The sequence below is a fragment of the Teichococcus aestuarii genome (assembly GCF_042651065.1).
Lineage (GTDB): Bacteria > Pseudomonadota > Alphaproteobacteria > Acetobacterales > Acetobacteraceae > Pseudoroseomonas > Pseudoroseomonas aestuarii.
Window position 1 is genome coordinate 1 of the sequence record NZ_JBHSCH010000042.1, and the last position, 41791, is coordinate 41791.

A 41791-nucleotide genomic window follows, 5' to 3' on the forward strand; every position below is an offset into this window, starting at 1 on the left:
TGCGGCGCGATGGCAGTGATTACGCCATGCACATGCGCGTGCAGGCGGGCGGCATCCACCGCCGGCGCGAGCGCCAGGCCGCGCCGCTGCAGGAAGCCCTGCGCGCCAGCGGCGTTGGCCAGCAGCGCCAGGCCGATCCACAGCGCCAGCGCCGCCGCCTTCAGCCGCACGATCTGGTCCACCACCGCATCCGGCGCCTCGGCGCCCATGCGGTCCAGCCCGATCTGCACGGCATTGCGCAGCGCGGCCTCCAGGCCACCCTCCGCGCCGGCCAGGAAGGCGGCCAGCACGGTCAGCAGCGCCGGCCACAGGCCGAGCAGCACCAGCGGCAGCGTCAGGTCGATGCGCGGCCCGGGCTGCAGGCCGCTGCCCAGCAGCAGCATCGCCGGCACGCCGTAGACGCCGAGCCAGAGCAGCACCGGCAGCAGGCCCGGCGTCACCAGCAGGAGGCTGAAGGCGCCGACCGCCACCGCGATGCCCATGGCGGCCCGGCCGAAGCCGAGGCCCGCCAGGAACAGCGGCAGCGGCGAGAGCCAGAACAGCCCCATGCCCACCGGCAGGCCGTGGAACGCCCACAGCGCCGCGAAGGCCGAGACGAGCCCGCCCGCCGCCCCCGCCAGCAGGCGGGGGTCGTTGGTCAGGCCGGTCCGGGAGGTGCCCCGAGGGTCGCTCATGGCCGCGGCGCCGATCCGTCGCTCAGTCCGTCATCCCGTCCGCTGCGCTCAGTCGTTGATGACGTAGGGCAGCAGGGCCAGGAAGCGGGCGCGCTTGATGGCGTTGGCCAGCTCGCGCTGCTTCTTCCCCGACACGGCGGTGATCCGGGAGGGGACGATCTTGCCGCGCTCGCTCAGGAAGCGGGAGAGCAGGCGCACGTCCTTGTAGTCGATCTTCGGCGCGTTGGGCCCCGAGAACGGGCAGGACTTGCGGCGACGGTAGAACGGCCGGCGCGCGCCCACGGCGGGGCGGCGGGCGGCGATGTTCACGTCGGTGTTGGTCTCGGACATGATCGATTACTCCTCGCCGCCAGCGTTGTCGGAATCGTCGCGCGAGCGGGCGCGATACTCCTCGCGGTCGTCGTTCCGCTCGCGGCGGCCCGACGAGAAGCGGCCGGCGGCCGGGCGGGGGCCGCGGAAGCCACGGTCGCGCTCACGATCGTCGCCACGCTTGGCCAGGATGGCGGACGGCGCCTCGGCGTCGATCGCCTCGACGCGGATCGTCATGTGGCGCAGCACGTCCTCGTTGAGGCCGAGCTGACGCGCCGCCTCCTGCTCGGCGGCCGCCGGGCAGTCCAGGCCGAGGAGCATGTAGTGCCCCTTGCGGTTCTTCTTGATGCGGTAGGCCAGGCCCCGAAGGCCCCAGTATTCCCGCTTCTTCACCTCGCCACCGGCTTCGGTGATGGTCGTGGCGACCTGGTCGGCGATGGCCTCGACCTGCGCCTGCGTCAGGTCGTTACGTGCGATGAGCACGGTCTCATACAGCGGCATGGGATCTCCCTGTGGCTGTCTCAGCCCGGGGCCGCACCGACCCATGCCGGAGGGCGCAAACGGGCATAGCCGGGCGCGATGCCTCGCGCGCCCGGCAGGGGAGGCGGCGTAGACCACATTCCGGCGCCCGAGTCCAGGGCCAAGCGCCCGCCGCGGCGTTGCGGCGTTGACAGCCCCGTGCCGCCCCGTTACCCCGCGCGGCTTCACGGACCATTCATGGACCGGGCCCTGGGGGCGTGGCGAGCCGGATGCCCGGCGCCTCGCCGCCCATGACGCCAAGAATGCATGAGGACGCCAGCACCGCCATGTCGATCGCCTTCGTCTTCCCCGGCCAGGGCAGCCAGGCCATCGGCATGGGCCGAGAGCTGGCCGAGGCCTTCCCCGCCGCCCGCGAGGTGTTCGAGGCGGTGGACGAGACGCTGAAGCAGAGCCTCAGCCGGCTGATGTTCGAGGGGCCGGCGGAGGAGCTGACGCTGACCGCCAACGCCCAGCCCGCGCTGATGGCCGTGAGCATGGCCGTGCTGCGGGTGCTGGAGCAGGAGGGCGGCTTCGTCCTCAAGGAGCGGGTGGCGCTGGTCGCCGGCCACTCGCTTGGCGAGTACAGCGCGCTGGCCGCCGCGCAGACCTTCGACGTGCCCACCGCCGCCCGCCTGCTGCGCCTGCGCGGCGAGGCGATGCAGAAGGCGGTGCCGGCCGGCATGGGCGCCATGGCCGCGCTGCTCGGCGCCGAGATGGCCCAGGCGCAGGAGATCTGCGCCCGCGCCGCCGAGACGCCGGAGGGCGCCACCGAGGTGGTCGAGGCCGCCAACGACAATGGCGGCGGCCAGGTGGTGATCTCCGGCCACCGCGGCGCGGTGGAGCGCGCGGTGGCGCTGGCCAAGGAGGCCGGCATCAAGCGCGCCATGCTGCTGCCCGTCTCCGCCCCCTTCCACTGCGCGCTGATGGCTCCCGCCGCCGACGCCATGGCCGAGGCCCTGGCGCTGGCCGAGCTGCGCCCGCCACTGGTGCCGGTGGTGGCCAACGTCACCGCCGCCAAGGCGACCGACCCGGTCGAGATCCGCGAGCTGCTGGTGCGGCAGGTGACCGGCACGGTGCGCTGGCGCGAATGCGTGGCCACCATGGCCGGCCTCGGCTGCGACCGCTTCGTCGAGATCGGTGCCGGCAAGGTGCTGACCGGGCTGATGAAGCGGCTGGCGCCCGAGGCGCAGGCGATGTCGGTGGGCGGGCCCGCCGAGATCGAAGCCTTCCTCAAGACCCTCTGACGGCCCGCGTCCCGGGAAGGAGCTGAGAGCGATGTTCGGCCTGCAAGGAAAAGTGGCGCTGGTGACCGGCGCCACCGGTGGAATCGGCGCCGAGATCGCCCGGGCGCTGCACCGCCAGGGGGCGAAGGTCGCCCTCTCCGGCACGCGCGAGGCGGTGCTGGCGGAGCTGGCGGCCGAACTGGGCGAGGGCGCGCTGGTGGCGCCCGCCGACCTCTCCGACCCCGCCGCGCCGCAGGCGCTGGTGGAGCGGGTGGAGTCGGAGCTCGGCCGGCTCGACATCCTGGTGAACAATGCCGGCTTCACCCGCGACGGGCTGGCCATGCGCATGTCCGACAAGGATTGGGCGGATGTGCTGGAGGTCGATCTCTCGGCCCCCTTCCGCCTGGCGCGGGCCGCCATGCGCGGCATGATGAAGCGCCGCGCGGGGCGCATCATCTCCATCGCCTCGATCGTCGGCACCACCGGCAACCCGGGGCAGGCGAATTATGCGGCGGCCAAGGCCGGACTCGTGGGCATGAGCAAGTCGCTCGCCCAGGAACTGGCCAGCCGCGGCATCACCGTGAACGTCGTGGCGCCCGGCTTCATCCGGACGCCGATGACGGACGCCCTGAACGAACAGCAGAAAACGCGCCTGATGGAGCGGATTCCGCTGGGCCGGATGGGCGAGGCCGCTGACATCGCCGCCGCCGTTGCCTATCTGGCATCGGACGAGGCGGGCTGGGTCACCGGCGCCACCCTGCATGTGAACGGCGGGATGGCGATGAGCTGAAACGGCGGGCCGGGAAATCTGTTCCCCGGCCTGCTTCCATGTTAATGCCGCGCGGGCCGAGGGCGGGGATTGTCCCCACCCGGAGCGCCGGCAGCGTCTGCAAGCAGGAGAGACTCGGGCGATGAGCGATACCGCCGAGAAGGTGAAGAAGATCGTTGTCGAGCACCTCGGCGTCGAAGAGGCCAAGGTTACCGCCGAGGCGTCGTTCATCGACGACCTGGGCGCTGACAGCCTCGACACGGTCGAGCTGGTGATGGCGTTCGAGGAGGCTTTCGGGGTCGAGATCCCGGACGACGCCGCCGAGAAGATCACGACCGTGAAGGACGCGATCGACTACATCGAGGCGCAGAAGGCCGCCTGAAGGCCTTCCATCCGCGCCACCCAGGGAACGCCCAAGGGGATGCCTCCGGGCATGCCCCGATGGACGCTGCCGTGGACGCCAGGGGGAGATAACGCGTGTTTGGTTCTCTGACGACGCCGCGTCGCGTCGTCGTCACCGGGATGGGCATTGCTTGCCCTCTCGGCGTCGGCGTCGCGAATGTGTGGCAGCGGATGCTGGCGGGCGAGAGCGGCATCGGCCCGATCCGCCTGTTCGACGCGAAAGACCTGCCGGCGCGGATCGCCGGCGAGGTGCCGACCGGCTCCAAGACCGAGGGGAAGCTCGACTTCAACGAGTGGATCCCGGTCAAGGACCAGAAGAAGATGGACCGCTTCATCCAGTTCGCCCTCGTGGCGGCGGTGGAGGCGGTGGAGGATTCCGGCTGGGTGCCGGAGTCGGAGGATGACCGGAACGCCACCGGCGTGATGATCGGCTCCGGCATCGGCGGCCTGCCGACGATCGCCGAGAACGCGCAGATGGTGGCGCAGGGCAAGTCGCGGCGGCTGTCGCCCTTCTTCATCCCCTCGGCGCTGATCAACCTGGCTTCCGGCCACGTCTCGATCCGCTACGGCTTCAAGGGCCCCAACCACGCGGTGGTCACCGCCTGCGCCACCGGCGTGCACGCGCTGGGCGACGCGGCGCGCCTCATCGCCCTCGGCGATGCCGACGTGATGGTGGCCGGCGGCACCGAGGCGGCGATCTGCGACATCGGCATGGCCGGCTTCTGCGCCGCCCGCGCCCTGTCCACCGGCTTCAACGACACCCCCACCGAAGCCTCCCGCCCCTGGGACGAGGGCCGCGACGGCTTCGTCATGGGCGAGGGCGCCGGCGTGGTGGTGCTCGAGGAATACGAGCACGCGAAGAAGCGTGGCGCCAAGATCTACGCCGAGGTCATCGGCTACGGCATGTCGGGCGACGCCTACCACATCACCGCTCCGGCGGAGGGCCATGACGGCGCCTACCGGGCGATGCGGGCGACGCTGAAGAACGCCGGCATCACCCCGGACCAGATCCAGTACGTCAACGCGCACGGCACCTCGACGCCGATGGGCGACGACCTGGAGCTGGAGGCGGTGGAGAAGCTGTTCGGCGAGGCCTGCAAGGGCCTGGCCATGTCGTCCACCAAGTCGGCCATCGGGCACCTGCTCGGCGCGGCCGGCGCGGTGGAGGGCATCTTCTCGATCCTCGCCATCCGCGACGGCGTGGCGCCGCCCACGCTGAACCTGCACAAGCCCTCGCGGGAGAGCGTGATCGACCGGGTGGCGCTGCAGCCGCAGCAGCGCAACATCGAGATCGCGCTGTCGAACAGCTTCGGCTTCGGCGGCACCAACGCCTCGATCCTGTTCCGCAAGGCGCCCTGACCCAGCGCCGCCGCGCCATCCCGGCGCGGCGGCGCGGCTTCTGGGGGAAGATCCGCTCCTCCCCCAGCCTTTGCCCCTTCGCCGGGCCTCCGCTCCGGCCAATCCGACAAAGGCTCCTCCTCCATGCGAATCTTCCTGGCTGTGCTGCTGGTGCTCCTGGCCCTGGCGGGCGGCGGCGCCTGGTGGGCGCGCGAGGCCTGGGTCTCGCCCGGGCCGCTGCCGGCGCCCACCGCCATCGTGGTGCCGCGCGGCGGCGGCACCGAGGCGATCGGCGCGCTGCTGGCCGAGCGGGGGGCCATAAGTGACCCCCGCCTGTTCGCCGCCGGCGTGTGGCTGACGCGCGACGAGGGACCGCTGCGGGCGGGGGAATACCTCTTCCCGGCGCAGGGCTCGCTGCGCGAGGTGGTCTCGGTGCTGCGCAACGCCCGCCCCGTGCAGCGCCGCCTGACCCTGCCGGAAGGGCTGACCGCCCGGCAGATGGCCACGCTGCTGGAGCAGGCCGAGGGGCTGACCGGGGAGATGCCGGTGATCGACGAGGGCGAGCTGCTGCCCGAGACCTATGCCTATAGCTGGGGCGACACGCGCGCCGCCGTGGCGCGCCGCGCCGGCGCCGCCATGCGCGAGGCGCTGGAGCGGCTGTGGAAGGACCGCGCCGAGGGGCTGCCGCTGGCCTCGCCGCGCGAGGCGCTGGTGCTGGCCTCCATCGTCGAGCGCGAGACGGGGATGCCGGAGGAGCGCGGCCAGGTGGCCGGCGTGTTCATCAACCGGCTGAAGCGCAACATGCCGCTGCAATCCGACCCCACCGTGGCCTATGCCGCGGCCGATGGCGGCGTGCTCGACCGGCCCCTCAGCCGTGCCGACCTGGAGCGGGACCATCCCTTCAACACCTACCGCATCCGCGGCCTGCCGCCGGGGCCGATCGCCAGTCCGGGGCTCGAATCGCTGCGCGCCGTGCTGAACCCGCAGGAGACGGATGCCCTCTACTTCGTGGCCGATGGCAATGGCGGCCACGCCTTTGCCCGCACGCTGGAGGAGCACAACCGCAACGTCGCCCGTTGGCGGGCGATCGAGCGGCAGCGCGGCGCCCGGCCGTGACGCGTGGCCGCTGAGCCGCACGCGGCCGTGCCGCCGCTGGGCCGTGCCCGGCCATGCTGCCGTTGAGCCGTGCCCGGCTTTGGGCGGAGCTGCTGCTGATCTCGGCGCTCTGGGGCTCCTCCTTCCCGCTGATGCGGCATGTGGCGGGGGTGATGCCGCCGCTGGCGCTGGCCACGGCGCGCGGCGCCTTCGCGGCGCTGGCGGTGGGGCTGTTCCTGTGGTGGCGAGGCGCGCTGCGCTGGCCGGGGCGGCGCAGCCTGCGGCACATCCTGGTCATCGGCACGGTGAATGGCTGGCTGCCCAACGTGCTGACCGCGCTCGCGCTGCGCGACATCGAGAGCGCGCCGGCGGCGCTGATCCAGTCCGCCACGCCGCTGCTGGTGGGGGTGATGGCCTTCTTCCTGCTGCGGGAGGAGCGGCCGGGGCCGCGCATGGCGCTGGGGCTCGGCCTCGGCTTCCTCGGCATCGCCGTCATCCTGGGGCCGCGGGCGCTGGATGGCGGCGCCACCATCGGCGCCGCGCTGCTGATGCTGGGCACCGCCGCCTCCTACGCCGCCGGCACCGTCTACATGCGCTGGGCCAGGCCGGAGGAGGCGGGGCAGCTTGTGATGGGCCAGCAGGTGATGGCGGTGCTGATCGCCGGCACGCTGGGCCTGGCCTTCGGCGCGCCGGGCGGGTTCGCGCAGCCGGCCTCCATCTGGCTCTCGCTGGTGGTGCTGGGGGTGTTCGCCTCCGCCGTGCCGCTCTCGCTCTACGTGCTGCTGCTGCGCCGGGCGCGCGCCACCGAGGCGGCGATGGTGGGCTATCTGGAGCCGCCCTTCGCCGCGCTGGTGGCCGCCTTCCTGCTCTCCGAGATCCCCGAGCCGCGCGTGGCGCTGGGGGGCGCGGTGGTGCTGCTGGGCGTCTGGCTGGCCACGCGGCGCTGAGCCGCCGGCCTTATCCTCCCGTGACCGGCTTGGCCGGCACGCGGCTGGCCAGCAGGGCCTGCACCCGCAGCGGCAGCGCGCCGGCCAGCCGCGCCAGGGCATAGGTCGGCCAGGGATAGGCGATGCGGGTGCGCCCGGCGGCGATCCCCGCCAGGGTGCGCCGCGCCGCCGCCTCCGGCTCCAGCATGAAGGGCATGGGGAAGCGGTTCACCGCCGTCATCGGCGTGCGGATGTAGCCGGGGCAGACGGCGTGCAGGCGGATGCCGCGGGCGCGCTCCGTGGCGTCGGTCGCCTCCGCCCAGCGCTGCACCGCCGACTTGCTGGCGCAGTAGGCCGCCGCCCCCGGCGCCGCGAAGAAGGCAGCCACCGAGGCGATGACCGCCACCCGGCCGCGCACCCCGTCCGCGCCCGGCGGCTGCGCGGCCATGCGCGCCATGGCGGGCAGGGCGGTGTTCAGCACGCCGGTCACGTTGGTCTCGAAGATGGCGCGGATCTGCTCCGCTGGCTCGCTGCCGCCGCCCGTGCCGCCGGAGATTCCGGCATTGGCGATCAGCAGGTCGATCTCCGGCATGGCGCCGACCCAGGCGGCGCAGGCGGCGGCGTCGCGCACGTCCAGCACCGTCTCGCGCACCGTGGCGCCGGCGGCGCGGCAGGCGGCGGCGGTCTCCGCCAGCCGCCCGGCGTCGCGCGCGGCCAGGTGCAGCGTGGCGCCGGGGGCGGCGCAGGCCAGGGCCAGCGCCCGACCCAGCCCGGAGGAGGCGCCGGTCAGCGCGATCTGTCGCCAGGGCGTGTTCGCCATGCCTTGCATCCTGAAGCGGAGGGGAAGAGAAGGCCGGGCATGGCTCTCTCGTCGATGACCGGCTTCGCCCGGCACGCGGGCACCCTGCCGGATGGCACGGGTTTCGTGTGGGAACTGCGCAGCGTCAATGGGCGCGGGCTGGATGTCCGGCTCCGCCTGCCGTCCGGGCTGGACCCGCTGGAGGCGAAGCTGCGCGACGCCGCCGCGTCGCGCTTCCGGCGCGGCAACATCTCCGCCACCCTGACGCTGAAGCGCGAGGAGCGGGCGCCGCGCCTGACGCCCGACCCGGCGGCGCTGGCCCAGGCGATCCGGCTGGCGCTGGAGGTGGCGGCGCAGATCCCCGGCTGCCCGGCCCCGCGCGCCGAGGCGGTGCTGGCGCTGCCCGGCGTGCTGCGTGCCGAGACGGCCGAGCCGGTCGAGGCCGAGCTGGAAGCCCGCCACGCCGCCCTGGCGGAAGGCTTCGCCATCGCCCTGGAGGGGCTGGCGGAGGCGCGCCGGGCCGAGGGCGGGCGGCTGGGTGAGATCCTGGCGGCGCTGCTCGACGAGATTGCCGCGCTGCGCGACGCCGCCATCGCCGAGGCGGCCACCCAGCCCGCCGCGCACCGGGCCCGCCTCGCCGCCGCGCTGGCCGCGCTGCTGGAGGGCGAGAGCCGCGTGCCGGAGGAGCGGCTGGCCGCCGAGGTGGCGCTGCTGGCGCAGAAATCCGACGTGCGGGAGGAGCTGGACCGGCTTGGCGCGCATCTGGGCGCCGCCCGGGCGCTGCTGGCCTCGGCCGAATCGGTGGGGCGCAAGCTGGAGTTCCTGACGCAGGAATTCGGCCGCGAATCGAACACGCTGGGGGCGAAGTCGGCCAGCCTGGCCCTGACCCGGCTTTCCCTGGACCTCAAGGCCGCCATCGAGCGGCTGCGCGAGCAGGCGGCGAACGTCGAATGAACCGTATCTCCCGGCGCGGGCTCTGCCTCGTGCTCTCCGCCCCCTCGGGGGCCGGCAAGTCCTCCGTCAGCCGTGCGCTGCTGGAGCGCGAGACGGCGCTGCGCCTCTCCGTAAGCGCCACCACCCGCGCGCCGCGCCCGGGCGAGCAGGAGGGGGTGCACTACTTCTTCCGCAGCCAGGCCGAGTTCGAGGCGATGGAGGCGGCCGGCCAGATGCTGGAGAGCGCCCATGTCTTCGGCCGCCGCTACGGCACGCCGCGCGCCCCGGTGGAGGAGGCGCTGGCGGCGGGCCGGGACGTGATGTTCGACATCGACTGGCAGGGGCACCTGCTGCTGCGCCGGGCGCTGCCGGGGGATGTGGTGAGCGTGTTCCTGCTGCCGCCGAGCCTGGAGGAGCTGGAACGGCGCTTGCATGGCCGGGGCCAGGATTCCGCCGAAGAGATTGCCCGACGCATGCAGGCCGCCCGCGACGAGATCAGCCACTGGGCCGATTTCGACCATGTCCTGGTGAACACCGACTTCCACGAGACCGTGGCGGAGGTGCGCGCCATCATCCATGCCGCGCGCAGCGCGCGGGCACGGCAGCCCTGGCTGCCCGGCTTCATCGACGGCCTGCTGCGCCCGTGACCCGGCGGCGGCCCGGCCCGCGCCGGGCGCCGCGCGCGGAGGCATTTCCATGTCCATGCTGCTGAATGTCGTGATGCCGATCTTCGTGATGATCGGCATCGGCTATCTCTCCGCGCGCCGCCGCTGGATCTCGGAAGAGGGGCTGCGGGGGATGACGGATTTCGTCTTCCGCCTCGCCATGCCCTGCCTGCTGCTGAACGGCGCCACCATGCCGCACCCCAATGGCGGCGCGACGGCGCTGGCCTTCTTCAGCGGCTGCCTCGCCGCCTATGCGCTGGCGCTGCTGCTGGGCCGGCTGGCGCTGGGGATGAAGCTGGACGAGGGCGGCACCTTCGCGCTCAACGCCGCCTTCGGCAACACGGCCATGATCGGCGTGCCGCTGGTCATCGCCGCCTATGGCCAGGCGGGGCTGGCGCAGCTCCTGGCCATCCTCGGCCTGCATTCGCTGATCCTGCTGCCGCTTGGCACGGTGGTGGGGGAGATCGCGCACAATGCCCGCGCGCCGGTCCTGGCCATCGCCCGCTCCACCTTCCTCTCGGTGCTGCGGAACCCGGTGGTGCTGGCGGTGCTGGCCGGGCTGGTGATCTACCAGTCGGGGCTGGAGGTGCCGCCCGTGGCGCGGCGCTTCCTGGAGATGACGGGCATGGCCGGGCCGCCGGTGGCGCTGTTCTGCCTCGGTGCCAGCCTGGTGGCCTTCGATGCGCGGCGGGACTGGCCCTCGGCGCTGCTCTGCACCGCGCTGAAGCTGCTGCTGATGCCGGCGCTGGTCTGGCTGATGGGGCGGCTGCTGGGCCTGCCGCCGCTGTCGCTTTCCGTGGCGGTGCTGGCGGCCGGCATGCCGACGGGGGCCAACGCCTTCTTCCTGGCCCGCCGCTACGCCGCGGGGGCGGAGCGCTCGGGTGCCACGGTGCTGCTCTCCACCATCCTCTCGGTGGCGACACTGGCGGTGCTGCTGGCCGTGCTGTGAGGCGGCCTTCCGGCCGCCCCGGCAGCGCCTGTCAGTGCAGGGTGAACTGCCCGGCGGCGTAGCGGAACTCGGCCGGGCGGGCGAGGGCGCTGGAGGCCACCCGCACCGAGTGCAGCGGCCCCTGGATCTCGCGCTGCCAGAAGTCGAGGAAGCGGTGCAGCTCCGGGAAGCGGGGCGCGTGGTCCACCTTCTGCCAGACGAAGCTCTGCAGCAGGCCCGGATGGTCGGGCAGGTGGTAGAGGATCTCGGCCGTGGTCAGCCGCCAGTCCGGAATGCGGACGAAGGCTTCGATATCCCGCAGCAGCATGGGCACTCCTCTCCGTTCTGGTGCGGCCCGGCCTGCCGGGCCAGTCTGATTCCCCTCCTCGGGTGCCGGAGCATGACATGCGGGTGACAGGGGGCTGCAAGAAAAATCCTGCGCAAACAGTGTCTTAGCACTCATCGCCAAAGAGTGCTGCTTGCTGCTTGACGTGGCTTGGACTCTTCCCTAGATCGTCAGCACTCGCCGGGGGTGAGTGCTAACAGGCTTGCCCGCCGGCCGAGGCAACCGTCGCTGAATGCGCCACACAGGGCGTCAGGAGAGGGCCATATGAAGTTTCGTCCGCTGCATGACCGCGTCGTCGTCCGCCGGCTGACCGCCGAGGAGAAGACCGCGGGTGGTATCATCATCCCCGACACCGCCAAGGAGAAGCCGATGGAAGGCGAGATCGTCGCCGTCGGTTCCGGTGCGCGCAACGAGCAGGGCGTCGTCGTCGCCCTGGACGTCAAGGTCGGCGACCGCGTCCTGTTCGGCAAGTGGTCCGGCACCGAGGTCAAGATCAGCGGCGAAGAGCTGCTGATCATGAAGGAATCCGACCTGATGGGCGTGATCGCGGCCTGATTTCGGCCTGCGGACCCCATCTTCTTCCCAACAGATCTGACGAGGTAGAGAACCATGGCTGCTAAGGACGTCAAGTTCGGCGCTCCCGCCCGCGAGCGCATGCTGCGCGGTGTGGACATTCTGGCCGACGCCGTGAAGGTGACGCTGGGCCCGAAGGGCCGCAACGTCGTCATCGACAAGTCCTTCGGCGCGCCCCGCATCACCAAGGACGGTGTGACGGTCGCCAAGGAAATCGAGCTGGCCGACAAGTTCGAGAACATGGGCGCGCAGATGGTGCGCGAAGTGGCCTCGAAGCAGAACGACCTGGCCGGCGACGGCACCACCACCGCGACCGTGCTGGCCCAGGCCATCATCCGCGAGGGCGCCAAGGCCGTGGCCGCCGGCCTGAACCCGATGGACCTGAAGCGCGGCGTTGACAAGGCGGTTGCCGTCATCGTCGAGGACCTGAAGTCCAAGACCCGCAAGATCACCACCTCCGCCGAGGTCGCTCAGGTCGGCTCGCTCTCCGCCAATGGCGAGACCGAGATCGGCGAGATGATCGCCCACGCGATGGAGAAGGTCGGCAACGAGGGCGTCATCACGGTCGAGGAAGCCAAGGGCATCCAGACCGAGCTGGACGTCGTCGAGGGCATGCAGTTCGACCGCGGCTACGTCTCCCCGTACTTCATCACGAATGCGGAGAAGATGATCGCCGAGCTCGAGAATCCCTACATCCTGATCCACGAGAAGAAGCTGTCCCAGCTGCAGCCGATGCTGCCGCTGCTGGAGACGGTGGTTCAGTCGGGCCGCCCGCTGATCATCGTGGCCGAGGATGTTGAGGGCGAGGCCCTGGCCACCCTGGTCGTCAACAAGCTGCGCGGTGGCCTGAAGATCGCCGCCGTGAAGGCCCCGGGCTTCGGTGACCGCCGCAAGGCGATGCTCGAGGACATCGCGATCCTGACCGGTGGCCAGGTGATCAGCGAGGACCTCGGCATCAAGCTCGAGACCGTGACGCTCGCCATGCTCGGCCAGGCCAAGACGGTCCGGATCGAGAAGGAGAACACCACGATCGTCGACGGTGCCGGCCAGAAGTCCGACATCGAGGGCCGCGTGGAGCAGATCAAGGCGCAGATCGAGGAGACCACCTCGGACTACGACCGCGAGAAGCTGCAGGAGCGCCTGGCCAAGCTGGCCGGTGGCGTCGCCGTGATCCGCGTCGGTGGCAGCACCGAGGTTGAGGTCAAGGAGCGCAAGGACCGCGTCGACGACGCCCTGCACGCGACCCGTGCGGCCGTCGAGGAAGGCATCGTCCCCGGTGGTGGCGTGGCCCTGCTGCGCGCCTCGCTGAAGCTGGCCGACCTCAAGGGCCTGAACAACGACGAGCAGGTCGGCATCGAGATCGTGCGCCGCGCGATCCAGGCGCCGCTGAAGCAGATCGCCGAGAACGCCGGCAAGGACGGCGCCGTGATCGCCGGTGAGGTCCTGCGCGACAGCACCTACGAGTACGGCTACGACGCCCAGCTCGACGAGTACAAGGACCTGGTCGCGGCCGGCATCATCGACCCGACCAAGGTGGTCCGCACCGCCCTGCAGGACGCGGCCTCCATCGCCTCCCTGCTGATCACGACCGAGGCGATGATCGCCGAGCGTCCTGAGAAGAAGGCTCCGGCCGGTGGCCCGGGCGGCATGGGCGGCATGGGCGGCGACATGGACTTCTGATCCTCCCGGATCAGGTCCCGCCGGAAGGCAAGGGGGCGGCCCGCAGGGGCCGCCCCTTTTTTCGTTGCGTATCCGGCTGCCCGTTTTCCGGTTTGCGTTGACAGTTCAGAAACGATCTGCCCCACTATCCGCGCCAGACGCTTCCGCTCGCCTTGCCGTGCCTCCGGAGACCCGGTCGCTCTTCAAGCCGTCCCGGGACGCCGGCTGGGTTATCGGCTCGGGCGCTCCTGCCCGGCCAATGCGAACAAGGAGTGGCGTCGCATGGCGACTGGCACCGTGAAGTGGTTCAACGCGACCAAGGGCTTCGGCTTCATCGTTCCCTCCGATGGCGGGAAGGACGTGTTCGTGCACATCACCGCCGTGCAGAAGGCCGGCCTGCAGGGGCTGAACGAGAACCAGAAGGTGAGCTACGAGGTTGTCATGGAGCGCGGCAAGGCCGCCGCCACCAACCTGAAGCCGCTCTGATCCTTTTCGTCGGGCTGCCCTGCCCAGGCGGAACTGGCGGCCGTTGCGGGGCGATCCCGTCCCGGCCCTGACCGGCAGTTCGAAGAAGAAAGATGGGGGTCCGGGGGAATTCCTTCCCCCGGCCTTTTTTTCTTAGTTCTCTTCCCACCCGATCGCCCGCCGCAGGAAGGCGGCGCCGAGGGCGGAGAAGCTGGCGACCTCGCCATTGTCCTTGCCGTAGCCATGGCCGCCCGCCTCCGGCTCGTAGAACCCGGCATCGTACCCGAGTGCCTGGAGCTTGGCGGCCATCTTGCGGGCGTGGCCGGGATGAACCCGGTCGTCCCGCCGCGTGGTGGCGAGCAGGATGGGCGGGTAGGGCCGTCCCGGCTCGGCGGCGTGATAGGCGGAGAAGGCGCGGATGAAGTCCCACTCCTCGGGCTTTTCCGGGTCGCCGTATTCGGCGATCCAGCTCGCGCCGGCCAGCAGCTTCGTATAGCGCCGCATGTCGATGAGCGGGATGGTGCAGAACAGGGCGCCGAACCGCTCCGGGTAGCGCGTCAGCATGTTGGCGATGAGCAGCCCGCCATTCGAGCCGCCCTCCGCCGCGATACGCCCCGGCACCGTCACGCCGCGCGCCACGAGGTCGGCGGCGATGGCGGCGAAGTCGTCATGGCTGCGGGCCTTGGCGGCGCCGCGCCCGGCCTCGTGCCAGGCGGTGCCGAACTCGCCGCCGCCGCGGATCTGGCCGATGACGGCGGTGCCGCCCTTCTCCAGCCAGAGCCGCCCCACCGTGGCCGAGTAGTAGGGCAGGCGGGAGACGCGGAAGCCGCCATAGGCGGAGAGGTGCACCGGCGCCCGGCCGCGCTCCGGGTCGCTCTCCTCCCGGGGGCCGATCTGCACATAGGGGATGCGCTCGCCATCCACCGAGACGGCCTGGTGCCGGGTGACGGTCAGCCCGGCGGCGTCGAAGCTGGGGGTGGAGGCCTTCAGCAGGGCGGGCGCGGCGGGAGCGGTGCTGGTCAGCAGCAATTGCGGCGGCGTCACCGGGTCCTGCGCCAGGGCGAGCAGGGTGCCGTCGGATTCCTCCGGCTCGCTGTCCAGCGGCCAGAGATCGACCACGCCGATGCGCGGCAGGCCGGGAATTTCGGCGGCCGCCCAACTCCCCGGGGTGAGCAGGGTGTAGACCGGCGCCAGATCGTCCAGCACCGAGAGCACCAGCCGGCCCTGGCACCAGAAGAAACCCTGCAGCGACCGGCGCGGCGCCGGCTCGAACAGCACGACCGGGAGAAATTCGCCGCGCAGCACGGCGGCGAAGTCGAAGGCCAGCAGCGTGTCCGGCGCGTACGCCGTGCCGGCGACGGTCCAGGGTGTGCGCGGCTTCGCCGCCAGCCAGCCGGCCTGCCAGGTAAAGCTGGCATCGCTGGGCAGCGGGATGCGCGCCGTGGGGCCGGTGCGGTCGCCCAGATGCACGATGGTGTCGTAGAAGCCGGTCTTCTCCAGGAAGACGATCCGCTCGGCGCCGCCCTCGCGGTCCACGGCGCCCCACAGCCCCATGCTCTCGGGCGCCGTCTCGAACAGCACGGGCGCCTCCAGCGGCGCCGTGCCGCGCCGCCACAGCCGCACCCGGCGCGGATAGCCGGAGGCGGTGGCATTGCCCTCGCCCAGCGCGGTGGAGAGCAGCAGCGTGTCGCGGTCCAGCCAGGCGGCGCTGCTCTTGGCCTCGGGCAGCGCGAAGCCGCCCGGCACGGCGGCGCGGGCGGCGAGGTCGAACTCCCGCAGCACCACCGCGTCGCCGCCGCCGCGCGAGAGGCGCAGCAGGGCGCGGTCATGCGTGCCGGGAAGGGTAGTGGCGCCCTGCCAGACCCAGTCCTCGCCCTCCGAGGCCGCCAGGGCGTCGAGGTCGAGCAGCACCTCCCACTCCGGCGCCTCGGTGCGGAAGGAGGCCTCGGTGGTGCGGCGCCAGAGGCCGCGCGGATGCGCCGCATCCTGCCAGTAATTGTAGAGCCAGCCGGCGCGGCGGGTGACGTGCGGCAGCTTGCCGGGGCGGTCCAGCGCCGCCTTCAGCCCGTCGCGGTCGGCGGCGTAGCGGGAATCGGCCAGGCGGGAGAGGGTGCGCGCGTTCTGCGCGGCCACCCAGGCCAGGGCGCGCTCGCCCTCGATCTCTTCCAGCCAGAGATGGGGGTCGTCATCGGGCGCGGCGAGGGTGGGGCGGATGTCCATGGCGGCGGCTCCCCTTCGAGACGGAAAGGCCGGGGAGAAGGAATTCTCCCCGGGCCCCTCATCTTTTTTCTGTCCGTTCAGACCGGATCGCCAGAGGGCGCTCGCGCCCGGGGGCGTGCATCCGCTCCGCGGACAGCAACTCAGACGATCTGGTAGCGGGCCTTGGCGGCGCGCTCGATGGCGCCGGCGATCAGCCGGTCGATATCCATGCCGATGCGGAAATCCTGCAGGAAGCGCAGCTCCTCCTGCGTCGCGTCGCCATCCGCCGCGGCCACCTCGCAGGCCAGGAGGTAGGCGGTCTCGCGCAGGCGGGGCGGCAGGGCGTCGCGGATCAGGCTGCAGGCGCGGTCCAGCCCGTCATTCTGGCCGAGCAGCATTAGGCAGGACTCGGTCACCGTCTCGATCTCCTGCGCCAGGAAGCCGTCGAACACCGGCAGCTCCTGCACCAGCCGGGACATCATCTTCAGCTCCGCGTCGGACATCTGCCGGTCGGCGGCGGACATCAGCACCATGGCGCAGACCAGGGCCTCTTGGGCGTTGAAGCGGATCTTGGTGTGCGGCATCGGTCGGTTCCTTGCTTGCGCCATGCGTATCGTGCGGCGGCGCGCGGTTCAACGTTCGGCCAGGAAGGCGGTTGTCTGCCGCACCGTCTCGGCCAGGCCCAGGCGCTGGGGGGTGACGCCTTCCGGCAGGCCGGCCAGCAGGCGGGAGGGGGTGCGGGGGTCGAGCAGCACGAACACGCCGCGGTCGTCGGCACGGCGGATCAGCCGGCCGAAGGCCTGGCGCAGCCGGTGCCGGGCGATGGCGTCGTCATAGGCGGAAGGGCGCCCGCCGGAGAGGTGGATGCGCCGCTCCCGGTGCAGGATGGAGGGGCGCGGCCAGGGCACGCGGTCGAACACCAGCAGGCGCAGGGCGCGGCCGGGCACGTCCACCCCGTCGCGCAGCGCATCGGTGCCGAGCAGGCAGGAATCCTCCTCGGCGCGGAAGATGTCCACCAGCGTGGCGCTGTCCATGGCATCGACATGCTGGGCGTAGAGCGGCAGCCCGGCCTCGGCGAGCGCGGGGGCGATGCGCGCATGCACCTCCCGCAGCCGGCGGATGGCGGTGAACAGGCCGAGCGCGCCGCCCCCCGCCGCCAGGAAGAGCTGCTGCATGGCGGCGGCGATCTGGCCGGGGCTTTCCCGCGTGATGTCCTCCACCACGAAGGCGCGGGTGTTGGCGGCGTAGTCGAAGGGGGAGGGCAGGGCGGCGCGGATGGCGGGGCTGGGGAGGTGCTGCACGCCGGTGCGCGCCTCGGCTTCGCGCCAGGCGGCCTCGGGGTCCTGGCGTGCGGCGTCGCGCAGCGTGGCGGAGGCGATCAGCACGCCATGCGCGGGGGCCGCCACCTGGGTGGCGAAGGGCACGGTGGGGTCCAGCCAGTGGCGGTGCAGGCCTGAGTCGATGTCGCGCCCCTCGCGCCGGGTGAGCGCCAGCCAGTCGACATAGGTGGGGCGCTGGCCGGGCTCGGTGGGGTCCTCCCGCAGGCGGCGCAGCATGGCCAGCCAGGCGGTGAGCGGCATCAGCGCGCGGCGGTCGATGCTGCGGCTGGCGGTCTCCAGCCGGATGCGGGCGCCCGTCTCCAGCTCAAGGTCCGGGTCCTCCAGCAGGTCGGTGATGAGCTTGCCCAGGTGCTTCAGCGGGTCGCGCAGCGATTCCAGCGCCGTCTCCAGCGCGGCGGCGGCCTCGGGCAGGTCGTCATGCAGGGGGTGGAGGTCGCATTCCGCGTCATAGAGCGGGTCGCCCTCGGCGGTGCGGGCCAGGACCTGGGCGCGGACGGCGCGGAGGAAATCCTCGGCCGGGGTGCCGTCGCGGAAGGCGGCGCGGCGGGGGAGGCCAGGCGCGGGGAGGGAAGGGCCGCGCGGGTCCTCCGGCATCTCGTCCTCGTCCTCGGCCCGCTCCGCATCGGCCTCGGGCAGCGCCGCCCAGCGGTCCCACCAGCCGGAGGCGGGCAGGGCGCGGGCGGAATGCTCCGTGAGGTCCAGCGGCGGCACCAGGGCGGGGTGCTCGGCCAGCAGTTCTTCCAGCCGGCGGCGCAGGCCACGGGCGCGGCCCCGGCCGCCCTCGTTGCCCAGCAGCCAGCGGCGCAGCTCCGCCATCTCGGCCCCCGACAGCTCGGCCGAGAAGGCGCCGTCGGCGGCGTCGAACAGGTGGTGGCCCTCGTCGAACACGTAGCGCAGCGCCGGGCCGTCATCGCCGCCGCCGAGCGCCGCCTGCACCATCACCAGCGCGTGGTTGGCCACGACAAGGTTGGCGGTGGCGGCGCGGCGGATGGAGTGCTCCACATAGCAGCGCTTCCAGTGCGGGCAGGCGGAATGGATGCACTCGCCGCGCCGGTCCGCCAGCAGGGAGATGGCGCCGGCGGGGAACAGCTCGGCCAGCCAGCCGGGGAAGTCGCCGCCCAGCAGGTCGCCGTCGCGCGTCGCCAGCGCCCAGCGCGCCACCAGCCCCAGCGCCACCAGCCGCGCGGGCATGGCGCCGCTCACCGCCTCGTCGTAGTTCAGCAGGCAGAGGTAGTTCTCCCGCCCCTTGCGGATGACGACCTTCTGCCGCCGCTCCTCCGGGTCCGGGTAGAGGCGGGCCAGCTCCTGGTCGAGCTGGCGCTGCAGGTTGCGGGTGTAGGTGGCGATCCAGACGGGGGCGCCGTTGCGCTCCGCCCACAGGCTGGCCGGCGCCACATAGCCCAGCGTCTTGCCGGTGCCGGTGCCGGCCTCGGCCAGCACCAGGCGCGGCTCGCCCGGCAGGTCGCGGGGCGTGAAGGCGAGGCTGGCGGCGGAGGCGAAATCGGCCTGGGAGGGGCGCTGCTCGGCGCCCTCGCCGAGGATCTCGGCCAGCTTGGCGCGGGCCTCGGCGGGCGAGACGGGGTGGCTGCCGGGGGGCGGCGGTGGCGCCGCCTCCTCCCAGTCCGGCAGCACGCGCCAGACCTTCAGCGCATCGCGCGAGGGGCGGATGCCGGGCTGGCCCAGCGCCGCCAGCACCGAGGGGGTCCAGGGCCAGTCGGCCGCCTCGGCGAGGCGCGCGGCGAGCGCCCCGGCATCGCGGTTCAACGGCGCGTTGCGGGCGCGCGCCAGGCGGCGCAGCAGCTCGGTGGCGATCTCGGGCAGCAGGGCGGCGGCGGATTCCGCGTCGGCGGGCGGCGGCATGTCGAGGGCCAGCGCCAGGCCGCGCGGCGTGGGCGGCGCGGGCTGCGCCGGCAGGCAGAAGGCGAACAGCTCCAGCAGGTCCCAGGCGCCGGGCAGGCCGGGCAGGTTCAGCCGGCGCGCCGTGGCGGGGGCGTGGACGCAGATGGGCGGCCCCAGCTCCCGCAGCGCCGCCGCCACCTGGGCCGCGCGCAGCAGCGAAAGCTCGCCATCCGGCGTCAGCAGGGCGGCGCGGCCCGGCGCGGGGGCGACCAGGGCGGGGGCGTCGGGCAGCAGCAGGCGCGGGGGCAGGGCGCCGCCCCTGCCCGTGGGCGCCGGGGAAAGGTCCGGGGGGAGAGACACGCGCGGAACCTAGGGGCAAAAGGCGAACGAGGCCAGGATGCAGCGCGGTTTTTCCCAAAGGTGATGGCCGCGCAAGGATGCGGGGGCTGCCTTGCCCAAGCGGCGCGTTGACCAGGCGCTGCCGCGCTGGCATGGGGCGCTGCATGACCGCCGATTCATCGCTCCGCACCGTCAAGGCCTGGCCCTTCGAGGAAGCCGCCAAGGTCGCCGATCGCATTGCCGCGGCCGGCAAAGCGACGGCGCTGTTCGAGACCGGCTACGGCCCCTCGGGCCTGCCGCATATCGGCACCTTCGGCGAGGTGGCGCGCACCACCTGGGTGCGCCAGGCCTTCGAGCGCATGACCGGCCTCAAGGGCCGCCTGCTCGCCTTCTCGGACGACATGGACGGGCTGCGCAAGGTGCCGGACAACGTGCCGAACGGGGACCTGCTGCGGCAGCATCTCGGCAAGTCGCTCACCGCCATCCCGGACCCCTTCGGCACGCATGAGAGCTTCGGGCACCACAACAACGCCCGGCTGCGCGCCTTCCTCGACGCCTTCGGCTTCGAGTACGAGTTCGCCTCGGCCACCGACTACTATCGCTCCGGCCGCTTCGACGCCGCGCTGCTGCGGATGCTGGCGGTGCATGAGGAGGTGCGGCAGGTGATCCTGCCCACCCTCGGCCCGGACCGCCGCGCCACCTACTCGCCCTTCCTGCCCGTCCATCCCCGCACCGGCGTGGTGATGCAGGTGCCGGTGGAGGAAACCCGCCCGCAGGACGGCACCATCGTCTGGCGCGACCCGGAGAGCGGCGAGCGCTTCGAGACCCCCGTCACCGGCGGCCACGTCAAGGCGCAGTGGAAGGCGGACTGGGCGATGCGCTGGTATGCGCTGGGCGTCGACTACGAGATGTCCGGCAAGGACCTGATCGACAGCGTGAAGCTCTCCTCCGCCATCTGCCGGGTGCTGGGGGCGGAGCCGCCGGTCAGCATGACCTATGAGCTGTTCCTCGACGCCCAGGGGCAGAAGATCAGCAAGTCCAAGGGCAACGGCCTCACCATCGAGGAATGGCTGCGCTACGCCCCGCCCGAGAGCCTAGCCTACTTCATGTACGGGCAGCCTGGCCGGGCCAAGCGCCTGCATTTCGACGTCATTCCGCGCGCGACGGACGAGTACCTGCAGCAGCGCGAGCGCCTGCGCGCCAGCCCCGACCCGGCCAACCCCGACTGGCACATCCACGGCGGCGAGGTGCCGAACAGCCCGGAGCCGCCGCTGACCTTCGGCATGCTGCTGAACCTCGCCACCGTGGCGGCGGCGGACACGCCGGAGCGGCTGTGGAAGTTCGTCCGCAACTACGCCCCCGGTGCCACGCCCGAGACGCAGCCGCTGCTCGGGCAGCTCGTCGAATACGCCGTGGCCTATGCGCGGGACTTCGTGCTGCCCGGCCTCATGCCCCGCGCGCCGACGGCCGAGGAGCGCCCCTGCTTCCAGGCCCTGGTCGACCTGCTGCGCGCGCACCAGGCCGAGATCGAGGCGCTGCCCCCCGGCCTGCCGCAGGCCGAGCGCATCCAGGTGGATGTCTATGACGCCGGGCGGCGCGAGCCCTTCATCCAGGTGATGAAGGACGGCTCCCCTGGCGTGGCGCGCGGCTGGTTCAACGCACTCTACCAGGTGCTGGTCGGCGCCGATCAGGGGCCGCGCTTCGGCAGCCTCGCCGCCGCCTATGGCGTGCCGGAGACGATCCGGCTGGTGGAGGAGGCGCTGGCGCGGCCATCCGATGCCGCAGGGGCGGCACCGGAAGCGGAGGCGGCGTCGGCGTGACCCGCAAGGGCCGCGTGCTCGGCCTGCTGCGGCGGCACGGGCCGACGGTGTTCGGCCTGCTGCTGCTGGTGGGTGCCCTCTATGTGGTGCAGCGCGAGGTGCGGGACCTCTCGATGGCGGAGATCCGCGCCGCCATCGCCGCCGTGCCCACCCACACATTGTGGGTGGCCGGCGGCTGGACCGTGCTGGCCTATGCGGTGCTCACCATCTACGACCGACTCGGCTCGGTCTATGCCGGCAAGCCGGTCAGCTATTCCCGCACCTCGCTCGCCTCCTTCTGCGCCTACACGCTGGCGCACAATCTGGGCTTCGCCGCCGTCTCCGGCGCCGCGGTGCGCTACCGCTTCTACGCCGCCTGGGGGCTGACGCCGGGCGAGATCGCCAAGGTCATCGCCTTCACCAGCCTCACCTTCGGGCTGGGCGGCATGGCGCTGGGCGGCATGGTGCTGATCTGGGAGCCCGAGGTGGTGCCCTGGATCGCCGAGAACCTGCCGCACTGGGCCATGCAGGCGGTGGGCGTCGCGCTGCTCGGGGTGGTGGGGAGCTACATCCTGCTCTCGCGCTTCCTGCCGCACTTCACCGTCTTCGGCCACCGCATCGACTTGCCGGGCTTCCGCATGGCCTGCGCGCAGACCCTGCTGGCCGGTGTCGATGTGGCCGTGACGGCGATGATCTTCTATTCGCTGCTGCCGCCGGCCGAGGGGCTGAGCTTCGCCCGCTTCCTCGGCATCTACCTCGCCGCCTACACGGCGGGGCTGGCGGCCAACGTGCCGGGCGGGCTCGGCGTGTTCGACACGGCGGTGCTGGTGGGGCTGCAGCCCTATGTGCCGGCGCCGCAGGTGATCGGCGCGCTGCTGCTGTTCCGCTTCTTCTACTACATCATCCCGCTCTTCCTGGCCGGCGCCCTGTTCGCCGCCTTCGAGATCAACCAGCGCCGGCACCTGCTGGGGCGCATCGGCATCGAGAGCCGGGCGACGGACGCGCTGGAGGGGCCGGCCCTGGCCGGGCTCTCCGGGCTGGCCGGGGTGGCGCTGCTGTTCATCGGGGCGCTGCCGGCACGGGGCTCCCGCCTCGCGGTCTGGGCGGGGGAGTGGGCGGCGCTGGCCAGCCACTTCGCCGCCTCGGTAATCGGCTCGCTGCTGCTGGTGGTGGCCTATGGCATGCTGCGGCGGCTGCGCATCGCCTGGGTCTCGGGCATCGTGCTGCTGATGGCGGGCACGGTGGTGGCGCTGCTGCGCGGCGAGCCCTGGTTCATCTCGGGCGGCTTCCTGGCGCTGGCCGGGCTGCTGGCCTGCATCCGCACCGCCTTCTACCGCGATGCCCGGCTGACCGGCGAGCCGCTGGCCGGCAGCACGTTGGTGCCGCTGGCCGCCAGCGCGGTGGCGGCGCTGACCCTGGCGCGAATCGGCTGGCAGGGGCCGGTGGCGGACGAGCCCTGGTGGGCCGTGCCCTTCTCGGAGGAGACGCCGCACACGCTGCGCTTCGCGGTGGGGCTGTGCGGGGTGCTGCTGCTGGTGGCAGTGGTGCGGCTGCTGCGCCCGGCGCGCATCCGCGCCGTGCCCTACGACCTCGGCGCCCGCGCGCGGCTGGCCATGCTGGGCGCGCGGGTGCCGGCGCAGGCCGACGGCGTCATCTTCGCCGAGGGCGGCCGTGGCGCCGGCTTCGCCTTCCGCCGCCAGGGCGATGTGTGGGTGGGGCTGGGCGATCCGGCCGGCGACGAGTCGGCCTGCATCGCCGCGCTGTGGCGCTTCCGCGACCTGTGCGAGCGCAACGGCGTGGCGCACGCCTTCTGGCAGGTCGGCCCGGCCATGCTGCGCGCCTACGAGGATACCGGCCTGGCCGCCGTGCCCCTGGAGGATGGCCGCTACCTGGTCTGTCCGCCCGAGCGCGACCCGCAGGGCCTGCTGGAGCAGCTCGCCCGCTGACCGGCGGCGTGGCGGAGGAGGCCCTCCGCCGCCCTTACTGGCTGGCCCACAGGATGCGGTGCATCCACAGGACCTCCGAGAGATCGAAGCTGTAGTGCGGATGGGCCGGGTTGAGGCTGGCCAGCTCGATCCGCCGGGCGGATTGCCGCACCAGCTCCTTGGCCATCACCTCGCCCTTCACCGTGCGCACCACCACCCGGTCCCCCCGCCGCACCGGCGAGTTGGGGGAGACGATGATGATGTCCCCGTCCCGGAACACCGGCTCCATGCTGTCGCCGGAGATTTCCAGCGCATAGGCGTTGGGGTCGGCCAGCTCGGGCGAGCTGATCTCGTCCCAGCCGGCGCCGACGGGGTAGCCGCCATCGCCGAAATAGCCGTCGCTGCCCGCCTGGGCCATGCCGATCAGCGGGATTCGCCGGCCGGCCATGCTGCGCGCGCCGGCGCTGTGGAGCGCCGGCGCGCCGGTCACGAGGGAGGCGAAGCTGTCCATCTCCGTGCCGGTGGCGGAGAGGATCTTGGCGATGCTCTCGGTGGAGGGCCAGCGGGCGCGCCCGTCCGCGCCGACGCGCTTCGACGGGTTGAAGGCGGTAGGGTCAAGCCCGGCCTTGCGAGCAAGGCCGGAGGGGGACAGGCCGTGCTCGGCTGCCAGGGCATCGACCGCCCGCCAGATATCGTCATGACGCATGGGCCAATTATCCTAGGCGTGCAATCCCGAATCAATAGGAACATGATCACATTTAGGTGTTGACGCCTAGGATGGCCGCTCGCAATGATGAACGGGTCATCAACCTAATGGCGAGGCAACGCCCCCATGACGGCCGCTCTCCGCTCCAATGCCACCCCGGTTCTGGCTTCCCTGGCGAAGGCCGAGCCATTCCGCAGCGCCGACGAAGCCTGGTTCTGGACGATGGCCGCGCTGACGGCGCGCCGCGACGGGGCGCGGGTGGTGGCCGGCGCCGGCCGCGCCATGCGCCCCTGCGAGCCGGACGACGTGGTGAAGTGCCTGGACCGTCTCTACCGCCAGCGCCGCATCGACCTCGTCCATGCCCGCATCATGCGCCTCTGGGGCGAGCGTGGCGTGGCCCCGGACCCGCGGCACCTCGCCGAGAAGAATGACTGGCGGATCTGGTCGGAAGCCATGCAGCGCCTGGAATGGCCGTTGCGGATCAAGGGCATCGTCGCCGGAGCCAGCCTCGGCGAACCGGGCGAGGTGGTGGCCCTGCCGCGCCGGGGTGCGGCATGAGCGGCGCCGGGAAGGGCGCGCCGCGGCGGCTCTCGCCACGGCATGCGCTGGCCGGGGAGGAGCAGCAGGTCTGGATCGGCTTCGGCGGGCAGGCGGATCAGGGTTGGTTGCGGCTGCTCCGGCCCGGCTTCCGCCATTGCTTTGCCGTCCTCCGCGACAAGGCGGGGTGGACGCTGGTGGAACCGCTCTCGGGCCGGCTGCTGGTGACGCGGGCCGAACTGGCAGCCGATTTCGACCTGCCGGGCTTCTATCGCCGCGCAGGCCTTTCGGTTGTGGGGCCATTCCGCCCGGGGCCGCCCGTGTCCCGCAATTGCCGGCCCGAGATAAGGTTTTATTCCTGTGTGCAGGTGTGCCTTGCCTTGCTGGGCCAGGGGGCGCCGCGGGCGTTTACGCCCCATGGGTTGTATCGGGCGCTGGTAAATGAATCCTTGAGTAGGAAAATAATCATTGACACTGCCTTGCGGGCTGGCTAAAGATTTCCTCGTCAACGGGCGAGTTGCGCCCTGAGGCATCCTCCTGATCCCCGCAGACTTCGCGAGCCCGTCCGGACCCCCTCCGGACGGGCTCGCGGCTTTTTGGGGGGTCCTTCCGCCGCATCCCGAAGGAGCCAGCACGCGCATGGGTGGCCTGTTCCGCGCCCCGAAGCCGGTGGTCGTGACCCCGACCACGCCGGCCGAGCCCCCGCCCGCCGGCCCGACCCCCGAGGCCGCCGCCCAGGCCGCCCGGGTGGAGAACCAGACGCGGTCCCGCCGCGGGCTGGCGGGCACCATCACCACCTCCGCCCGCGGCGTGCTCGATGCCGCCCCCGCCGCCGGCCTCGCCGGTGCCCGCAAGACCCTGCTCGGGGAATGAACGCATGAGCCTGACCCCGGAAACCCTGCTGGCCCGCCAGCAGGCGGCGCAGGACCGGCGCCGCCCCTGGGAGAGCATCTGGCAGGAATGCTACGATCACGTCCTGGCCCGCACCCCCGGCAGCGGCGGCCCGACGCTGTATGACGCGACGGCGCCCGACGCCGCCGAGCAGCTCGCCGCCAGCCTGCTGGCCGAGCTGACGCCGCCCTGGTCGCGCTGGTTCGGCCTCGCCCCCAGCCGCGCCCTGGCCGAGGGGCCGGACGCCGCCGCCGCCGCCGAGGCGCTGGAGCGGGCCACCGAGACGCTGCAGGGCCATCTCGACCGCTCCAACTTCGCGCTGGAGATGCACCAGGCCTTCCTCGACCTGGTGGTGGCCGGCACCGGCGTGCTGCTGGTGGAGGAGGCGCCGCCCGGCGCCGCCTCCGCGCTGCGCTTCACCGCCGTGCCGCTGCGCGAGGCGGTGCTGGAGGAAGGCCTGGGCGGCCGGCTGGATACCGTCTATCGCAGCGTCATGCTGGACGCGGCGGCGATCGAGGCGCGCTACCCCGGCGCGCCGCTGCCGCCCGCCCTCCTGGCCGCGCGCGGGCCGGAGGAGGCGCCGCGCCGCCACCGCGTGGTGGAGGCCGTCTGGCCCGAGCGCCAGGGCAGCGCCTATCTCGCGGTGCTGGAATGGGAGGGGCAGGCGGTGCCGCTGGCCTCGGGCCGCTTCCTGGACAGCCCCTTCATCGCCTTCCGCTGGATGAAGCTGCCGGGCGAGACCTATGGCCGCGGCCCGGTGATGAAGGCGCTGCCCGACATCCGCACCGCCAACAAGGTGGTGGAGCTGGTGCTGAAGAACGCCTCCATCGCCGCCACCGGCATCTGGCAGGCGGAGGATGACGGGGTGCTGAACCCCGCCACGGTGAAGCTGGTGCCGGGCGCCATTATCCCGAAGGCGCCGGGTTCCTCCGGCCTGACGCCGCTGGCGGCGCCGGGCAATTTTGATGTCTCGCAGCTCGTGCTGGACGACCTCCGGGCGCGCATCCGCGGCGCCCTGCTGGCCGACCGGCTGACCCTGCCGCGCCAGGCGCCGATGACGGCGACCGAGGTGCTCGAGCGCAGCGCCGAGAGCGCCCGCCTGCTCGGCGCCACCTATGGCCGGATGCAGGCCGAGCTGCTGACGCCGCTGATCGGCCGCTGCCTCTCCATCCTGCGCCGCCGCGGCGAAGTGCCGCCGGTGATGCTGGACGGGCGCGAGGCGCGGCTGACCTACCAGTCGCCGCTGGCCCGCGTGCAGGGCCGCGCCGACGCCGCCAACACGCTGCTGTTCCTGCAGGCCGTGGCGGCGCTGGGCCCCACGGCCGCGGCGCAGCTCGACCTGGCGGCGGCGACCCGCCACCTGGCCCGCACTCTTGCCGCGCCGGCCGGTCTCCTGAACCCCGTCGAGGAGTGACACCCCGCATGTCCGAAAACCTGCTGGAACCCGCGCCGGCGCCCACGGGATCCTCCCCGGCCCGGCCGGAGGATGTGCCGGAGAAGTTCTGGGACGCCGAGACCCAGTCGCTGCGCGTCGACGCGCTGCTGAAATCCTACCGCGAGCTGGAGAAGCGCCTCTCCCAGCGCGCCATGCCGCCGGCCGAGGACGCGCCGGAGGAGGAGCGCGCCCGCTTCCTGCGCGCCCTCGGCGTGCCGGAGACGCCGGAGGAGTATGCCATCGAGCCGCGCCACGAGATGTGCGGCCCGGACGCGGCGGTGAACGCCCGGCTGCACGCGGCCGGCTTCACCTGCCAGCAGGTGCAGCTGGTCTATGACCTCGCGGCCGAGCGGCTGCTGCCGCTGATCGCCGAGGCCGCCGCCGATTACGAGGCGCAGAAGCAGCGCGCGAAGCTGGCGCAGGAATTCGGCGGCGAGGAGGCCTTCCAGCGCCTGGCGCCGCAGATCGCCGCCTGGGGCCGCGCCAACCTCGCGCCGCCGGTGTTCGAGGCGCTCTCCACCACTGCGGAAGGCGTGCTCGCCCTGCACCGCATGATGGCGAAGGGCGAGCCCAGCCTGGTGCGCGACGCCGAGCCCGCCGAGCAGCTCGACGAGCAGGCGCTGCGCCGGATGATGCGCGACCCGCGCTACTGGCGCTCGCGCGAGCCGGAATACGTCAAGCGCGTGACGGACGGCTTCCGGCGCCTGTTCGGCCAGGGCTGAGGCCCGCCCGGCCCGGCCCCGCCTGCGGTCCTGGCCACCCCGACCCCTTTCCGCCGCCGCGCAACCCGGCCTTCCGCCGGGTGCGGTGGCATGCCCGCCCCACCGGCCCCGCGAGGCCAACCGGGGGGCGGGCGCGTGCCCATCCCATTCTCCGCCCATGCTGAAGGAACACGGTATGTCCGCTTCCATCGACCAGGTCTTCGCGAAGCAGTTCCAGTCCGAGGTGCACGACGCCTATCAGCGCCAGGGCAGCAAGCTGCGCCCGACCGTGCGCAGCAAGGGCGGCGTGCGCGGCGCCTCCACCGTCTTCCCCGTGGTGGGCCACGGCACCGCGGCGGCCAAGGCGCGCAACGGCGCCGTGCCGGTGATGAACCTGGCCCATTCCAACGTCGAGTGCTTCCTGCAGGACTACTATGCCGGCGAGTGGATCGACCGGCTCGATGAGCTGAAGACCAACATCGACGAGCGCCAGGTGGTGGCCAATGCCGGCGCCTACGCGCTCGGCCGCAAGACCGACGAGCTGATCATCGCGGCGCTCGACACCGCCACCAACGAGGCGGTGGGCACCGCCGCCGGCACCACCGACACCGATGGCCTGACCCGCGCGAAGGTGCTGAAGGCCTTCGAGATGCTCGGCGCGGCCGACGTGCCGGATGATGGCAACCGCTTCGCCATCGTCGGCTGGAAGCAGTGGAGCGAGCTGCTGCAGATCGAGGAGTTCGCCAACAGCAACTATGTGGGCGATGCCGACCTGCCCTGGAAGGGCACGCAGGTAAAGCGCTGGCTGGGCGCGACCTGGATGCCGCATTCCGGCCTGACCAAGAGCGGCAGCCTGCGCTTCTGCTACTTCTACCACAAGACCGCGATCGGCCACGCCGTGGCGCAGGAGGTCTCGACCGACATCACCTGGCATGGCGACCGCGCGGCCTACTTCGTCAACAACATGATGAGCCAGGGCGCGGTGCTGATCGACCAGGCCGGCGTGGTGCGCATGCGCACCGCCGAGTGAGGCGCGTGGGGCCGGGGGGAGAAGCCTCCCGGCCCCTGATCCTTTTTCCCTGACGAAGGAGTTTCGCGATGGCGCTGTCCGCGCTCGTCCTCTGCTCGCGTGCCCTGCTGAAGATTGGCGCGCAGCCTGTCGCCTCCCTCGACGAGGGCACCGCCGAGGCGGAGGTGGCGGCGAATTTGTATCCGGCGATCCGCGACGCGCTGCTCTCGGCGCATCCCTGGAGCTTCGCGACGGGGCAGATGGCGCTGCCGCGCCTCGTGGCCGTGCCCTACGCCGATTACGCCCACGCCTACCAGCTCCCCGCCGACTTCCTGCGCATCCTGTCCGCCGGCGGCGCCGGCGCGGGGCGCGGCATCGACTACCGCATCCATGAGCACCGCCTGCACACCGATGCCGCGGCGGTGACGCTGACCTACCTGTTCCGCCCCGACGAGAGCGCCTTCCCGGCCTTCTTCGCCAATGCGCTGGTGGCGCGGCTGGCGGCGGAGTTCTGCATCCCGCTTACCGAGAGCGGCAGCCGCGCCGAGATGCTGCAGCGCCTGGCCGAGCACGAGACGCGCCAGGCCCGGCTGATCGACAGCCAGCAGCAGACGGTGCGCGCGATCGAGGATTTTCCGCTGATTTCCGCGAGGGGGTGAGAGCATGGCCGCCGGCCGCAGCACCAAGACCAGCTTCACCGCGGGCGAACTCGGCGACCAGCTGCTGGGCCGGGGCGATCTGCGCGCCTTCGAGAACGGCGCGCGCCGCCTGCGCAACGTGTTCATCCAGCCCACCGGCGGCGTGACGCGCCGGCCCGGCCTGCGCCATGTGGCGACGCTGCCCGGCGCCGCGCGGCTGATCGCCTTCGAGTTCAACACGGAGCAGAGCTACCTGCTGGCGCTGACGCATCAGCGCCTCGACGTCTATCTGGGCGACCTGCTGGTGGCGACGCTGGCGGCGCCCTGGACCGGCGCGATGCTGGACCAGATCGCCCACACCCAGAGCGCCGACACGCTGCTGCTGCTGCATCCCGCGATGCCGCCGCAGCGCGTGACGCGCAGCAGCCACACGAGCTGGAATTTCGGCGGCTGGAACTGGATCGCCGCGCCGTTCTTCCGCTTCGCCGACCCTGGCGTGACGATGACGCCGGGCGGCACCACCGGCAGCGTGACGCTGACGGCGAGCGCACCCTTCTTCGAGGCCGGCCATGCCGGCTCGCAACTCCGCATCGGCGGCCGGCGCGTGACGGTAACGGCGGTGGCCTCGGCCACCAGCGCCACCGCGCAGGTTGTGGAGACGCTGGCCGCGGCCGCGGCCACGCAGGACTGGGACGAGGCCGCCTTCAGCAGCGTGCGCGGCTGGCCGGCGACGGCCTGCTTCCACCAGGACCGCCTGGTGCTGGGCGGCTCGCGCGACCTGCCGAACCGGCTCTGGCTCTCCCGCTCGGGCGACCTGTTCAACTTCGACCTCGGCACCGGGCTGGATGACCAGGCGATCGAGTTCGGCCTGCTGTCGGACCAGGTGAACGCCATCCGCGCGGTGTTCTCGGGGCGGCACCTGCAGGTCTTCACCTCGGGCGCCGAATGGATGGTGACGGGCGATCCGATGACGCCGGCCTCGATCCAGCTGCACCGGCAGACGCGCATCGGCATGCCGAACAGCCGCATCCTGCCGCCCGTCGATGTCGATGGCAGCACCATCTTCGTCGCCCGCTCCGGCCAGGCGGTGCATGAATTCGCCTATACCGACGTGCAGCAGGCCTACCAAGCGAGCGACTTGGCGATGATGGCGCGCCACCTGGTGCAGGACCCGGTCTCGCTGGCCTACGACCAGACGCGCCGCCTGCTGCATGTGGCGATGGCCGATGGCAGCCTCTCCACCCTGACGCTCTACCGCGCCGAGCAGGTGACGGCCTGGACGCGGCAGGAGACGGAGGGTGCCTTCCGCGCCCTGGCCGAGATCGACGGCGTGGTGTGGTGCGCCGTGGAGCGCGCCGGCACGGTGCGGCTGGAGCGCTTCGACGATGCGCTCGCCGTCGATGCCGGGCTGACCGGCAGCGCCGACACGCCGAAGGCGCACTGGACGGGCCTCGGCCACCTCCAGGGCCGCGCCGTGCAGGTGGTGGCCGATGGCGCGCCGCACGGCACCTTCACCGTGCTGTCCGGCGGCGTGACGCTCGACGAGCCGGCCGGCGCGGTGCAGGTCGGCCTCGGCTTCAGCCATGTGATCGAGCCGCTGCCGCCGCAATTGCTGAGCGCCGGCGGCAGCCGCAGCGGCCCGTTGCGGCTGGTGGCCGCCAGCTTCCGCGTGCTGGAGACGGCGGCGCTCTCGGTCGATCTCGGCCGCGGCGCGCAGCCCGTGCCGTTCCGCCGGCTGGACACGGCGCTGCTCGATGCCGCGCCGCTCCGCTTCACCGGCGACGTGACGCTGCGCGCCTTCGGCTGGCGGCGCGACACGATGCGGCCGCTCTGGCGCATCGAGGGCGACACGCCGCTGCCGCTGACCCTGCTTTCCGTCACCATCGAGACGAGGATGACCGACTGATGGCCCAGCTTGCCCCCATCGCCACGCTCGTCGGCACGGGTGCCTCGCTCTACGGCACGGTGCGCCAGGGCCAGGCGCAGGCCGCCCAGGCCCGCGCCCAGCAGCAGCAGGAGGCCGCCAGCCTCGCCGCGCGCCAGCAGCAGATCGCCGCCCAGCAGGAGGCGGATGCGCGCGCGCGGCAGGACCGGCTGGAGCGCACCGTGGCCTCCACCCGCGCGCGCCTCGCAGCGGCCGGTGTCAGCCCGGACCAGGGCTCTGCCGCCGCCATCACCACCGGGCTGGAGCAGGATGCCGCGGAGACGGCGCAGGGCAGCCAGGAGGCGGCCGCCGCGCGCATGGCGGCGGGCCGCAGCTCGCTGCTGCGCGAGGATGGCTCGCTGACCACCTGGCTGCGCGCCGGCTCCAGCTTCGGCGGGGCGCTGCGCTCGCTGCTGGACTAGCGCGGCCCGACGGGCACGTCCGCGGCCGGCGGCCGCTCCATCCCACCATCCGCATGAGAGATCCGCATGGCCGAGCATATCCGCATCGGCGACATCACGCCGCGTGTGCATTACGCGGCGGATGGCGCGCTGACCACCTTCGTCTATCCCTTTCCCATCTTTGAAGCCGGGGACCTGGAAGTTCGCGTCGATGGCCTCGTGCAGTCCGGTGGCTACGCGGTGCAGGGCGCCGGCGCCTCGGAAGGCGGCACGGTGGTGTTCGACGCGCCGCCCGGTGCCGGGCGGCAGGTGCTGCTGCGGCGCGTGCTGCCGATCGAGCGCGTCACCGACTTCCAGCCGAACGGCGTGCTGCGCGCCAAGGTGCTGAACGACGAGCTGGACCGGCAGACCGCGATCCTGCAGGGCCTGCGCGACGAGATCGCCAACACGGTGCGCACGGGGCCGGGCGACCTGCCGGCGCAGCTCGTGCTGCCCGGCCGTGGCGGCCGCGCCAACCGGCTGCTCGGCTTCGACAGCCTGGGCAACGTCACCGCCGTGCCGCGCGATCCGGTGCTGGAGGCGCCGTTCGAGGGCGCCATTCCACGCACCGTCGAGGACAAGCTGGCCGAGCGGCTGACCGCGCGCGACTTCGGTGCGGCCGGCGACGGGATCAGCGATGACGGCCCCGCCCTGCAGGCGGCGATGAACGCCGCCGCCGCCGCCGGGAAGCTGCTGGAGATCGGCGAGGGCAGCCACCGCACCAGCATGCCGCTGGTGCTGCCGGGCGCCGCCGCCGGGCTGATCATGCGCGGCAGCATCGTCTATGCCGGGCTCGGCGGCGAGCCGGCGCTGACCATCGGCGACGGCGCCGCGACGCGCAACCAGGCGAAGCTCTACCAAGGGCTGCGCGTGCTGCGGGCCAGCCTCTCCGACTGGGCCAGCGAGGCGGATATCGGCCTGCTGCTGCGCAACCTCGATGCCTGCCTCGTCGAGATCCGCCAGGTGGAGGGCTTCACCATCGGCGTCCGCACGCTGGGCGACGAGCTGGGCTTCGAGGACAGCACGCTGCATCTCGGCCGGCTGGTGAACAACCGCATCGGCCTCGACATCCGCACCAGCAGCGCCGCCGCCTGGAACAATTCCATCCGCTACGTCGGCGGCCACTTCGCCAACAGCGGCAGCGTGCATCCGGAGATCTCGCGCTTCGGCGTGCGCTTCTCCTGCGCGCCCGGAGCCTATCCGCGGCACAATGCGCACACCTTCTACGGCCCCGCCTTCGAGCTGCAGCGCCAGGGGACGCCCGGCACGGTGGACGCCATCCCCTTCCTGCTGGAGGCGGGGGACGAGCGCGGCATCGTCGCGCGCAATGTTCGCATGGAGCAGTGCAGCCCGTATGTGGCGCGGCATGCCGGTGGCGCCAATGACTGCCTCTACGAGGTGGCCTATGCCGGCACCTACGCCTTCACCGGCGCCGCCATCGACTACACCGCGGCGGCCACGCGCGCCGGCGGCACGGTGGTGGCGCTGCACCAGGCGACGGCGGCGCATGGCGCCCCCCGCCTGGTGGCGGCGGCGGAGAATGTGCGGCGCCGTGCCTTCCGCCAGACGATCGACACCGCGGATGGCGTGGGGTTCGAGCAGATGGCGGTGCTGTCCGGCAACCCCGCCGGCCCGCCCGCCACGCTGTCCGGCTTCGCCTTCGCCGGCCTTTCGCAGATCACGCTGAATTCGGACAGCGTCGGCCTCCCGACCAGCCGCGCTCTCGCCTTCATCGTCGATTGCGGGGAGTGCAAGGAGTTCTTCCTCGCCGCCGAGGGCAGCGAGCTGCGCCCGGTGGTGATGCAGTTCGACGCCGGCGAGGCGGTGCTGGGCGAGGCGAGCCGCGTCATGCTCTCCAACATGAACACGCTGTGGTCTGGCAGCCCGAGCCATTTCTGGGAGGGCAACGCCGATCTCGACAGCCTGGTGGGGGGCTTCCCGATCAACCGTCTGCAGCGCGTCACGCTGCACGCCAATGCGCGCTACGCCGCCATCGGCGTGCGCGGCGGCTCCGCCGGCGCGGTGCTGAAGGCGCTGCGGCTCTATTGCTCGCCGCTGCATTCGCCCGCGCTGGTCTATGGCGGCGGCCGCAGATGGGGCGTGCGCGAGTACACCGGCAGCCTCGATTTCGATCTGGGGAACCTCGCCGCCGGCGCCACCGCCACGCAGGTGGTGCCGGTGCCCGGCGTGGTCGGCGGCGACTTCGTGCAGGCCAGCTACACCGCCCTCTCGGCCTTCGTCGAGACGGTGCCGACCATCACCACCTCGGCCACGGCCGGCGCGCCAGGCACGGTGACGGTGCAGTTCCGCAACCGCCATGCCTCCACGGCCATCGACCTGGCGGCCGGCACGCTGTTCGTGCGCGCCGTGAAGCCGCGCCTGTGAGCCGCACCGAACTTGTCGCGGAGGAATTGCAGCGTGCCATCCGGCATGTGGTGGACGACTACAACGCCTTCGTGGTGCGCGGGCCCGTGCCCGGCACGCATGACGATGCCAAGGCCTTCGCCGCGCACCATGCCGCGGCGAAGGCCGCCCTGACGCATCTGGAGCACCTGATGAAGCTCGCCCGCGCGGCCTGCGCGAGCGGGGAGGAGCAGGGCATGGCGCATGCCGTGGCCCTGCTGCGCCAGGCGCGCGGCGCCCTGGCCGATGCCTCTCTGGAGGCCGAGGAGGAGAGCGACACCGATGACGGAGCCGCCGGTTGAGCTGATCGAGTTCGTCTGGGTCTGGAACATCGAGGCGGGGCAGGGCACGCCCGCCGTGCACCGGCGCATCCTGCGCTGGCTGGCGGGCCGCCGCGCGGCCGGCGACAACCGGCTGCTGCTGATGGCCTTCCGCGGCTGCGGCAAGTCCACGCTGGTCGGCCTCTACTGCGCCTGGCTGCTGGCGCGCTGGCCGGAGACGCGGATCCTGGTGCTGGCGGCCGACCACCCGCTGGCCACCAAGATGGTGGCCACGGTGCGGCGCATCATCGAGCGGCACCCGCTCTGCCGCCACCTGCTGCCGGACGCGCCGGAGGCCTGGGCGTCGGACCGCTTCACCGTCCGCCGCGCCGGCGCGCTGCGCGACCCCTCGATGCTGGCCGCCGGCCTCGGCGGCAACATCACCGGCACCCGCGCCGACGTCATCATCTGCGACGATGTCGAGGTGGCCGGCAATTGCGACACGCCGGGCAAGCGCGCCGAGCTGCGCGAGCGGCTGGCGGAGACGGAGTTCATCCTGACGCCGGGCGGCACGATCCTCTATGTCGGCACGCCGCACTGTGCGGAAAGCCTCTACGTGCCGCCGGGCACGGAGGGCGCCTATCTCGCCGGCTACCGCCGCCTGGTGGTGCCGCTGCTCGACGCTGCCGGCGGCAGCGCCTGGCCCGAGCGCTTCCCCGTGCCGGCGGTGGAGCAGCTGCGCGACCGCGTCGGCCCGCTGCACTTCACCCGCCAGATGCTGCTGCGCGCCGTCTCGGCGGGAGCGGCGCGGTTCGACCCGGCGCAGATCATCCGCTACGCCGAGGAGATCGACTACCGCGAGGCGCTGGGGCGGCCGGTGCTCAGCCTGCTCGGCCGCCGCATGGTCTCGGGCGGCGGCTTCTGGGACCCCGCCTATGGCCGCCCCGGCCGGGGCGACGGCAGCGTGCTGGCGGCCTGTTTCGCCGATGCGGAGGGCAACCACTACCTGCACCGCCTGGCCTACCTGACGCACGATCCGGATTCACCGGAGGACCCGGCCACCCAGCAATGCCGGCAGGTGGCGCGTCTCGCCGGCGAGCTGATGCTGCCGGTGCTGCGGGTGGAGACGAACGGCATCGGCCGCTTCCTGCCCAGCCTGCTGCGGCGGGAACTGGCGCGTGCCGGCGCCGCCTGCGCCGTGGTCGAGCAGCACAGCCACCGCCCGAAGCAGGAGCGCATCCTGGCGGCGCTGGACCCGGTGCTGGCGGGGCGGCGCCTGCACGCCCACAGCCAGGTGTTCCGCACGCCCTTCGCCGCCGAGCTGGCGGAATGGAAGCCGGACACGCCCGGCACGCGCGACGACGCGCTCGATGCGCTCTCCGGCTGCCTGCTGGCCGAGCCGGTGCGCCTGCCGGGATTGCCGCCCGCGCCGCGGCCGCCTGGATGGCGCGGCATGGCGGCGCAATAAAAAAATTGCCATTCGAATTCACTTTTTGTTGATAATAGCCCGAATGGCCCGTAAGGTTCCTCCGTCAGCGCCGCAATTGCGCCTTGGCTCAGGCAGCCCGCCGGGTTTTCAGCACGTCCGCCGCATGCCGCGCTTCCCCCTCGGCCGTCAGCCGGAAGCGCCCATCCGCGCGTGGCGCGGCGAGGCCCATGCCGGCCAGCCGTTGCAGGCAGGGGCCATCCTTCAACCCATCGGGCCGGCCCAGCGGGCCCGCCAGGCGCAGCCTGTGCAGCGCCGAGCGGCAGCAGGTCTCGAGATACGGCTCGTTCCACATCGTTCCATCGCAACCGTCACGGCAGGCGTCGGTGCCCCCTTCCCGGAGGGTGGCGCCGGCGCCTGTGGTGTTCAAGAAGGCCAAGGAGGGCCGGATGAACCCGCTTGATCTGGAACCCCAGACGCTGGCCACCGTCGCCCAGGCCCCGATCCTGGTGCTGCTCGCCTGGATGCTGCGCGGCTTGCGCCGTGGCGCGGACGAGCGCTGCGGCGAGGAGGCGCCGCGGGCCGACTACGATGCGCTCGCGCGCACGCGGGACGAGCTCGCCGCCTTCAAGCTGGAGGTGGCGCGCACCTATGTGCCGCTGTCGCTGATCCGCGATGTCGACCAGCGCCTCAGCCGGCAATTGCTGCGCATCGAGGAGAAGCTCGATGCGGCCACCCGAGCCGCCACGGCTGCTGCGGCCCTGCAATCCGCCCAGCGTGGCTGGCGCTCCGAAGACCGCAGCTGAGAGAGCCCCTCACATGAGCATCGCCCTGTCCCGCACCATCGACGTGCTGACCCTGCCGGCCCAGGACATCCTGGCCATGACCCTCTGGGCCGAGGCCGGCACCCGCCCGGTCCGCGCCATCGAGGCGCTGGCCGCGACCATCATGAACCGCGTCCGCCTGGCCGAGAGCGGCGCGGTGACGCATTGGGGCCAGGGGCTGTCGGCCATCTGCCGCGCGCCCTTCCAGTTCTCCTGCTGGAACCGCAACCACCTGCGCCATGCGCTGATGCTGGCCATCCCGCCGGGCGACCCGGCCTATGCCATCTGCCGCCGCATCGCCGTGCGCGCCGCCTCCGGCGCCCTGGCGGACTCCACCGGCGGCGCCACCCACGCGCATGACGTGGACGAGCTGCCGCCCTGGGCGGTCGGCGTGCCGCCGCTGGCCGAGATCGGCTGCATGCTGTTCTACCGCGTCGAGCCCCGCTAAACGGAGGGGATGGAGCCCCTCATCTACACCATGGTCCGCGACGCGGACTGGCGCGAGGCACGCGCCGCCGGCCAGTATCGCGGCAGCGCCGAGGATGCGCGGGATGGTTTCCTGCACTTCTCGACCGCGGCCCAGCTCCGCGCCAGCGCCGCGAAGCACCGCGCCGGCCAGCCCGACCTCTGGCTGGTCGCCGCGGATGCGGCGGCGCTGGGCGTGGCGCTGCGCTGGGAGCCGGCCAGCGGCGGCAAGCGCCCTGGCCTGTTCCCGCATCTCTACGGCCCGCTGCCCCTGGCGGCGGTGCGCTGGTCGATGCCGCTGCCCCTCGGGCCGGACGGCCTGCACCGCTTCCCCGAGGACATTCCCTGAGACTTGGCCCTGAGACTTGGCCCTGAGACTTGGCCCTGGGACTTGGTCCTGAAGTTCGGCCTTCACTCGACCCGCAGCGCCGCGCGCAGCTCCGCCGCGCCGGCCGGGTCGCACAGCCCCTGCAGCCGCCCCGCCGCCAGCCGCGCATAGCGCAGCAGCAGCGCCTTGCGCCGCGCCGGGGCCAGCCGGTGCTCCGCCGGCTGCCGCAGGATGGCCGCCTCTCCCCCCTCCGCCACGATCAGCCCGACATCCTCCGGCAGCAATTCCTGCGGGAAATCGAGATCCACCGCGAAGAACAGCCGGTCGCACCATTCCCGGTACTCGTGCCATTTGCCGTCGCTGAGGAAGTCGCGCGCGCAGCTCTTCACCTCGATGGCGGTGAAGCCGCCATCCGGCTCCAGCGCCAGGATGTCGAGCCGCCGGCCGGTGGGCAGCGGCACCTCCAGCACCGGCGCCCAGCCCAGCCGGCCGCAGAGCCGCGCCGCCGCGCGGCACACCGTCAAGGTCCGCTCCGGAATGGAGGGAAGGGGGGAGATCTCGGCCATCCCGCCCATGTTCGCTCTCCGTTCCCTCCCGCGTCAAGCCGTGCCGGCCTAGTGTGGGCCGATGGGTGCTGAACCGCCGTTCTGGAAGACCAAGACGCTGCCGGCGATGAGCCGGTCCGAGTGGGAAAGCCTGTGCGATGGCTGCGGCCGCTGCTGCCTGCACAAGCTGCGTGACGAGGACACGGAGGCGCTGGTCTGGACCAACGTGGCCTGCCGCCTGCTCGACACCGGGAGCTGCCGCTGCCGCGACTACCCCAACCGCCGCGAGCATGTGCCCGACTGCGTGAAGCTGACGCCGAAGCGCCTGGCGAAGATCGACTGGCTGCCGCCCTCCTGCGCCTACCGGCTGGTGGCGGAGGGGAAGGATTTGCCCTGGTGGCACCCGCTGGTCTCCGGCGACCCCGAGACGGTGCACCGCGCCGGCGCCTCGGTGCGTGGCCGCGCCGTGCCGGAGCGCGCGGCGCGCGACCTGGAGGACCATGCGGCGGACTGGCCCGGCGAGTGGCCCGGCGAGGAACCGGGGCCGGAGACGCCCGGCGCCCCGCCGCGGAAGCCCGGGCGATGAGCCAGGCCAAGTCCCTCCCGGCCCGGGCGGACCGTCTGCCCGGCGCCGTGTTTCGCCGTAGCCGATTTGCGTCCCCACCCAGGAAAGGTCCCCGCCATGAATGAGCCGCTGCGCTGCCGCCCGCCCGCCACCGCCACCGTGCAGATCGACAACGATGATCTGCGGGTCACCCGCTGGGATTTTCCGGTGGGGGCGGAGACGGGCTGGCACCGGCATGGCTGGAAATACGTGGTGGTGCCGGTCTCCGCCGGCACCATGCTGCTGGAGCTGCCGGGCGGGCAGACCGCCGATGTCAGCCTGACCCCCGGCACCTCCTATGAGCGGCCCGCCGGCGTCGAGCACAATGTCGTGAATTCCGGCTCCGCGGCTTTCAGCTTCGTCGAGATCGAGCTGAAGGGGTTTCCCGGCTAAGGTCGCGCTTCGGGCTTCCCTTTTTCCCACGAATCCGGCAGGAGCGTGCGATGCGCCCCTCCGCCGTTGAGGTCGCGCTCCGGTACCGCGCCGCAGGCGCCGTCCTTGTTTTTCCGCCCGCCCGGCCCCTCATCTGGCGACAGGTGTCATGCGGTCTGCCCAGGGATTCTTGTCCATTGCGCTCTGCCTTCGCTCCCACGGAATTTGAGGCATGGCTGGAGGCTGCGCCGCATCCCTACGTGGTGATGGATGCCCGCTTCGTCCTCGTCTGGGCCAACCGCGCCTATCTCCGTGTCACCGAGCGGCAGGCGGAGGACATCCTCGGCCGCAACATCTTCGATGCCTTCCCCTCCGGCCCGCACGATCCGAACGGGGAGGGTGCGCGGCAGCTCCGCAAGTCGCTGCAGACGGTGCTGCAGACCCGCGTGCAACACACCCTGGCGCTGATCCGCTACGCCATTCCCCGCACGGACAACAACAGCGGCACGCTGTTCGAGGAGCGCTTCTGGAGCGCCACGCACACCCCGATCCTCGATGCGGATGGCGAGGTCCGCTACATCCTGCAGCAGACCGACGACGTGACCGAGATCCAGGCGCTGCGCCGCCGGGTCCACATGAGCTCCGAGCAGGGCGAGGCCGGCCTGGATGCGGAGGCCTCGCTGGAGGGCGCCGTGTTCCGCCGGGCGCAGGAGGTGCAGGCGGCGAACTGGGCGCTGGATGCCGAGCGGACGCAGCTGCGCCGCCTCGTCGAGCAGGCCCCCGCCTTCGCCGCCTTCCTGCGCGGGCCGGACCATACCTTCGAGATCGCCAACGAGGCCTATCTCAGCCTGGTCGGGCATGACGACATCCTCGGCAAGCCGGTGCGCCATGCCCTGCCGGAACTGAGCGGGCAGCCCTTCTTCGGGATACTCGACGAGGTCTACGCCACCGGCCGCGCCTTCAACGGCCGTTCCATGCCCGCCTCCCTGCGCCAGCTCGGCGGCGCCGAGATCGTCGAGCGCTTCCTCGACTTCGTCTTCCAGCCGATCCTCGACAGTGACGGCCAGGTGTCCGGCATCTTCGTGCTGGGCTACGACATCACCGAGCAGAAGCGCGTCGCGGACGAGCTGGAACTCTACAAGAACCAGCTCGAGGAGATGGTGCGCGTGCGCACCCGCGCGCTGGAGGAGAGCGAGGCCGAGCGCCGCCGCACCGAGGCCGCGCTGCGCCAGAGCCAGAAGATGGAGGCCATCGGCCAGCTCACCGGCGGCGTGGCGCACGACTTCAACAACCTGCTGCAGATCCTCAGCGGCAACCTGCAGATGCTGCAACGGGCCCAGCTTTCCGCCGGCGACCTGCGCCGGCTGGATGCGGCGCTGGGCGCGGTGGACCGTGGCGCCAAGCTGTCCTCGCAGCTTCTCGCCTTCGCCCGCCGCCAGCCGCTGGAGCCCCGCCCGGTCAACCTGGGCCGGCTGGTGCGCGAGATGGACGACCTGCTGCGCCGCGCCCTGGGCGAGGCGATCGAGCTGGAGACCGTCATCGCCGGCGGGCTGTGGAACACCCTGGCCGATCCGGACCAGGTGCAGAACGCCCTGCTGAACCTGGCGGTGAACGCGCGCGATGCGATGGACGGCACGGGGCGCCTGACCATCGAGGCCGGCAACGCCATGCTGGACGATTTCTACGCCCTGCAGCATGAGGAGGTGAAGGCGGGCCAGTACGTCATGCTCGCCGTCTCCGACACCGGCGCCGGCATTCCGCCCGAGCTGCTGGAAAAGGTGTTCGAGCCCTTCTTCACCACCAAGCGGGAAGGGCGCGGTACCGGCCTCGGCCTCTCCATGGTCTATGGCTTCGTCAAGCAGAGCCAGGGCCACATCAAGATCTATTCCGAGCTGGGCCAGGGCACCACGGTGCGCATCTACCTGCCGCGCAGCCGCGAGGCGGAGGAGGTGCTGCCGCCGCTCACCCTGTCGCCGGTGGAGGGGGGCAGCGAGACCATCCTGGTGGTGGAGGACGACCCGGTGGTGCAGGCGACCGTCGTCGATATGCTGAACGACCTCGGCTACACCGTGCTGCGGGCCTCGGACGGGCAGAGCGCGCTCACCCTGGCGCGCAGCGGCGTCTCCATCGACCTGCTCTTCACCGATGTGGTGATGCCGGGGCCGGTGCGCGCGCCCGACCTGGCGCGGCAGGTGCAGGTCATGCTGCCGCACGCGGCCGTGCTGTTCACCTCGGGCTACACCGAGAACGCCATCGTCCATGGCGGGCGGCTCGACCCGGGCGTCAGCCTGCTCTCCAAGCCCTACCGGCGCGAGGATCTGGCGCGCAAGATCCGCCACACCCTCAACAACCGCCGGCAGGCCCTGGCCGCCGCCGCCTCGCCGCGCGTTCCCGTGCCCGCCTACCGCTCCCCGGCCGAGACCGCCCCGGCCGGCGCCATCCGCGTGCTGCTGGTGGAGGACGACCCGCTGATCCTGATGGACACCGAGGACATGCTCTCCGCCCTCGGCTTCCAGGCGGTGGGCGTGCGGGACGGCCGCGCCGCCCTGCGGGTGCTGGAAAGAGAGGGCTTCGACGTGCTGCTGACCGATATCGGCCTGCCGGGCCTTTCCGGCCCGGATCTGGCGCGGCAGGCGCTGGCGCGCTGGCCGGGGCTGCGCATCGTCTTCGCCTCCGGCTATGGCGGGCAGCAGGCGGCGGCGGGGCTTTCGGGCGCGCTGTTCCTCACCAAGCCCTACGGCATGCGCGATCTCGAGGCGGCCATCCAGCGCGCCGCCGCGGCCTGAGCCTCCTGCCCCGCCATCCGGCCGGCTGGCCGGAGGCGGTGCGGCTGCGCGCCGGCGCGGCCTCGCCCGCCCTGGCCTGCCCGGTGCGCTGGCGCCCGCTGGCGCGCGCCCGGCATGTCTCGCTGCGCATCGACCCGGTGGCGGGGGTGGTGGTCGTTGTCCTGCCGCCGCAGGCGGGCCGCCGGGCGGGGCTGGCGCTGCTGCGGCGGCTCGCTGAATGGGTGGCGCGGGAGGTGGCGGCGGTGGCGCCGCGCCGGCCGCTCGGGCCAGGCGCGCTGGTGCCGCTGGGCGATGTGCCGCACCCCATCCTGCACCGCCCCGGCCACCCCGCCGGCCCGGCCGAGCTGCGCGGCGGCCGCATCCTGGTGGGGGGCGCCGCGGAGGCGCTGCCGCGCCGCGTGCTGGAGCTGCTGCGGGCCGAGGCCGGCCGGCG

The 41791-nt window shown here is 72.5% G+C and carries 43 protein-coding genes and 1 pseudogene; 33 read left to right on the plus strand and 11 right to left on the minus strand.

All coding sequences use genetic code 11. The features are described from left to right. The 3 genes from ACFOY6_RS15475 to rpsF form a co-directional block, all read right to left on the minus strand. Positions 1–674 (minus strand): hypothetical protein (locus tag ACFOY6_RS15475; RefSeq protein ID WP_456316938.1); only part of this gene is annotated, 674 nt, incomplete at its 3' end. Positions 675–722: 48 nt separating this feature from the next. Beyond that, positions 723–1004 carry a 30S ribosomal protein S18 gene (rpsR, locus tag ACFOY6_RS15480; protein WP_109516818.1) on the minus strand — a complete coding sequence of 94 codons (282 nt, stop codon included), beginning with the start codon at positions 1002–1004 and terminating at the stop codon, positions 723–725. Between the two features lie 6 nt (positions 1005–1010). After that, complete coding sequence (rpsF, locus tag ACFOY6_RS15485; RefSeq protein ID WP_109516819.1) at positions 1011–1484, minus strand: 30S ribosomal protein S6; 474 nt, start codon at positions 1482–1484, stop codon at positions 1011–1013. A 305-nt stretch (positions 1485–1789) separates the two neighbouring features. Here rpsF and fabD point away from each other — a divergent pair, with 305 nt between their 5' ends. The 6 genes from fabD (at position 1790) to ACFOY6_RS15515 (ending at position 7276) form a co-directional block, all read left to right on the plus strand. Beyond that, positions 1790–2746: an ACP S-malonyltransferase gene (fabD, locus tag ACFOY6_RS15490; RefSeq protein WP_109516997.1), complete on the plus strand. Its 957-nt coding sequence runs from the start codon at positions 1790–1792 to the stop codon at positions 2744–2746. A 31-nt stretch (positions 2747–2777) separates the two neighbouring features. Further along, positions 2778–3515 (plus strand): 3-oxoacyl-[acyl-carrier-protein] reductase, encoded by a 738-nt coding sequence (gene fabG / locus ACFOY6_RS15495; RefSeq protein WP_109516820.1) that lies wholly within the window; start codon positions 2778–2780, stop codon positions 3513–3515. A gap of 121 nt (positions 3516–3636) precedes the next feature. After that, a complete protein-coding gene (locus tag ACFOY6_RS15500) occupies positions 3637–3876 on the plus strand; it encodes an acyl carrier protein (RefSeq protein ID WP_007434665.1) in 240 nt (79 codons plus the stop codon). 95 nt (positions 3877–3971) lie between these two features. Further along, positions 3972–5255: a beta-ketoacyl-ACP synthase II gene (fabF, locus tag ACFOY6_RS15505; RefSeq protein WP_109516821.1), complete on the plus strand. Its 1284-nt coding sequence runs from the start codon at positions 3972–3974 to the stop codon at positions 5253–5255. A gap of 123 nt (positions 5256–5378) precedes the next feature. Further along, positions 5379–6350: an endolytic transglycosylase MltG gene (mltG, locus tag ACFOY6_RS15510; protein WP_379651607.1), complete on the plus strand. Its 972-nt coding sequence runs from the start codon at positions 5379–5381 to the stop codon at positions 6348–6350. A gap of 53 nt (positions 6351–6403) precedes the next feature. After that, on the plus strand, positions 6404–7276 hold the full coding sequence (locus ACFOY6_RS15515) for a DMT family transporter (protein WP_379651608.1): 873 nt from the start codon (positions 6404–6406) through the stop codon (positions 7274–7276). A gap of 10 nt (positions 7277–7286) precedes the next feature. Here ACFOY6_RS15515 and ACFOY6_RS15520 read toward each other — a convergent pair whose 3' ends face one another. Beyond that, the gene (locus tag ACFOY6_RS15520; protein WP_456316939.1) at positions 7287–8075 is read right to left on the minus strand and encodes an SDR family NAD(P)-dependent oxidoreductase; all 789 of its coding nucleotides are present in this window, start codon (positions 8073–8075) and stop codon (positions 7287–7289) included. Positions 8076–8114: 39 nt separating this feature from the next. On the opposite strand from ACFOY6_RS15520, the gene ACFOY6_RS15525 reads away from it, so the two are divergent. Genes ACFOY6_RS15525 through ACFOY6_RS15535 form a run of 3 tightly spaced genes read left to right on the plus strand, consistent with a single transcriptional unit; the run spans position 8115 to position 10601 of the window. Continuing rightward, positions 8115–9008, plus strand: coding sequence for a YicC/YloC family endoribonuclease (locus ACFOY6_RS15525; protein WP_379651610.1), 894 nt, complete (start codon positions 8115–8117; stop codon positions 9006–9008). Further along, on the plus strand, positions 9005–9634 hold the full coding sequence (gmk, locus tag ACFOY6_RS15530; RefSeq protein WP_109516826.1) for a guanylate kinase: 630 nt from the start codon (positions 9005–9007) through the stop codon (positions 9632–9634). Before ACFOY6_RS15525 ends, gmk begins: the two co-directional genes overlap by 4 nt. Before the next feature lie 49 nt (positions 9635–9683). After that, positions 9684–10601 carry an AEC family transporter gene (locus tag ACFOY6_RS15535; protein ID WP_109516827.1) on the plus strand — a complete coding sequence of 306 codons (918 nt, stop codon included), beginning with the start codon at positions 9684–9686 and terminating at the stop codon, positions 10599–10601. A 31-nt stretch (positions 10602–10632) separates the two neighbouring features. Here ACFOY6_RS15535 and ACFOY6_RS15540 read toward each other — a convergent pair whose 3' ends face one another. Continuing rightward, on the minus strand, positions 10633–10908 hold the full coding sequence (locus tag ACFOY6_RS15540; RefSeq protein WP_109516828.1) for an usg protein: 276 nt from the start codon (positions 10906–10908) through the stop codon (positions 10633–10635). A gap of 282 nt (positions 10909–11190) precedes the next feature. On the opposite strand from ACFOY6_RS15540, the gene groES reads away from it, so the two are divergent. From groES to ACFOY6_RS15555, 3 genes are all read left to right on the plus strand, one after another. Further along, on the plus strand, positions 11191–11481 hold the full coding sequence (groES, locus tag ACFOY6_RS15545) for a co-chaperone GroES (RefSeq protein WP_040612562.1): 291 nt from the start codon (positions 11191–11193) through the stop codon (positions 11479–11481). Positions 11482–11535: 54 nt separating this feature from the next. Beyond that, the gene (gene groL, locus ACFOY6_RS15550) at positions 11536–13179 is read left to right on the plus strand and encodes a chaperonin GroEL (RefSeq protein ID WP_109516829.1); all 1644 of its coding nucleotides are present in this window, start codon (positions 11536–11538) and stop codon (positions 13177–13179) included. Between the two features lie 261 nt (positions 13180–13440). Then, positions 13441–13644 (plus strand): cold-shock protein, encoded by a 204-nt coding sequence (locus ACFOY6_RS15555; protein ID WP_109516830.1) that lies wholly within the window; start codon positions 13441–13443, stop codon positions 13642–13644. A gap of 132 nt (positions 13645–13776) precedes the next feature. Here ACFOY6_RS15555 and ACFOY6_RS15560 read toward each other — a convergent pair whose 3' ends face one another. From ACFOY6_RS15560 to ACFOY6_RS15570, 3 genes are all read right to left on the minus strand, one after another. Then, the gene (locus ACFOY6_RS15560; RefSeq protein WP_379651611.1) at positions 13777–15843 is read right to left on the minus strand and encodes a prolyl oligopeptidase family serine peptidase; all 2067 of its coding nucleotides are present in this window, start codon (positions 15841–15843) and stop codon (positions 13777–13779) included. Positions 15844–15983: 140 nt separating this feature from the next. Further along, positions 15984–16406 (minus strand): tellurite resistance TerB family protein, encoded by a 423-nt coding sequence (locus ACFOY6_RS15565; RefSeq protein WP_099094626.1) that lies wholly within the window; start codon positions 16404–16406, stop codon positions 15984–15986. A 48-nt stretch (positions 16407–16454) separates the two neighbouring features. Next, positions 16455–19310, minus strand: a complete 2856-nt coding sequence (locus tag ACFOY6_RS15570) for an ATP-dependent DNA helicase (RefSeq protein WP_379651620.1) — start codon at positions 19308–19310, stop codon at positions 16455–16457. Positions 19311–19504: 194 nt separating this feature from the next. On the opposite strand from ACFOY6_RS15570, the gene ACFOY6_RS15575 reads away from it, so the two are divergent. Beyond that, positions 19505–21160, plus strand: a complete 1656-nt coding sequence (locus tag ACFOY6_RS15575) for a lysine--tRNA ligase (RefSeq protein ID WP_379651612.1) — start codon at positions 19505–19507, stop codon at positions 21158–21160. After that, positions 21157–23085: a phosphatidylglycerol lysyltransferase domain-containing protein gene (locus ACFOY6_RS15580; protein WP_379651613.1), complete on the plus strand. Its 1929-nt coding sequence runs from the start codon at positions 21157–21159 to the stop codon at positions 23083–23085. Before ACFOY6_RS15575 ends, ACFOY6_RS15580 begins: the two co-directional genes overlap by 4 nt. A 34-nt stretch (positions 23086–23119) precedes the next feature. On the opposite strand, the gene ACFOY6_RS15585 is transcribed toward ACFOY6_RS15580, so the two are convergent. Further along, positions 23120–23770 (minus strand): S24 family peptidase, encoded by a 651-nt coding sequence (locus ACFOY6_RS15585; RefSeq protein WP_109516832.1) that lies wholly within the window; start codon positions 23768–23770, stop codon positions 23120–23122. Positions 23771–23896: 126 nt separating this feature from the next. Between ACFOY6_RS15585 and ACFOY6_RS15590 the strand changes: the two genes are divergently transcribed. The 12 genes from ACFOY6_RS15590 (at position 23897) to terL (ending at position 35476) form a co-directional block, all read left to right on the plus strand. After that, entirely contained in the window at positions 23897–24328 is a 432-nt protein-coding gene (locus tag ACFOY6_RS15590) for a hypothetical protein (RefSeq protein WP_109516833.1), read from the plus strand. Beyond that, positions 24325–24801 carry a hypothetical protein gene (locus ACFOY6_RS15595; protein ID WP_379632751.1) on the plus strand — a complete coding sequence of 159 codons (477 nt, stop codon included), beginning with the start codon at positions 24325–24327 and terminating at the stop codon, positions 24799–24801. The genes ACFOY6_RS15590 and ACFOY6_RS15595 overlap by 4 nt, the downstream gene beginning before the upstream one ends. Before the next feature lie 145 nt (positions 24802–24946). Then, positions 24947–25180, plus strand: a complete 234-nt coding sequence (locus ACFOY6_RS15600; RefSeq protein ID WP_109517001.1) for a hypothetical protein — start codon at positions 24947–24949, stop codon at positions 25178–25180. A 4-nt stretch (positions 25181–25184) separates the two neighbouring features. Further along, positions 25185–26612 carry a portal protein gene (locus ACFOY6_RS15605; protein WP_379651614.1) on the plus strand — a complete coding sequence of 476 codons (1428 nt, stop codon included), beginning with the start codon at positions 25185–25187 and terminating at the stop codon, positions 26610–26612. A gap of 8 nt (positions 26613–26620) precedes the next feature. Continuing rightward, positions 26621–27355 (plus strand): capsid assembly protein, encoded by a 735-nt coding sequence (locus tag ACFOY6_RS15610; protein ID WP_379632755.1) that lies wholly within the window; start codon positions 26621–26623, stop codon positions 27353–27355. Between the two features lie 175 nt (positions 27356–27530). Next, positions 27531–28364, plus strand: a complete 834-nt coding sequence (locus tag ACFOY6_RS15615) for a phage capsid protein (protein WP_109516837.1) — start codon at positions 27531–27533, stop codon at positions 28362–28364. A gap of 68 nt (positions 28365–28432) precedes the next feature. Continuing rightward, positions 28433–29002 (plus strand): hypothetical protein, encoded by a 570-nt coding sequence (locus ACFOY6_RS15620; protein WP_379651615.1) that lies wholly within the window; start codon positions 28433–28435, stop codon positions 29000–29002. Between the two features lie 4 nt (positions 29003–29006). Next, positions 29007–30887: a hypothetical protein gene (locus ACFOY6_RS15625; RefSeq protein WP_379632757.1), complete on the plus strand. Its 1881-nt coding sequence runs from the start codon at positions 29007–29009 to the stop codon at positions 30885–30887. Continuing rightward, entirely contained in the window at positions 30887–31327 is a 441-nt protein-coding gene (locus ACFOY6_RS15630) for a hypothetical protein (protein WP_109516840.1), read from the plus strand. Before ACFOY6_RS15625 ends, ACFOY6_RS15630 begins: the two co-directional genes overlap by 1 nt. 66 nt (positions 31328–31393) lie before the next feature. Continuing rightward, positions 31394–33730, plus strand: a complete 2337-nt coding sequence (locus ACFOY6_RS15635) for a phage tail fiber protein (protein WP_379651616.1) — start codon at positions 31394–31396, stop codon at positions 33728–33730. After that, entirely contained in the window at positions 33727–34050 is a 324-nt protein-coding gene (locus tag ACFOY6_RS15640) for a hypothetical protein (RefSeq protein ID WP_109516842.1), read from the plus strand. Before ACFOY6_RS15635 ends, ACFOY6_RS15640 begins: the two co-directional genes overlap by 4 nt. Then, a complete protein-coding gene (terL, locus tag ACFOY6_RS15645; RefSeq protein WP_379651617.1) occupies positions 34031–35476 on the plus strand; it encodes a phage terminase large subunit in 1446 nt (481 codons plus the stop codon). Before ACFOY6_RS15640 ends, terL begins: the two co-directional genes overlap by 20 nt. A gap of 88 nt (positions 35477–35564) precedes the next feature. On the opposite strand, the gene ACFOY6_RS15650 is transcribed toward terL, so the two are convergent. Continuing rightward, on the minus strand, positions 35565–35789 hold the full coding sequence (locus tag ACFOY6_RS15650) for a hypothetical protein (RefSeq protein WP_379632769.1): 225 nt from the start codon (positions 35787–35789) through the stop codon (positions 35565–35567). Positions 35790–35883: 94 nt separating this feature from the next. On the opposite strand from ACFOY6_RS15650, the gene ACFOY6_RS15655 reads away from it, so the two are divergent. From ACFOY6_RS15655 to ACFOY6_RS15665, 3 genes are read left to right on the plus strand one after another with little or no spacing between them, the layout of a single operon-like run. Beyond that, complete coding sequence (locus ACFOY6_RS15655) at positions 35884–36240, plus strand: hypothetical protein (protein WP_146201867.1); 357 nt, start codon at positions 35884–35886, stop codon at positions 36238–36240. Between the two features lie 13 nt (positions 36241–36253). Then, on the plus strand, positions 36254–36706 hold the full coding sequence (locus ACFOY6_RS15660) for a cell wall hydrolase (RefSeq protein WP_379632773.1): 453 nt from the start codon (positions 36254–36256) through the stop codon (positions 36704–36706). A 9-nt stretch (positions 36707–36715) separates the two neighbouring features. After that, positions 36716–37072, plus strand: a complete 357-nt coding sequence (locus ACFOY6_RS15665) for a DUF952 domain-containing protein (RefSeq protein ID WP_379632775.1) — start codon at positions 36716–36718, stop codon at positions 37070–37072. 62 nt (positions 37073–37134) lie between these two features. Here the strand turns inward: ACFOY6_RS15665 and ACFOY6_RS15670 are convergent, their stop codons facing one another. After that, on the minus strand, positions 37135–37626 hold the full coding sequence (locus ACFOY6_RS15670; protein WP_379651618.1) for an MmcB family DNA repair protein: 492 nt from the start codon (positions 37624–37626) through the stop codon (positions 37135–37137). 52 nt (positions 37627–37678) lie between these two features. Between ACFOY6_RS15670 and ACFOY6_RS15675 the strand changes: the two genes are divergently transcribed. The 4 genes and pseudogenes from ACFOY6_RS15675 to ACFOY6_RS15690 form a co-directional block, all read left to right on the plus strand. Beyond that, positions 37679–38182 carry a YcgN family cysteine cluster protein gene (locus tag ACFOY6_RS15675; protein WP_109516847.1) on the plus strand — a complete coding sequence of 168 codons (504 nt, stop codon included), beginning with the start codon at positions 37679–37681 and terminating at the stop codon, positions 38180–38182. Positions 38183–38278: 96 nt separating this feature from the next. Beyond that, positions 38279–38593, plus strand: a complete 315-nt coding sequence (locus ACFOY6_RS15680; protein ID WP_109516848.1) for a cupin domain-containing protein — start codon at positions 38279–38281, stop codon at positions 38591–38593. A gap of 176 nt (positions 38594–38769) precedes the next feature. Next, complete coding sequence (locus ACFOY6_RS15685; protein WP_379651619.1) at positions 38770–41358, plus strand: response regulator; 2589 nt, start codon at positions 38770–38772, stop codon at positions 41356–41358. Between the two features lie 38 nt (positions 41359–41396). Then, a pseudogene (locus tag ACFOY6_RS15690) lies at positions 41397–41791 on the plus strand (zinc metallopeptidase); the annotation flags it as partial.

Coding starts and splice junctions, on each gene's coding strand:
- rpsR (WP_109516818.1), bottom strand. CDS start 1,004: ATGTCCGAGACCAACACCGACGTGAACATCGCCGCCCGCCGCCCCGCC.
- rpsF (WP_109516819.1), bottom strand. CDS start 1,484: ATGCCGCTGTATGAGACCGTGCTCATCGCACGTAACGACCTGACGCAG.
- fabD (WP_109516997.1), top strand. CDS start 1,790: ATGTCGATCGCCTTCGTCTTCCCCGGCCAGGGCAGCCAGGCCATCGGC.
- fabG (WP_109516820.1), top strand. CDS start 2,778: ATGTTCGGCCTGCAAGGAAAAGTGGCGCTGGTGACCGGCGCCACCGGT.
- ACFOY6_RS15500 (WP_007434665.1), top strand. CDS start 3,637: ATGAGCGATACCGCCGAGAAGGTGAAGAAGATCGTTGTCGAGCACCTC.
- mltG (WP_379651607.1), top strand. CDS start 5,379: ATGCGAATCTTCCTGGCTGTGCTGCTGGTGCTCCTGGCCCTGGCGGGC.
- ACFOY6_RS15515 (WP_379651608.1), top strand. CDS start 6,404: ATGCTGCCGTTGAGCCGTGCCCGGCTTTGGGCGGAGCTGCTGCTGATC.
- ACFOY6_RS15520 (WP_456316939.1), bottom strand. CDS start 8,075: ATGGCGAACACGCCCTGGCGACAGATCGCGCTGACCGGCGCCTCCTCC.
- ACFOY6_RS15525 (WP_379651610.1), top strand. CDS start 8,115: ATGGCTCTCTCGTCGATGACCGGCTTCGCCCGGCACGCGGGCACCCTG.
- gmk (WP_109516826.1), top strand. CDS start 9,005: ATGAACCGTATCTCCCGGCGCGGGCTCTGCCTCGTGCTCTCCGCCCCC.
- ACFOY6_RS15535 (WP_109516827.1), top strand. CDS start 9,684: ATGTCCATGCTGCTGAATGTCGTGATGCCGATCTTCGTGATGATCGGC.
- ACFOY6_RS15540 (WP_109516828.1), bottom strand. CDS start 10,908: ATGCTGCTGCGGGATATCGAAGCCTTCGTCCGCATTCCGGACTGGCGG.
- groES (WP_040612562.1), top strand. CDS start 11,191: ATGAAGTTTCGTCCGCTGCATGACCGCGTCGTCGTCCGCCGGCTGACC.
- groL (WP_109516829.1), top strand. CDS start 11,536: ATGGCTGCTAAGGACGTCAAGTTCGGCGCTCCCGCCCGCGAGCGCATG.
- ACFOY6_RS15555 (WP_109516830.1), top strand. CDS start 13,441: ATGGCGACTGGCACCGTGAAGTGGTTCAACGCGACCAAGGGCTTCGGC.
- ACFOY6_RS15560 (WP_379651611.1), bottom strand. CDS start 15,843: ATGGACATCCGCCCCACCCTCGCCGCGCCCGATGACGACCCCCATCTC.
- ACFOY6_RS15565 (WP_099094626.1), bottom strand. CDS start 16,406: ATGCCGCACACCAAGATCCGCTTCAACGCCCAAGAGGCCCTGGTCTGC.
- ACFOY6_RS15575 (WP_379651612.1), top strand. CDS start 19,505: ATGACCGCCGATTCATCGCTCCGCACCGTCAAGGCCTGGCCCTTCGAG.
- ACFOY6_RS15585 (WP_109516832.1), bottom strand. CDS start 23,770: ATGCGTCATGACGATATCTGGCGGGCGGTCGATGCCCTGGCAGCCGAG.
- ACFOY6_RS15590 (WP_109516833.1), top strand. CDS start 23,897: ATGACGGCCGCTCTCCGCTCCAATGCCACCCCGGTTCTGGCTTCCCTG.
- ACFOY6_RS15595 (WP_379632751.1), top strand. CDS start 24,325: ATGAGCGGCGCCGGGAAGGGCGCGCCGCGGCGGCTCTCGCCACGGCAT.
- ACFOY6_RS15600 (WP_109517001.1), top strand. CDS start 24,947: ATGGGTGGCCTGTTCCGCGCCCCGAAGCCGGTGGTCGTGACCCCGACC.
- ACFOY6_RS15605 (WP_379651614.1), top strand. CDS start 25,185: ATGAGCCTGACCCCGGAAACCCTGCTGGCCCGCCAGCAGGCGGCGCAG.
- ACFOY6_RS15610 (WP_379632755.1), top strand. CDS start 26,621: ATGTCCGAAAACCTGCTGGAACCCGCGCCGGCGCCCACGGGATCCTCC.
- ACFOY6_RS15615 (WP_109516837.1), top strand. CDS start 27,531: ATGTCCGCTTCCATCGACCAGGTCTTCGCGAAGCAGTTCCAGTCCGAG.
- ACFOY6_RS15620 (WP_379651615.1), top strand. CDS start 28,433: ATGGCGCTGTCCGCGCTCGTCCTCTGCTCGCGTGCCCTGCTGAAGATT.
- ACFOY6_RS15625 (WP_379632757.1), top strand. CDS start 29,007: ATGGCCGCCGGCCGCAGCACCAAGACCAGCTTCACCGCGGGCGAACTC.
- ACFOY6_RS15630 (WP_109516840.1), top strand. CDS start 30,887: ATGGCCCAGCTTGCCCCCATCGCCACGCTCGTCGGCACGGGTGCCTCG.
- ACFOY6_RS15635 (WP_379651616.1), top strand. CDS start 31,394: ATGGCCGAGCATATCCGCATCGGCGACATCACGCCGCGTGTGCATTAC.
- terL (WP_379651617.1), top strand. CDS start 34,031: ATGACGGAGCCGCCGGTTGAGCTGATCGAGTTCGTCTGGGTCTGGAAC.
- ACFOY6_RS15650 (WP_379632769.1), bottom strand. CDS start 35,789: ATGTGGAACGAGCCGTATCTCGAGACCTGCTGCCGCTCGGCGCTGCAC.
- ACFOY6_RS15655 (WP_146201867.1), top strand. CDS start 35,884: ATGAACCCGCTTGATCTGGAACCCCAGACGCTGGCCACCGTCGCCCAG.
- ACFOY6_RS15660 (WP_379632773.1), top strand. CDS start 36,254: ATGAGCATCGCCCTGTCCCGCACCATCGACGTGCTGACCCTGCCGGCC.
- ACFOY6_RS15665 (WP_379632775.1), top strand. CDS start 36,716: ATGGAGCCCCTCATCTACACCATGGTCCGCGACGCGGACTGGCGCGAG.
- ACFOY6_RS15670 (WP_379651618.1), bottom strand. CDS start 37,626: ATGGGCGGGATGGCCGAGATCTCCCCCCTTCCCTCCATTCCGGAGCGG.
- ACFOY6_RS15675 (WP_109516847.1), top strand. CDS start 37,679: ATGGGTGCTGAACCGCCGTTCTGGAAGACCAAGACGCTGCCGGCGATG.
- ACFOY6_RS15680 (WP_109516848.1), top strand. CDS start 38,279: ATGAATGAGCCGCTGCGCTGCCGCCCGCCCGCCACCGCCACCGTGCAG.